Raw genomic sequence first — 57,671 nt, forward strand, 5'->3', positions numbered from 1 at the left:
CGGCGATGGCGTCTTTGAAATCGCTATCGCCGGCAAGCCGGCTCCTACAGGGAAGGTTATTTTTGTTAGAATGCAGCGCGCCGCTAACCCGGCGCGTTTTTTTTCGCATCCGGTTCACCCCTTACGAGGGTAGCCACCTGGAGATTTACCCATGACACAACAGATTGTCGTGGCGGCACTGTATAAGTTCGTCACCCTGGAAGATTACGTCGCCCTGCGCGAGCCACTGCTGCAGGCGATGGTCGACAACGGCATCAAAGGCACGCTGCTGATTGCCGAAGAAGGCATCAACGGCACCGTGTCCGGCAGCCGCGAAGGCATCGACGGGCTGATGGCCTGGCTCAAGAACGACCCGCGCATGGACGACATCGACCACAAAGAGTCGTACTGCGACGAACAGCCGTTCTACCGCACCAAAGTCAAACTCAAGAAAGAGATCGTCACCCTCGGCGTGGAAGGCGTGGACCCGAACAAAAAGGTCGGTACCTACGTCGACCCGCAAGACTGGAACGCGCTGATCAGCGATCCTGAAGTGCTGTTGATCGACACCCGTAACGATTACGAAGTCTCGATCGGTACCTTCGAAGGCGCCATCGACCCGAAAACCACCAGTTTTCGCGAATTTCCCGACTACATCAAAGCCAACTTCGACCCGGCCGTGCACAAGAAAGTCGCGATGTTCTGCACCGGCGGCATCCGCTGCGAGAAGGCATCGAGCTACATGCTCAGCGAAGGCTACGGTGAGGTCTACCACCTCAAGGGCGGCATCCTGAAGTACCTCGAAGAGGTGCCGCAGGAAGAAACCAAATGGCAGGGCGACTGCTTCGTGTTCGATAACCGCGTGACGGTGCGTCATGACCTGAGCGAGGGCGACTATGACCAATGTCATGCCTGCCGCACGCCGGTCAGCGTGGAAGACCGCGCGTCCGAGCATTACGTGGCCGGCATCAGTTGCCCGCACTGCTGGGATAAGCTGAGCGAGAAGACCCGTCGCAGTGCCATCGACCGGCAGAAGCAGATCGAACTGGCCAAGGCTCGCAACCAGCCTCACCCGATCGGCTACAACTATAAGCAAGCATCCACCGAGGCCTGAACCATGTCTGCACGCCTGCTCTATGTGATGGACCCGATGTGTTCCTGGTGCTGGGGGTTTGCCCCGGTGGCCAACGCACTGGTCGAGCAGGCGCAGGTTGCAGGTGTGGAGGTGCACTTGATTGTCGGTGGTCTGCGCACCGGCAACGGTGCCGCGCTGGAGCCGACTACCCGGCGCTACATCCTTGAACACTGGCAGGCAGTCACCGAAGCCACCGGTCAGCCCTTCACGCTTGAAGGCGCGCTGCCCGATGGCTTTGTCTACGACACCGAGCCTGCCTGCCGGGCGCTGGTGACGGCGCGCGGACTGGCGCCGGACTGTGCGTGGAAACTGCTGGGGCTGATTCAGCGCGCCTTTTACGTCGAGGGTCGCGATGTCACGCGCGCCAGTGTCCTGGTGGAGTTGGCCGAGCAGGCCGGTCTGCCGCGAATTGAATTCGCCGCGGCGTTCGATCGTGCCGATACGCACGCCGCTACCTCTGCCGATTTCACCTGGGTCCAGGATCTGGGCATTGCCGGCTTCCCGACCTTGCTGGCGGAGCGTAATGGCCAGCTCGCATTGCTGACCAATGGCTATCAGCCTCTGAGCGAGTTGTCGCCGCTGCTCGGCCGCTGGCTGGAGCGCGCTGCCTGTGCTTGACCTGCCCGATGATGTTTCCAACGCTAAACGTGTCGACCGTCTGAGCTGGGCGGAAATCCGCCGCCTGGCCCTGCATCACAAGAAGTCCCTGTGGATCGCCAACGGCGTGGCCGTGCTGGCGACCTTGTGCAGCGTACCGATTCCCTTGCTCCTGCCGTTGCTGGTGGATGAGGTGCTGCTGGGGCACGGTGATGCCGCGCTGAAGATCATGAACCACGCGCTGCCCGAGGGCTGGCAGAAGGCCGCGGGTTACATCGGCCTGATGCTGCTGGTGACCTTGACCCTGCGCTGTGCGGCATTGCTGTTCAACGTGGTGCAGGCGAAATTGTTCGCCGGGTTGGCCAAGGACATCGTCTACCGCATTCGAATACGCCTGATCGAACGGCTCAAGCGTATCTCGCTGGGGGAATACGAAAGCCTGGGCAGCGGCACGGTGACCACGCATCTGGTCACCGACCTGGACACGCTGGACAAGTTCGTCGGTGAAACCCTCAGTCGTTTCCTCGTGGCCATGCTGACCCTGGTCGGCACGGCGGGCATTCTGATGTGGATGCACTGGAAGCTGGCCTTGCTGATTCTGCTGTTCAACCCACTGGTGATCTACGCCACGGTGCAGTTGGGCAAGCGGGTCAAGCACCTGAAGAAACTCGAGAACGACAGCACTTCGCGCTTTACCCAGGCGCTGACCGAAACCCTGGATGCGATCCAGGAAGTTCGCGCCGGCAACCGCCAGGGCTTTTTCCTCGGTCGCTTGGGGCATCGCGCCCGAGACGTACGCGACTATGCGGTGAATTCGCAATGGAAAACCGATGCGTCGAACCGCGCCAGCGGTTTGCTGTTCCAGTTCGGCATCGATATTTTCCGTGCCGCCGCGATGCTCACCGTGCTGTTTTCCGACCTTTCGATCGGCCAGATGCTCGCGGTGTTCAGCTACCTGTGGTTCATGATCGGCCCGGTGGAGCAACTGCTGAACCTGCAATATGCCTACTACGCTGCCGGCGGTGCACTGGCGCGTATCAATGAGCTGCTGTCCCGGGCCGACGAGCCTGAATACCCGGGCGGCGTCGACCCGTTCATCGGTCGCGAGACGGTCGGGCTGGAAGTGCAAGGGTTGAGCTTCGGTTATGGCGATGAACTGGTCCTGAACCAGATGAACCTGTCCATCGCCCCCGGCGAAAAGGTCGCGATCGTCGGTGCCAGCGGCGGTGGCAAGAGCACCCTGGTGCAACTGCTGCTGGGCTTGTACACGCCGTTGGCTGGCACCATTCGCTTCGGCGGTTCGACCCAGCAAGAGATCGGCCTGGAAACCGTGCGGGAGAATGTTGCCGTGGTCCTGCAACATCCGGCGCTGTTCAACGACACCATCCGGGCCAACCTGACCATGGGTCGTGAGCGCAGTGACGACGCGTGCTGGAAGGCACTGGAAATCGCCCAATTGCACAGTACGGTGCGGGACTTGCCCCATGGCCTGGACAGCATCGTCGGGCGCTCCGGTGTGCGTTTGTCCGGCGGACAGCGTCAACGCCTGGCCATCGCCCGGATGGTGCTGGCCGAGCCCAAGGTGGTGATCCTCGACGAAGCCACCTCGGCGCTGGATGCCGCCACCGAATACAACCTGCACCAGGCGCTGGCGCGGTTTCTGAGCAATCGCACCACGCTGATCATTGCCCACCGCCTTTCGGCGGTGAAACAGGCCGACCGGGTGCTGGTGTTCGACGGGGGGCAGATCGCGGAGGATGGCGACCATCAGCAACTGATTGCCGATGGTGGTTTGTACGCCAAGCTTTATGGGCATTTGCAACAGCACTGACCAGCAGGCAATTACTTCCAGATCACGTCCAGTGCATTGGCGTTGCCGTCATGGCCGAATTGCTTCATCACGACCGAGCACGAATCGCACGGTGCCAGGGTGGTGGCGATCGTGATGGAGTCCAGATCCTTGGGGTCCGGGTATTTGCCTCGGATGACACTGATGAGTTTGCTCTCGGTGTCCAGTGAGGTGGGGCGAGACGTGAGCGCAGGGGTGTAGGTTTCAATGTTATCGATGGTGTGCGGGATCGCCTGCAACTTACCCTGGGGCGATACTTCCAGTGCAGTTTTTGGGAAACGCACTTGATGATCGATGTTGAAGTAGGTGGTGCTGCCGACTTTGACCTGATTCGTATGCCTGTTCCTGGAAAATAATGGCAAGAAGCCGGTATCACCCTGGCTGCCGGAAACACTGACGTACACCTCGTGCGCCCCGGCCTTGGTCTTGATTTCCGCGAATGCAATGTTCCTGGGTCTGCGCAGGGCGCGCCCTGTTTTTTTGCTGATAAGGCGTTGCAGTTGCATCATCGTGTCATCGATTTTCAATGCCTTTGCCCCCGCCTGTGTCGATGACTCAACGGTGATGACCTTTTTATCGAACAGGTTGTTGAAAATTTCTGCGGTCGTTTCGCGCGCACTGTCGGGTGCAGTCCTGGACAGCGACCAGGTTGCAGCACCGTCGGAAGAGGACCGAATGATCATTCGTGTGGAGTGATCGAATAAAGCCGCTTCGCCCGGGCTGGTATCAACCTTGAGCCATTTGAGTGTTTCGGGCGGATTGGCGTGGCCGCCGATCGGGATCGCAATTTCATCCATTGCTTTCAATGCCCGCTCTACCGCCACATGACCATGGATTCTGACCATGTTGTTGGCATTCAGGGAGCCGGTGTACACCAGCAGTAACTCGTTTTTCAGTTCGTCGGGAAGGGTGTCGGCTTTCTTGAACATCAGGATGTCATGCACGCTATGTCCAGGTGCGCGCTCGGCGAAGTAAAAGTCCCCGGCGTTCAGCCGCGTGAACACGTAGTGTTTTGAGCTGTCCGCCGCTTCAACAATGATGCTGCCGACGTGGAAGTTATCGACGAGTTCTTCTCCCGGAACGCGGACACTGACCATGACCCGCCCATAAATACCTTTTTGAAATTCCATTGTGCCCTGAAGGGTCGAGTGGGGGCGGATCGCGCTCACTTGCAGTGCAGCTCTGTTGGTAGCCGGGATGTAGGTAATATCCCCGAACCAGGGCGCCCAGCCCTTGGCAGTATCAAAACTGCCGATGTCGGGTGTGGGGGCAGGGTCGCGAAGGACATAGCTGGTTTTACACAGTGCGGCCCCGGGCATGCGACGGATTCTGCAAGGGGCCGACTTGTAGCTGTCCTTCAGGTCCATCAGGTCAGCGCGGCGTAACACATCGTCCTGCAGTCGATAAGGCTGGTCGTCAATGAAGAGCGTCGTCCGGCCATCGACTTCGAGCACTTCGCGCACTCTGCTTTTGTCAGCCAACTCGACGATGACATTGTCTTGGTTTTTTTCCAGGGGGCTGTAGTGGGATCGCCCCAATGACAGCTCACTCGACCGGCTGGCCAGCAAGGGGCCATAGGGCCTGGAGGACAATGGGTCGACCAGATAATGCCGGGCGTTGCCTGAGGACGACAGGTTGCGTATGGCTACATCGTCCACGCCTCTCAGGGACGCTAACTGGTCGCCGTTTACCAGAGGCTTCCAGCCGCCCGCACCCGTGACCTGCGGCAGGCTGCGGGAGAAATGATAGTGACCCGCTCTGCCTGCCAGTTCCCTGGCGCGGAAAATACCCGATCTGCCGATTTTCAGGCCTTTTGATCCCAGTGCCTTGAGCAACGATCCGATGCCATCAAGCGGATTCAGTGCCAGCAAGCTCAAAACCAAAAACTCTTTGGTCAGAGACGTAAATGCCGGAAGCCTGGCGCGTAAGGTGAGTTGGCTGGCGTTGCTGATCAGTTTTGTCGAGCCCGAAGCAAACTTGCCGATCGGTTGTACGAATGACAACAGGTCGATGAACACTCCGAACACGCCATTGATAAGGCGCGTCTTTTCGCCTGAAGCCAAATCTTCGATACTTTTCCAGAACGGCACGAAGATTTTGATAACTTCGAGGATTTTATCTTTCCTGGCTTTTTCGCGTTCAAACGCGGTCTGCCCGGCACATTCCTTGTAGAGCTGTTGGGGGTCTATAAACGGCAACAGGCTGGCAATGAGCTCACTGATTGCCAGGCAACGGGGTGAGGAAAGTGTCAGTGGAGCACTGTTTGCTGCCTGCTCACTGTTGGAGGGTGCGGTGAACGTATCACCCAGTTGTTCGATGATTGCCTCACAGGCCGCTCCTGCTTTGGGTGCGCTCCCGGTCGAATGAGCCTCCCAGTCAAAGGGCAATGTCTGGTTGCGCACCACCGAAACTGAAACGGTCCCTTTGGGCGTCCGCCACTGCTCGATTTTTTTGCTACCGCCGAATTGCTCAGTGTCGGGGTTTTCCACGCGGCGTATTACGCCTGCTCGGGGTAGCAGTTCGTAAGTCCTCGTTTCATTGGCGTAGGTCGCCTGCAAAATCAAGCCATTGCGGGCTCGTAACGGCAGGAGTATTTCAGGCGTTTCGTTTTGGGCTTCTATGCCGCTGGTTTGCTTTCTCAGACTATGGATTTTGAGTTCACCCCATTCAATGGCCTGGCGATCATCGAATGGGAGTGACGCCAGCTGACTGCGAATCAGCGTTTTGTAAGCGGTGGTCTGGCGTTCAAGGTAATCCTGGAAGCGGAGATAGAACATCGATTTGACGTTTGGCAGGGTGCCATATACTGCCGGTATCCCTGGTGCTTTCCAATAAAAGGGCGACGTTACCCTCCGGTCACTGTCGATACTGAAATAATATTGACTGACGGCGCCATCAGTCCGCGTGTAATACCACCGTGTCTGTTCATCGAATTCATTCGAAGCGAGAATGTCGATGAGCGAATAGTGGTCGTACTCCCTGCCGGGGAGGGTCGGAACGCTATTCCATCGGATGCTCTCGCGTTCTTTCCTCGCCAGCTTCCTGTTTTCAGCGACAAAGCGATGTCCAAAGAACTCTTGCGCTACGGTTTTCGCCATCGATAGCCGGTTGGGCGGGGTTTCGTTGATTCGGGTGATGGCAGTGCCGAGCGCTTTGGTGTGTTTGTCCAGCTCCGATAGCGCCAGCTCGATCTCGGGCTCAGTGTGATCCTCATGACGTTTAGACGGGACAATGCCTTGGGTCACTGCCCAGTCCAGTGTCGGCAGCAGCCTTGCCAGGCTTATTTCTTTTAGTTGCTCGTCTGTCGCTCCCTCGACCCGATCGAGGGCCAGGTTAACCAATTGCCGAAAGGTCATTCGGCATAGCGCTGCGGGGTCAGTAGCGTTTATCAGGTTCACGCCATTCAGGAAGTTCACCCAGACAAGGGAAGTCCGGTAGGGGAGGCCGGGTGGGATATCGGCGACCCGGAACTCCAGCGGAAACTGGCACAGATACAGTCGAGCCATGACAATCGCTTCTTTTTCCGACGCGGCCCGTTTTGACGTGAGTAGATGGGTTTCGAATTCGTTTCGAAGGGACTGATAACTTTTGCCCCAGTGCGAACGCGCCTGCCAATCGAAACCGGCGATCTCTTCCGGGTTTCGGCTCGGTGCCTCAAACCAGGTTTGCAATGCATTGGCGATGACCTTGATACGGATGTGCTGCGATGTTTCTTCGCCAGGTGTTCCTCCATACCAGTTCAAGGTCGACAGTAAACGGGTTGCCAGTTTCCCGGCTTCAGGGGTTTGCAGGATCTTTTCAAGATAAACGGCAGGAGTGGCGCGGATTTGTTCAACGGTAGCCGACATGACAATGTCATTGGCCAGATGGGTGAATGGAGAAATGCCGGCCTCGGGTAGAAACGCTCTTATCGTTTCGATCGTTTCCGCACCGATGATCTGCTCTTGCACTTTCTGCATCGTGACAATGGAGGGATCGGATGAAACTGCCTGGAGAGTTTTAAACACTTTGCGATCTTTTTCGCTGGGAGGGCGCTTCAAGTCGACAATGTTGAAGTCGTCTTCCAGTTTCAGACGATAGCTTGAGATTTTTTCCTCAAGGGCATTGATGGCTGCATGGTGTTCGGTCGTGTTGGTCGGGTCCCAGGGGGCTAGACCGTAAAAAGTGGCCATTCTGGGCAGGCTGACAAGGCGGTCGTAGCGGATCTGCCCACCCAGTAACTTGGCGGCCTTTTCGATGCGGGCTTTAAGTTCTGGCCATTTTTCAGATCCGGTCAATGCCAGATCCATCTTGTTCTCGTCATCGTCATTCGACGTCTCGTAGACGTAGGTTCCGTCTTTTGCAGTGACAATCAAGCGGTGAGGGGACACGCTTTTACTTTCACACAGTGCTTGGTACTCGCTGTCTTTCATCAACTCTTGCAAAGCGGTTTGAGCAACTTCATTTTCCTGATCCAGCGCAGAGTGCGTGCGGGGGGCAAGCAGTGTTTGCGCGAATCGAGAGATAGAGCCGACTTCTGCGCGCAGGGAAGACAGCAATAATTCATAGTCATCCAGTTGGTTCTGCTGGATCTGCGCAGTGGTCGGGGCTGAATTTGAAGTTTCAGTTGAACTCTCGGTTAAAGGGGGCGTTTGCATAAGCCTGCTTTTCTCTTTTCGTTGCGTCGGTTGGCCTTCGCTCGATTGAACGAGCGTTGGCGTTTTGCCACCGATTACAACGGTTCATGGCAGAGGCTGTGCGGTACATAGTTAATGCAGCGTTTTTTAACCAGCCGACTTCTGTACAAGGTCTGTGTGCGGGGCGGTACGGCGCTGGCGTTGCTTAAGGAACGCTACTCACGGAGGGCGGCAGTTCATACTTGCCGGGATCACGAACGCCCCCTAGTCTAGCTGTAGCGATTTCGTCCGGAAGACGAGCAAGCAGTGCTAATGCAAGGGACCTCATGAATCAAACGCGGACTCTCGGAACGCCACGGTTGTTGGGCATCGTCTGGCCATTTATCGCCGTTGTGTTGTTTCAAGCCTTGCTGGGCGGCGTTAGCCTTTACGTGCTGTCGGCGGTTCGCGGCTATGTAGCCGGTGAAAGCCTCTGGTCCAAGGGCCAGAAAGACGCCATCTATTACCTCAATCTCTATGCCGACAGCGGCGACGAAGGGATTTTTCACAAGTACCAGAACGCCATTTCCGTGCCTCAGGGCGGTCATGAATTGCGTGTGGCGCTGGATCAGCAACCGCCGAACATCGAAGCGGCGCGCGTGGCAATTCTCAAGGGGGGCAACCACCCCGACGACGTTTCCAGCCTGATCTGGCTGTACCTCAATTTTCGTCACTTCAGTTACCTCGAAAAAGCCATCGACCTGTGGATCGTGGGCGATGCCTATCTGGCCAAGCTCGATGACGTTGCCAGGGACATGCATCAGCACCTCTCCGCCAGCCCGGCTTCGAAAGCGGATGTACAGCGCTGGAAGGAGCAGATTTTCGCGATCAACGATGAAGTGACGCCGGCTGCGAAGGCGTTCAGCGATGCTCTGGGGGAAGGATCGCGGGTCATTCTTCGTCTGTTGCTGCTGACCAACCTTGCCACTGCGCTGGGATTGATTGCCCTGGCGCTGATGCGCACGCATAAACTGCTCAAGCAGCGCCATGCCTTCGCCGATGCGCTGCAAGTGGAGAAGGAACGGGCGCAGATCACCCTGCAGTCGATTGGCGACGGCGTGATCACCACGGATGTTTCCGGTGCGATTGCCTACATGAATCCCGCGGCCGAGGCGCTGACCCACTGGAAGGCCGAACAGGCGAGCGGCTTGCCGCTGGCGGCGCTGTTCAACTTGCTGGACGAAAACGCCCAGACCGATGAGTTCACCCTGATCGAGCATATTCTCAGCGGCCAGCTCAGTGGCGGCAGTGAGCACTCCAAGCTGATTCAGCGACTCGATGGCAGCACGGTCTCGGTCACGCTGGTGGGCGCGCCAATCCGCAACGCCGGCAAAGTCAGCGGGACAGTGCTGGTACTGCATGACATGACCCAGGAGCGGCAATACATCGCCAACCTGTCGTGGCAGGCGACCCACGATGCCCTGACCGGCCTGGCCAACCGCCGGGAATTCGAATATCGCCTGGAACAGGCGCTGCATAACCTGACCCGTCATTCGGGGCGCCATGCCCTGATGTTCCTCGACCTGGATCAGTTCAAGCTGGTCAACGATACCTGCGGCCACGCGGCGGGCGACGAGCTGTTGCGGCACATCTGTGCCTTGTTGCAATCGGGTCTGCGCGAAGGCGATACCCTGGCCCGCCTTGGCGGCGACGAGTTCGGCATCCTGCTGGAAAACTGTTCACCCGAAGCCGCGGAGAAAATTGCCGAAAGCCTGCGCCAGACTGTGCAGAATCTGCATTTTGTCTGGAAGGGCCGGCCTTTTGTAACCACCGTCAGCATCGGTTTGGTCCATGTCGCGCAGAACCCGACGACGCTCGAAGCCTCGCTGCGCACGGCCGACATGGCCTGCTACATGGCCAAGGAAAAGGGTCGTAACCGGGTGCAGGTCTATCATCCGGATGACTCGGAGTTGTCCCTGCGCTTTGGCGAAATGGCCTGGGTGCAGCGTTTGCACATGGCGTTGGAGGAAGACCGCTTTTGCCTGTACGCCCAGGAAATAGCCCCCTTGGGTCATGTCGACGAGGATGGCGGGCACATTGAAATTCTGCTGCGATTGCACGATGAAGCCGGGCGGATGATCTTGCCCGACAGTTTCATTCCGGCTGCCGAGCGTTATGGCCTGATGAGTTCGCTTGATCGTTGGGTGGTGCAGAACGTGTTCAAGGTCATTGCCCAGTGCCGGGCCGAGCAGGGCCGGGGGCCGCTGGCGATGTGTGCGATAAATCTGTCAGGCACGACCATCGGCGATGAAGCGTTTCTGGATTTCCTGCGCGAACAATTTGTGAAGTATTCGATTCCGCCTGAAATGATTTGTTTTGAAATTACTGAGACCAGTGCTATTTCAAATCTTCGCAGCGCTATTCGATTCATCAATGAACTCAAAGGCTTAGGATGCCATTTTTCACTTGACGACTTTTGTGCCGGAATGTCCTCGTTCGCGTACCTGAAACATTTGCCTGTAGACTTCCTGAAGATCGACGGGAGTTTCGTAAAGGATATGCTGGACGACCCGATTAACCGCGCCATGGTCGAAGTGATCAATCACATCGGCCATGTCATGGGTAAGCGCACGATTGCCGAGTTTGTCGAAACGCCCCAGATCGAGCAGGCATTGCTGGAGATCGGGGTGGATTACGCTCAAGGGTATGTGATTGAACGCCCGCATCTGTTTACCTGCGATAGCTTGCTCAGTCGTCCCGCCAGGCCCCGACCGCTGTTGTTCAAGGCGCCTGGCACGTTCCGTTGAGATTCCTGCCGGTCTTACAATCACAATCAAAAGGAGCTCGACAGTGATCGATACATTCAACAGAACCGGACCGCTCATGGAAGCTGCAAGTTACCCTGCCTGGGCCCAGCGCCTGATCCAGGATTGCAGCGAGAGCAAGCGCCGGGTTGTCGAACACGAACTGTACCAACGCATGCGAGACAACAAGCTCAGTGCGAAGACCATGCGCCAGTACCTGATCGGTGGCTGGCCGGTGGTCGAACAGTTCGCGTTGTACATGGCACAAAACCTGACCAAGACCCGCTTTGCCCGCCACCCCGGCGAAGACATGGCCCGTCGCTGGCTGATGCGCAACATTCGCGTCGAATTGAACCACGCCGATTACTGGGTGCACTGGAGCCGCGCGCACGGTGTCAGCCTGGAAGATCTGCAGGCGCAGCAGGTGGCACCGGAGCTTCACGCCTTGAGCCATTGGTGCTGGCATACCAGTTCGGCCGACTCGCTGATCGTTGCGATCGCCGCCACCAATTACGCCATCGAAGGCGCGACCGGTGAGTGGTCTGCGGTCGTTTGTTCCAACGGCATCTATGCCGCCTCGTTCCCCGAGGAAGAGCGCAAACGGGCGATGAAGTGGCTGAAGATGCATGCCCAGTATGACGATGCCCATCCCTGGGAAGCCCTGGAAATCATCTGCACATTGGCGGGCACCAACCCGAGCAAATCCCTGCAGGTGGAGTTGCGCCAGGCTGTGTGCAAGAGCTACGACTACATGTACCTGTTTCTCGAGCGTTGCATGCAATTGGAGCACGCCGAGCGGGCGCCGGTCGTTCGTGAGCGGATGGCATTGGCCGAAAGCTGATCCAGTCGCTGTTTGAAAAACAACTGTGGGAGCGAGCCTGCTCGCGAATACGGACTGTCAGTCAACATCATCGTTGAAAGTCAGATCCCTTTCGCGAGCAGGCTCGCTCCCACATTGTTTGTGTCGCGGTTAAGAACTTAGCCCGCCATCTCCAGCCGGTTACGACCTTCGCGCTTGGCCACATACAGCGCGCTGTCTGCCCGGCGCAACAGGCTGTCGGCAGATTCGCCCGGCAACAGGGTCGAACAGCCGAGGCTGACCGTCAGCAGGATCGTATGGTCATCGGCCGGGTACTCTTCGGATTGCGCTGCAAACCGCAGCCGCTCACCGACCATGGCCGCGGCTTCGCGGCTGGTGTTGGACAGCAGGATCAGGAACTCTTCGCCGCCATAGCGGAACACCATGTCGACATTGCGCAGCTGGTTCTTGATCGAGGCGGCAACCGCCTTGAGTACGTCATCGCCAGTGCTGTGGCCATGGGTGTCATTGACTTGCTTGAAATGATCGATGTCCAGCATCAGCACCGACAGCGGTTGCAGATGGCGCCGGGACAGCTCGATTTCCCTTTGCAGCGTCTGGTCCATGGCGATGCGGTTGCCGGTGCCCGTCAACGGGTCGCGCAGTGCGCTTTGGGTGGCGTTACGGTAAAGCAGCGCGTTGCGCATCGGGAACAGCAACGCGGCCAGCAATGATTCGAGATTGCCCTGTTCCTGTTCGCTGAACCGCTGATTGCGGCGGAAGATCAGCTCACCCAGGTGTTCGCCTTCGTGGCTGAGGCTGTAGCTGATGGAGTGGTGGCCGCGCTGGCCGAACTCAAGGCGCAGATCACTGCTCTTGTGCAGGTAGCACAAGGCGTCCAGCGGCACCAATCGTTGAATCTCGCGATAGAACGTTCCAAGAATGCGTTGCGGTTCCAGACTGGTTTGCAGCTGCAGGCTCAGTTGCTGGCGCAATTGCGCAAGGCCCAGAGGCCTTTCCAGAAGAGGCGGCTGCTGACCAAAGCCCAGGCGTTGCAATTTGGCGCTGTCGAAGTCAATTGCGTTGGTCTGGGAAGGTGGTTTCATTAGGCGTGCGCCCCTAAGCAGTAAGGCTTGTCTTACAAGCAGGGTGAGAGCGGCTTAGGGCTGCGCGTCGTACTGATCCGTCAGTCCCGTAGGACATTTCGTACAAGTCTAATCTGCTTTATGGAAGATGAGTAATCTCTGCCACTCAAGCTTCGCCCCGTCTGCATTCACGTTGCTTGTCTGAGCAAACTTAGAGCGAAAGTCGTGCCATTCGGTTCATCCGAATAAATTGTTTATTAAATCAATAGGTTGTCGTTGGTTGGCAACCTGTCGAGCGTTGCCAGTGACGTTCGATTGACGGGTTGCTGCCTGAAGTCGAGACCTTTCGAGTGCCGCGCCGGGAACCCGGCGCGGCAGCAAAAAAGCGACGTACGGTCGTTATTGGGCGTCAAACGCCTGACCATTGATACCGGTGCTGTCCGGGCCCATCAGGTAGAGGTAGACCGGCATGATCTCCTCCGGCGTCGGGTTGTTCAGCGGGTTTTCACCTGGATAAGCCTGGGCGCGCATGCTGGTGCGGGTAGCGCCAGGGTTGATGCTGTTGGAGCGTACCGGGGCCACGGTATCGACTTCGTCAGCCAGGGTTTGCATCAGGCCTTCGGTGGCGAATTTGGAGACGCCGTAAGCGCCCCAGTACGCGCGCCCCTTGCGGCCGACGCTGCTGGACGTGAACACCACCGAGGCATCCTGCGACAGTTTGAGCAGCGGCAGCAGGGTGCTGGTCAACATGAACATGGCATTGACGTTGACTTGCATGACCCGCATGAAGTTTTCGCCGGAAAGCTGCTCGATCGGTGTGCGCGGGCCGATGATCGAGGCGTTGTGCAGCAGGCCGTCGAGATGCCCGAATTCGGTTTCGATCATCGCCGCCAGCTCATCGTATTGATGGGGCAGGGCGGTTTCGAGATTGAACGGGATCACCGCCGGTTGTGGATGGCCCGCAGCTTCGATTTCGTCGTAGACCTGGCTCAGGTTGGCTTCGGTCTTGCCCAGCAGCAGCACGGTTGCGCCGTGGGCTGCGTAGGTTTTTGCCGCAGCGGCGCCGATGCCGCGTCCTGCGCCGGTGACCAGAATGACCCGATCCTTGAGCAGTTCGGGGCGGGCGGAATAATCAAACATAAAAAACCTCACAAACAGAAGACAGATCGCGGCGCGGCCATTCGCGGGCAAGCCCGCTCCCACAAGGATCGAGGGTGTACATGAATGTTGTATCACCAGCCGAAACCTGTGGGAGCGGGCTTGCCCGCGAAGGCGTCAGCACCGACACCCAAATTCAGAATTCAATGCCGTGCCTCAGCAGCTGCAAAGCGCGCTATCGAGCACCTTGCGCAACTCCAGCGGATGATCGACCACCACATCCGCACCCCAGTGCCGCGGGTTGTCATCCGGGTGGATGTAGCCGAAGGTCACCGCGGCAGTCTTGGTGCCGGCATCACGTCCCGATTCGATGTCGCGCAGGTCATCGCCGACGAACAGCACGCTGGCCGGGTTGAGGTCGAGCATCTTGCAGGCCAGGATCAGCGGCTCCGGATCCGGTTTGCTGTTTTTCACGTGGTCCGGGCAGATCAGCAACGCCGAACGCTCGGCCAGCCCCAGCTGTTGCATGATTGGCTCGGCGAAGCGCAGCGGCTTGTTGGTCACAACACCCCAGACCAGGTTGGCTTTCTCGATGTCGGCGAGCAGTTCAGCCATGCCGTCGAACAGCTTGCTGTGCACCGCGCAGCCCACGAGGTAGCGCTCCAGGAACTCCAGGCGCAGCTCCTCGAAGCCCGGCGACTCCGGGTCCATCGAGAACGTCACGGCAACCATTGCCCGGGCGCCGCCGGAGATCTCATCGCGGATGTGCTTGTCGTTCATCGGTGGCAAACCGCGGTCGGCACGCATCGCCTGACAGATCGCGATGAAGTCCGGCGCGGTGTCGAGCAGGGTGCCGTCCATGTCGAAAAGAACTGCTCTGATAGGCATCGGCTTACTCCTCGCGCAGGGTCTGGATCATGTAGTTGACGTCCACGTCGGAGGCCAGTTTGTAGTGCTTGGTCAGCGGGTTGTAGGTCAGGCCGATGATGTCTTTGACGGTCAGGCCGGCCATGCGGCTCCAGGCGCCGAGTTCGGAAGGGCGGATGAATTTCTTGAAGTCGTGGGTGCCGCGCGGCAGCAGCTTCATGATGTATTCGGCGCCGACGATGGCGAACAGGTACGCCTTGGGATTGCGGTTGATGGTGGAGAGGAACACCTGGCCGCCGGGCTTGACCATGCGGAAGCAGGCGCGGATGACCGACGACGGGTCCGGCACGTGCTCAAGCATCTCGAGGCAGGTGACCACGTCGAACTGCTCGGGCATTTCCTCGGCCAGGGCTTCGGCGGTGATCTGCCGGTATTCGACGTTGACGCCCGACTCCAGCTGATGCAACTGGGCAACCGCCAGCGGCGCTTCGCCCATGTCGATACCCATGACGGTCGCGCCGCGCTGGGCCATGGCTTCGCTGAGGATGCCGCCGCCGCAACCGACGTCGAGGACCTTTTTGCCGGCCAGATTGACGCGTTCGTCAATCCAGTTGACCCGCAGCGGGTTGATGTCGTGCAGCGGTTTGAATTCGCTTTCGCGGTCCCACCAGCGATGGGCCAGGGCCTCGAATTTGGCGATTTCGGCGTAGTCGACGTTGCTCATGGTTTAAGTCCTCGAAAAACTTGAAAAATCCTGTTGCCCCGGGTTGCGGTCCGGGGGGCTTACGATTCGGTACGGCCACTGATGCGCTGACCCCAGGCCTTGGCGACAGTGGCAAGCTGCTGTTCATCAAGACGTGTCAGGCGACGGTCGTCGAGCAACTGCTTGCCCGCGACCCAAAGGTGTTTCACGCAGTCGCGACCGGTGGCATATATAAGTTGCGAAACCGGGTCGTAGACCGGTTGCTGGGCCAGGCCGGAGAGGTCGAAAGCCACCATGTCCGCGGCCTTGCCGATTTCCAGCGAGCCGGTTTCAGCCTCGATGCCCAGTGCCCGGGCACCGTTGAGGGTGGCCATGCGCAAGGCGCGATGGGCATCCAGCGCGGTGGCCGAACCGGCGACAGCCTTGGCCAGCAGGGCTGCGGTGCGGGTTTCACCGAGCAGGTCGAGATCGTTGTTGCTGGCCGCGCCATCGGTGCCGACCGCGACATTGACCCCGGCCTGCCACAAACGCTCGACCGGGCAGAATCCGCTGGCCAGCTTCAGGTTCGACTCCGGGCAATGAATCACATTGCTGTTGCTTTCTACCAGCAGGGCCAGGTCTTCTTCGCTGATCTGGGTCATGTGAACCGCCTGGAAGCGCGGCCCCAGCAAGCCCAGGCGCGCCAGGCGGGCCAGCGGGCGCTCGCCGCGCTGTTCGAGCGATTGCTGCACTTCGAAGGCGGTTTCATGCACATGCATGTGGATCGAGGCGTCCAGCTCCTCGGCGATCACCCGGATTTTTTCCAGGTTTTCGTCGCCCACGGTGTAGGGTGCATGGGGGCCGAAGGTGATTTTGATACGCTCGTGGTGCTTGAGATCGCCAAACAGTTCAACGCCCTGACGAATGGCGTCGTCCGCCGTGGCGGCTCCCGGGATAGGGAAGTCGAGGATCGGAATCGCGATCTGCGCGCGAATGCCGCTGTTGTGCACGCGCTCGCTGGCAACCTTCGGGAAGAAGTACATGTCGGAAAAACAGGTGATACCGCCCTTGATTTGCTCGGCGATCGCAAGGTCGGTGCCGTCGCGCACGAAGTCCTCGTCGACCCACTTGGCTTCGGCGGGCCAGATGTGATTTTCCAGCCAGGTCATCAATGGCAGGTCGTCTGCCAGGCCGCGGAACAGTGTCATCGCCGCGTGCCCGTGGGCATTGATCAGGCCGGGGCTGAGCAGCATGTCGGGCAGTTCGCGGGTTTCGGTTGCGTTAAGCTTCAGCGCGGCGGAACGTGGGCCGATAAACACGATGCGTCCATCCCGGATGCCCACGCCATGTTCCTTGAGGACAACACCGGCGGGTTCGACGGGTACCAGCCAGGTCGGCAGCAATAACAGGTCGAGCGCAGCGGCAGTGTTCGGCATCGCGGGTGGGTTCCAGTGCTTTTGTAAAGGATGGCGAAGTATACCCGAGCGTCTTCGCGGGGGGATCGCTATAATCGGCGGCTTTTGTACATGAGTGCGGGGTGTGGGATGCGCGATCGACTGTTGGCTGCGGAGAAGGTGAAGGCCATCGATTGGCGTGATGGCGCTCTCCATCTGCTGGATCAGCGTGTTTTGCCGTTCGAGGAAACCTGGATCGCCTATACCAGCGCCGCTGGCGTGGCCGAGGCCATTCGCTCGATGGTGGTGCGTGGCGCGCCGGCCATCGGCATCAGCGCCGCTTATGGCATCGTGCTCGCGGCCCGCGCGCGGATTGCCGAAGGTGGCGACTGGTACGCGGCGCTGGAAGAGGATTTCATGCTGTTGGCCGATTCCCGTCCTACTGCAGTCAACCTGTTCTGGGCGTTGGGTCGCATGCACGACCGGCTTGATCGGTTGAAAGAAAATGCCGATCCGCTGGCGGTACTGGAGGCGGAGGCCATCGCCATTCATGAAAGTGATCGCGAAGCCAACCTGACCATGGCGCAACTGGGTGTCGACCTGATCCGCAAGCATCAGGGCAACGCTCAGGCGATCCTGACCCACTGCAACACCGGCGCGCTGGCCACGGGCGGCTTCGGCACGGCGCTGGGCGTGATTCGTGGTGCATTCATCGAAGGCATGGTCGAGCAGGTCTATGTCGATGAAACCCGCCCATGGCTGCAAGGCTCGCGGCTGACCGCGTGGGAACTGGCCAATGAGGGCATTCCCGTGACCCTCAACGTCGATTCCGCTGCCGCGCATATCATGAAGACCAAGGGCCCTACCTGGGTCATCGTCGGCGCTGACCGGATCACCGCCAACGGCGACGTGGCCAACAAGATCGGCACCTATCAACTGGCCGTCAACGCCATGCACCATGGTGTGCGCTTCATGGTGGTGGCGCCGAGTTCGACCATCGACATGAACCTGGCCAGCGGCGATGACATCCCGATCGAAGAGCGCGATGGTCGCGAGTTGCTGGAGGTCGGCGGCAAGCGCGTCGGGGCTGACGTCCATGCCTTCAACCCGGTGTTCGACGTGACGCCGGCGGACCTGATCGATGCGATCGTCACCGAAAAAGGCATCGTCGAGCGCCCGGATACGGCGAAGATGGCGCAGTTGATGTGTCGCAAGCGTCTGCATTGATTATCTTTGGCGTCTAGTCAATCGCTTTCGCGGGCAAGCCCGCTCCCACAGTGTTTTATGGTGTTCGCAAAACCTGTGGGAGCGGGCTTGCCCGCGAAGAGGCCCTTAAAGTCAACAAATGAGCCAGAATCAGCCACAAATTCTCCATTCAACACGTCTCTGAGCCTCTCTCGTCCCCTTCAAGCCTGTCATCGGTCAACTAACTACTCTCCATGCGCATCTGGGGGATAGGTGCGTGGCGGCTCTTGTGATAACATCCGGCGGTTTCCAAGGTTGCCCCGCGGGGTGACCTTTACTGCGCAGATCCATGGCATAACTCGTTGATTTGTCGTAAGCCAATGCATGGCACTTAGCCTGCGGCGGCGAGCTTCGTTGGTCCTGACGAAGTTTCACCAGAAAAAGGAATCAGGCTTCTCATGGGCGAACTGGCCAAAGAAATCCTCCCGGTCAATATCGAAGACGAGCTGAAGCAGTCCTACCTCGACTACGCGATGAGCGTAATTGTCGGGCGGGCACTGCCGGATGCGCGCGATGGCTTGAAGCCCGTGCACCGGCGTGTGCTGTTCGCGATGAGCGAGCTGGGCAACGACTTCAACAAGCCGTACAAGAAATCTGCCCGTGTTGTCGGTGACGTGATCGGTAAGTATCACCCGCACGGTGATACCGCGGTGTACGACACCATCGTTCGGATGGCGCAGCCATTCTCCCTGCGCTACCTGCTGGTAGACGGCCAGGGCAACTTCGGTTCCGTGGACGGCGACAACGCCGCGGCCATGCGATACACCGAAGTGCGCATGACCAAGCTGGCGCACGAGCTGCTGGCCGACCTGCACAAGGAAACCGTGGACTGGGTGCCGAACTACGACGGCACCGAAATGATCCCGGCGGTCATGCCGACCCGTATTCCCAACCTGCTGGTCAACGGCTCCAGCGGTATCGCCGTGGGCATGGCGACCAACATTCCGCCGCACAACCTCGGTGAAGTCATCGACGGTTGCCTGGCGCTCATCGACAATCCCGAGCTGACTGTCGACGAACTGATGCAATACATCCCTGGTCCGGACTTCCCGACCGCCGCGATCATCAACGGTCGCGCCGGCATCATCGAAGCCTACCGTACCGGTCGCGGGCGCATTTACATGCGTGCCCGCTCGATGATCGAAGACATCGACAAGGTCGGTGGCCGTCAGCAGATCGTCATCACCGAACTCCCTTACCAGTTGAACAAGGCGCGTCTGATCGAGAAGATCGCCGAGTTGGTAAAAGAGAAGAAGCTCGAAGGCATCACCGAACTGCGCGACGAGTCCGACAAGGACGGCATGCGCGTCGTGATCGAGCTGCGTCGCGGCGAAGTGCCTGAGGTCATCCTCAACAACCTCTACGCCCAGACCCAGCTGCAGGCGGTGTTCGGTATCAACATCGTCGCGCTGATCGACGGTCGTCCACGCATCCTGAACCTCAAGGACCTGCTGGAAGCCTTCGTTCGTCACCGTCGCGAAGTCGTTACCCGTCGTACCGTGTTCGAGCTGCGTAAAGCACGCGAGCGTGGTCACATCCTTGAAGGTCAAGCGGTTGCCCTGTCGAACATCGACCCGGTCATCGCCCTGATCAAGGCGTCGCCAACCCCGTCGGAAGCCAAGGAAGCGCTGATCAGCACGCCTTGGGAGTCCTCGGCGGTGGTGGCGATGGTTGAACGAGCCGGTGCCGATTCGTGCCGTCCGGAAAACCTCGATCCGCAATACGGTCTGCGCGACGGCAAGTACTTCCTGTCGCCAGAACAGGCGCAAGCCATTCTGGAACTGCGTCTGCACCGCCTGACCGGTCTGGAACACGAAAAACTGCTGGCCGAGTATCAAGAGATCCTCAACCAGATCGGCGAGCTGATCCGTATCCTCAGCAGCGCCACGCGCCTGATGGAAGTGATCCGCGAAGAGCTGGAAGTGATCCGCGCCGAGTACGGCGACGTACGTCGCACCGAGATCCTCGATGCCCGTCTCGACCTGACCCTGGGCGACATGATCCCGGAAGAAGAGCGCGTCGTGACCATTTCCCACGGTGGCTACGCCAAGACCCAGCCGCTGGCTGCGTACCAGGCCCAGCGTCGTGGCGGTAAAGGCAAGTCGGCGACCGGCGTCAAGGATGAGGACTACATCGCTCACCTGCTGGTTGCGAACAGCCACACCACGCTGCTGCTGTTCTCCAGCAAGGGCAAGGTGTACTGGCTGAAAACCTACGAAATCCCCGAGGCGTCCCGCGCTGCCCGTGGTCGTCCGCTGGTCAACCTGTTGCCGCTGGACGACGGTGAGTACATCACCACCATGCTGCCGGTCGAGGAGTACACCGAAGGTCACTACATCTTCATGGCCACCGCCAACGGCACCGTGAAGAAGACCCCGCTGGAATCCTTCAGCCGTCAACGCAGCGTCGGCCTGATCGCGCTCGAGCTGGATGAAGGCGACGTATTGATCAGCGCGGCCATCACCGATGGCGAGCGCGAAGTCATGCTGTTCTCCGACGGCGGCAAGGTGACGCGCTTCAAGGAATCCGACGTTCGCGCTATGGGCCGTACCGCCCGCGGTGTGCGCGGCATGCGTCTGCCGGAAGGCCAGAAGCTGATTTCCATGCTGATCCCGGAAGAAGGCAGCCAGATCCTTACCGCTTCGGCGCGTGGTTATGGCAAGCGCACGGCGATCACCGAGTTCCCTGAGTACAAGCGTGGCGGTCAGGGCGTTATCGCCATGGTCAGCAACGACCGTAACGGCCGTCTGGTCGGTGCGGTCCAGGTGCTCGACGGCGAGGAGATCATGCTGATTTCCGACCAGGGCACTCTGGTGCGCACCCGTGTCGACGAAGTCTCCAGCCTGGGTCGTAACACCCAGGGCGTGACCCTGATCAAACTGGCCAACGACGAAACACTGGTCGGGCTTGAGCGGGTTCAGGAGCCGTCGGAAGTCGAGGGTGAAGAGCTGGAAGGTGAAGAAGGGGCTGAGTTCGAGGCGCACGTCGTGAGCGACGATGCTGTCGAAGACCAGCAACTCGACGCTGCCGCTGACGAAGAGCCACAAGAGTAAGTGGACAAACAGGGGGCGGATGAAAATTCGCCCCCTTGTTGTTTGTCCCTTTGAATAATTATGTCCCTCCTGTAGGAGCGAGTTCGCTCGCGATGGACGTTAACGATAACGCGGGAAGCCTGATATCCCGCGGCGTTCTCAGGTTTTTCGCGAGCAAGCTCGCTCCTACAGGATATTGATCGATTTTGCGTTATTGCGTGATACCACCAAATCAGAGCGAGATTGGATGTGAGCAAGAGAGCCTATAACTTCTGTGCCGGTCCTGCGGCGCTTCCCGAAGCTGTCCTGCAGCGCGCCCAGGGTGAACTCCTCGACTGGCACGGCAAGGGCCTGTCGGTCATGGAAATGAGCCATCGCAGTGATGAGTTCGTGTCCATCGCGACCAAGGCCGAGCAGGATCTGCGTGATCTGCTGAATATCCCCTCGAACTATAAAGTGCTGTTCCTGCAAGGTGGCGCCAGCCAGCAATTCGCGCAGATTCCTCTGAACCTGTTGCCGGAAAACGGCTCGGCCGACTATATCGACACCGGTATCTGGTCGCAGAAAGCCATCGAAGAAGCTTCGCGCTACGGCCACGTCAACGTTGCCGGCACCGCCAAGCCTTACGACTATTTCGCCATTCCCGGCCAGAACGAGTGGAAGCTGTCGAAAGACGCGGCCTACGTTCACTATGCGCCGAACGAAACCATCGGCGGCCTGGAATTCCAGTGGATCCCGGAAACCGGCGACGTTCCGCTGGTGGCCGACATGTCCTCGGACATCCTGTCGCGCCCGGTGGATGTTTCGCGCTTCGGCATGATCTACGCCGGCGCCCAGAAAAACATCGGCCCGAGCGGCATTGTCGTCAACATCGTCCGCGAAGACCTGTTGGGCAAGGCCCGTTCCCTGTGCCCGACCATGCTCGACTACAAGGTGGCGGCCGATAACGGCTCGATGTACAACACGCCGCCGACCCTGGCCTGGTACCTGTCCGGCCTGGTGTTCGAGTGGCTCAAGGAGCAGGGCGGCGTCGAGGCCATCGGCAAGCTCAACGAAGTCAAGCAGCGCACGCTGTACGACTTCATCGATGCCAGCGGCCTCTACAGCAACCCGATCAACAAGTCGGACCGCTCGTGGATGAACGTGCCGTTCCGCCTGGCTGATGATCGTTTGGACAAGCCGTTCCTGGCCGGTGCCGACGAGCGTGGCCTGTTGAACCTCAAGGGTCACCGTTCCGTGGGCGGCATGCGCGCCTCCATCTATAACGCCGTCGATATCATCGCCGTCAATGCGCTGATTTCGTACATGGCAGAGTTCGAGAAGGAACACGGCTAATGTCTGAGCAAGAACTCAAGGCACTGCGCGTTCGCATTGATGCTCTGGACACCAAGGTGCTGGAGCTGATCAGTGAGCGTGCGCGCTGCGCCCAGGAAGTCGCGCGGGTAAAGATGGCCTCGCTGGCCGAAGGCGAAGTGCCGGTGTTCTATCGTCCCGAGCGTGAAGCTCAGGTGCTCAAGCGTGTCATGGAGCGCAACCAGGGGCCGCTGGGCAACGAAGAGATGGCGCGCTTGTTCCGCGAAATCATGTCGTCGTGCCTGGCGCTCGAGCAGCCGCTGAAAGTGGCTTACCTCGGCCCTGAAGGTACCTTCACCCAGGCGGCGGCCATGAAGCACTTTGGCCACGCGGTGATCAGCAAGCCGATGGCGGCGATCGACGAAGTGTTCCGTGAAGTGGCGGCCGGTGCGGTGAATTTTGGCGTGGTCCCGGTGGAAAACTCCACCGAGGGCGCGGTCAACCACACCCTCGACAGCTTCCTCGAGCACGACATGGTGATCTGCGGTGAAGTCGAGCTGCGTATCCACCATCACCTGTTGGTCGGTGAAAACACCAAGACCGACAGCATCAGCCGCATCTACTCCCACGCACAGTCACTGGCCCAGTGCCGCAAGTGGCTGGACGCCCATTACCCGAATGTCGAGCGCGTGGCGGTGTCCAGCAACGCCGAAGCGGCCAAGCGGGTCAAGGGCGAGTGGAACTCGGCGGCGATTGCCGGCGACATGGCGGCCGGCCTGTATGGCCTGACCCGTCTGGCCGAGAAAATCGAGGACCGTCCGGACAACTCGACGCGTTTCCTCATGATCGGCAATCAGGAAGTGCCACCGACCGGCGACGACAAGACGTCGATCATCGTTTCGATGAGCAACAAGCCGGGTGCGCTTCACGAGTTGCTGGTGCCGTTCCACGACAATGGCATCGACCTGACCCGAATCGAGACGCGTCCGTCGCGCAGTGGCAAATGGACCTACGTGTTCTTCATCGACTTTGTCGGCCACCACCGTGATCCGCTGATAAAAGGTGTGCTGGAAAAGATCAGTCAGGAAGCAGTGGCACTCAAAGTGCTGGGTTCCTACCCGAAAGCAGTTCTCTAAGGGGCGGTAGCAAATGAGTGGCAATTTCCTCGCTCTGGCACAGCCGGGCGTGCAACAACTTTCGCCTTACGTTCCGGGCAAACCCGTGGACGAACTGGCGCGTGAGCTGGATCTCGATCCGGCCAGCATCGTCAAGCTGGCGAGCAACGAAAACCCGCTGGGCCCCGGCCCCAAGGCGCTGGCGGCGATCCGCGAGGCGCTGGCCGAGCTGACCCGCTATCCGGACGGCAATGGCTTTGCGCTCAAGTCTCTGCTGGCCGAACAGTGCCGTGTCGAGCTCAATCAAGTGACGCTGGGCAACGGTTCCAACGACATTCTTGAACTGGTGGCGCGTGCCTATCTGGCGCCGGGCCTGAATGCCGTGTTCAGCGAGCATGCGTTCGCGGTCTACCCGATTGCCACTCAGGCTGTCGGCGCACAGGCCAAGGTGGTTCCGGCCAAGGACTGGGGGCATGACCTGCCTGCCATGCTGGCAGCCATCGATGCCAATACCCGTGTGGTCTTCATCGCCAACCCGAACAACCCGACCGGGACCTGGTTCGATGCCGAGGCATTGGATGAATTCCTGCAGGATGTTCCGGAGCATGTACTTGTCGTGCTGGACGAGGCCTACATCGAGTACGCCGAAGGCGGTGATCTGCCGGATGGCCTGGACTACCTGGCGGCGTATCCGAACCTGCTGGTTTCACGCACCTTCTCCAAGGCCTATGGCCTGGCGGCGCTGCGCGTGGGTTACGGATTGTCCACGCCGGTGGTGGCAGACGTGCTGAACCGCGTACGCCAGCCGTTCAACGTCAACAGCCTGGCCCTGGCCGCTGCTTGCGCGGCGTTGAAGGATGAAGAGTATCTGGCGCAAAGCCGCCAGTTGAACGAGTCCGGCATGCTGCAACTGCAAGCCGGTTTCCGTGAGCTGGGGCTGAGCTGGATTCCATCCAAAGGCAACTTTATCTGCGTCGATCTCGGTCAGGTCGCGGCCCCGGTGTTCCAGGGCCTGCTGCGTGAAGGCGTGATCGTGCGCCCGGTAGCCAACTACGGCATGCCCAATCACCTGCGCATCACCATTGGCCTGCCGGCTGAGAACAACCGCTTCCTTGAAGCGTTGACCAAGGTCCTGGCCCGTGGTTGATGTCACTGCACTGCAATCTGCTGAACCTATGATCGGTCGCCTGGTGGTGGTCGGTCTGGGGCTGATCGGTGGTTCGTTTGCCAAGGGCTTGCGTGAAAGCGGCATGTGCCGCGAAGTGGTCGGGGTCGATCTTGACCCGCAATCGCGCAAGCTGGCGGTCGAGCTGGGTGTGGTGGATCGTTGTGAAGACGACCTCGCGGCTGCATGCCAGGGTGCCGACGTGATTCAGTTGGCAGTGCCGATTCTGGCCATGGAGAAAGTGCTCGCGCGTTTGGCGAGCATGGATCTGGGGCAGGCGATCCTGACGGATGTCGGCAGCGCCAAGGGCAATGTGGTGCGCGCGGCAACCGAGGCGTTCGGTGGCATGCCGGCGCGGTTCGTGCCGGGCCATCCGATTGCCGGTTCCGAGCAGAGCGGGGTGGAAGCCTCCAATGCCGAACTGTTCCGTCGCCACAAAGTGATCCTGACGCCGCTGGAGCAAACCGATCCGGCAGCCCTCGCGGTTGTCGACCGTTTGTGGCGCGAATTGGGCGCCGATGTCGAGCACATGCAGGTCGAGCGTCACGACGAAGTATTGGCGGCGACCAGTCATCTGCCGCACTTGCTGGCGTTCGGTTTGGTCGATTCGTTGGCCAAGCGCAATGAAAATCTTGAGATCTTCCGTTACGCTGCGGGCGGTTTCCGCGATTTCACAAGAATCGCCGGAAGCGACCCGGTCATGTGGCACGACATCTTCCTCGCCAACCGCGAAGCTGTCCTGCGCACACTCGATACATTTCGCAGCGATCTCGACGCCTTGCGCGACGCGGTCGATGCAGGGGATGGGCACCAATTGTTGGGCGTTTTCACGCGCGCCCGGGTTGCCCGCGAGCATTTCAGTAAAATCCTGGCCCGCAGGGCCTATGTGGACGCTATGAATTCCAACGATCTGATCTTCCTGGCTCAACCTGGTGGCCGCCTGTCCGGTCGGATTCGCGTACCGGGTGACAAATCGATTTCCCACCGTTCGATCATGCTTGGCTCCCTGGCCGAAGGCGTCACCGAAGTCGAAGGCTTCCTCGAGGGCGAAGATGCCCTGGCGACCTTGCAGGCTTTCCGTGACATGGGCGTCGTGATCGAAGGTCCGCACCACGGTCGCGTGACCATTCACGGCGTTGGCCTGCATGGCCTGAAACCGGCGCCGGGCCCGATCTATCTGGGCAACTCCGGTACTTCGATGCGCCTGCTCTCCGGCCTGCTGGCTGCGCAGAGCTTCGACAGCACCCTGACCGGCGATGCTTCTCTGTCCAAGCGCCCGATGAATCGCGTCGCCAATCCGCTGCGTGAAATGGGCGCGGTGATCGAAACCGCCGCTGAAGGTCGTCCGCCGATGACCATTCGTGGTGGCCACAAGCTCAAGGGCCTGACCTATACCATGCCGATGGCCAGTGCCCAGGTGAAATCCTGCCTGCTGTTGGCCGGCCTGTATGCCGAAGGCAAGACCACGGTTACCGAGCCTGCACCGACCCGTGACCATACCGAGCGCATGCTGCGCGGCTTCGGCTACCCGGTAACGGTCAGCGGTGCGACCGCATCGGTCGAGTCCGGCAACAAGCTGACGGCGACCCACATTGAAGTGCCGGGCGATATCTCGTCTTCGGCGTTCTTCCTGGTGGCCGCTTCGATCGCCGAAGGTTCGGAGCTGGTGCTCGAGCATGTCGGCATCAACCCGACCCGCACCGGTGTGATCGACATCCTGCGCCTGATGGGCGCCGACATCACCCTGGAAAACCAGCGTGAAGTGGGTGGCGAACCGGTAGCCGACTTGCGCGTACGCGCAGCTAAACTCAAAGGTATCGAGATTCCCGAGGAGCTGGTTCCACTGGCCATCGACGAATTCCCGGTACTGTTCGTGGCGGCTGCCTGTGCCGAAGGGCGCACCGTGCTGACCGGCGCCGAAGAACTTCGGGTCAAGGAGTCGGACCGCATCCAGGTGATGGCGGACGGTCTGCTGGCGTTGGGCGTCAAGTGCGAGCCGACTCCGGACGGCATCATCATCGACGGCGGCCAGATCGGCGGCGGTGAAGTGCACGGCCATGGCGACCACCGTATCGCCATGGCGTTCAGCGTTGCTTCGCTGCGCGCCAGTGCGCCAATCCGCATTCATGATTGCGCCAACGTCGCGACGTCGTTCCCGAACTTCCTCGCGCTGTGCGCGCAGGTCGGCATTCGTGTGGCGCAAGAGGCTCAGTCGTGATCAACATTGCACCGGTCATCACCATCGATGGGCCAAGCGGGTCGGGCAAGGGCACGGTAGCCGGGATTCTGGCCAAGCGCCTGGGCTGGAACCTGCTGGATTCCGGTGCGTTGTACCGATTGCTGGCCTTCGCTGCGCATAACCACGGTGTCGACCTGACCAATGAAGAGCTGCTGAAGAAACTCGCCGCTCATCTGGACGTGCAGTTCATCGCGGCGACGGACGGTCAGTTGCAGCGGATCATCCTGGAAGGTGATGAAGTCAGCGATGTCATCCGCACCGAAAGCGTCGGATCCGGCGCTTCCCAGGTGGCTGCGCTGCCCGCTGTGCGCGAGGCGCTGCTGCAGCGCCAGCGTGCTTTTCAGGAAGCGCCGGGGCTGGTGGCCGATGGCCGCGACATGGGCACCGTGGTTTTTCCGGATGCATCGCTGAAGATTTTTCTGACCGCCAGTGCCGAGGAGAGGGCGCGCCGTCGATATTTGCAGTTGAAGGGCAAAGTCGAGGGTGTTAGTCTGTCGAGTCTGCTAGATGAGATACGTGCGCGCGATGAGCGTGACACCCAGCGAGCGGTAGCCCCGCTCAAACCGGCGGCTGACGCCATACAGCTGGATTCCACGGAATTGTCCATCGACCAGGTGCTGGAACGCATCATGAGCGAGATCGCCATTCGCGATATCGCCGGGTGACCAAGAAGGCCGCAGGGGACCAGTCATAGTCCTGCGGTGGCTTCTTTTAAATGAAACTAACCCACACCGTCTGGGGTGTGGAGATGGGCGTATTCTTCGCCCTCATCAACAGGAATTAAAATGAGCGAAAGCTTTGCGGAACTCTTTGAAGAAAGCCTAAAAACCCTGAACCTTCAGGCAGGCTCCATCATCACCGGTGTTATCGTTGATATCGATTACCAAGCTCGCTGGGTAACCGTTCACGCTGGCCTGAAGTCTGAAGCACTCATCCCGCTTGAGCAGTTCTACAACGACGCTGGCGAACTGAACATCAACGTCGGTGACGAAGTTCACGTTGCTCTGGACTCGGTTGAAGACGGCTTTGGTGAAACCAAGCTGTCCCGTGAAAAAGCCAAGCGCGCTGAATGCTGGATTGTTCTGGAAGCAGCCTTCGCAGCCGAAGAAGTGGTCAAGGGCGTTATCAACGGTAAGGTTAAAGGCGGCTTCACTGTCGACGTTAACGGCATCCGTGCGTTCCTGCCAGGTTCTCTGGTTGACGTCCGTCCAGTGCGCGACACCACGCACCTGGAAGGCAAAGAGCTGGAATTCAAGGTCATCAAGCTGGACCAGAAGCGCAACAACGTTGTCGTTTCCCGTCGCAGCGTCCTGGAAGCCGAGAACTCCGCCGAGCGCGAAGCTCTGCTGGAATCCTTGCAGGAAGGCCAACAAGTCAAAGGTATCGTCAAGAACCTCACCGATTACGGCGCATTCGTCGATCTGGGTGGCGTCGATGGCCTGCTGCACATTACCGACATGGCTTGGAAGCGTATCAAGCATCCTTCCGAAATCGTCAACGTTGGCGACGAGATCGATGTCAAGGTTCTGAAGTACGATCGCGAGCGCAATCGTGTTTCCCTGGGCCTGAAGCAACTGGGCGAAGATCCATGGGTTGCTATCAAAGCCCGTTACCCAGAAAGCACTCGCGTTACCGCTCGTGTAACCAACCTGACCGACTACGGCTGCTTCGCTGAGCTGGAAGAAGGCGTTGAAGGTCTGGTACACGTTTCCGAAATGGACTGGACCAACAAGAACATCCACCCTTCGAAAGTCGTACAAGTCGGCGACGAAGTGGAAGTCATGGTTCTGGACATCGACGAAGAGCGTCGTCGTATCTCCCTGGGCATCAAGCAGTGCAAATCTAACCCATGGGAAGATTTCTCTGGCCAGTTCAACAAGGGCGATAAAATCTCCGGCACCATCAAGTCGATCACCGATTTCGGTATCTTCATTGGTCTGGACGGCGGCATCGACGGCCTGGTTCACCTGTCCGACATCTCCTGGAACGAAGTGGGCGAAGAAGCCGTACGCCGTTTCAAGAAGGGCGACGAGCTGGACACCGTTATCCTGTCGGTTGACCCAGAGCGCGAGCGCATCTCCCTGGGTATCAAGCAACTGGAAAGCGATCCGTTCTCCGAGTACGTTCAAGAGAACGACAAAGGCGCAATCGTTAAGGGCATCGTGAAAGAAGTTGACGCTAAAGGCGCCATCATCACTCTGGCCGACGATATCGAAGCGACTCTGAAAGCATCCGAAATCAGCCGTGACCGCGTTGAAGACGCGCGCAACGTTCTGAAAGAAGGCGAAGAAGTAGAAGCCAAGATCATCAGCGTTGACCGCAAGAGCCGTGTAATCCAGCTCTCGATCAAGTCGAAAGACGTTGAAGACGAGAAAGAAGCAATTCAGAGCCTGCGCGACAAGCCAGTAGCTACTGATGCTCCTGTGGCCACCACTCTGGGTGACCTGCTGCGTGCACAAATGGAAAAGCAGAACTAAGTTCTGTCAGACCATAAAAAAGGGCGGCTTCGGTCGCCCTTTTTTTATATCCTGATTTTGATGCGTCCCGCGTAAACGTCATTAGCTCGCGGCGCTATGAATTTAATCCTTCGACTCTCGGAGCGGCATTCTTGACTCCCTCACAAAAGATACTGATCACCGGCGCTACCGGCTTTATCGGGCAGGAGCTTGTGCAGCAACTCATAGCAAAAAAGAATGTGGATCTCACTGTGCTGGTTCGCAGTCAGAGTCAGAAAGTTCCGAGTGAAGTAGCTCAAGTCATAATCAACAGTAACGTAGCCTGGGCCGATGCACCTTTTCCTGAGGGCGTCACCACGCTGATCCACCTTGCCGGTCGCGCGCACGTCTTGAAGGAAACCTCGAGTTCGCCTCTCGATCTCTATCGCGCAGACAATGTTGAATTCACATTAAATCTGGCGCGAAAGGCACTGGCCACGGGTGTGAAACGCTTCATTTTTATCAGCTCCATTGGCGTGAACGGATCAAGCACAACAAGTACGCCATTCGATGAGTCCTCAATGCCTGCTCCCAAAGCGGACTATGCGATATCCAAGTGGGAAGCTGAACAGGCTCTGCGTGAGCTTCTGAAGGGTTCCGACATGGAACTCGTCATCATTCGTCCACCGCTTGTGTATGCAGGCCACGCACCTGGAAATTTTCGGCGTTTATTGAAACTGGTTGCCATTGGCCTGCCGTTGCCACTTGCATCGGTCGATAATTGCCGCAGCATGGTGTCATTGCGCAACCTGGTGGATTTCATTTCCCTGTGTATAGAGCATCCAGCGGCCGCTAACGAAACGTTCCTGATTTCTGATGGGGTGGATCTTTCCACGCCCCAGATTATCGAGCGCTTGGCGCAAGGAATGGGGAAGCGGACCTTGCTCGTGCCTATGCCGCCAGGACTTATGCGTTGGGGCGCTCGCGTTGCGGGGATGGGAGGTGCCTTTGAACAGCTCTGTGGATCTCTGGTCGTGGACTCCAGTAAAGCCTGCAATCTTCTCGGATGGCGCGCACCGCTCGGTGCAGATGAGGCGGTGATCGAGTCGGGGCGGGAATTCAAAGTGATGCGCACGAGGGAAGGGTGAGTAGTACTCGTTTCGCCTTCAGTGGGTGATGTGACGCTTTCCTTGGGGGCCTTGGCTGGCTCCTTGTTTTGCTTCTGCCGTGAAACTAGTGCCCATGGCAAGTGGTCTCTTTCTACATCAGCATGAATCGTTTATTTACAGCTAGTCTTTTGCTTGAAGCGAACGACAGTCGGGCGGCGTGCCTGGCCTAAGGAAGCGAATGAACAGGCTCATCGTAGTAATGGCGGTACTGGTTCTGGCTGGCTGCGGCACTAATGCCAAGACTCACGCAGTGCGCGGGGTCAGTGGTATCGAGATTGATTGTTCGGGGCTGGGGTCGGGGTGGGAGAAGTGCCGCAAGCGGGCGAACAAGGAGTGCAAGGCGCAGGGCTACAAAGTTCTAGCTAGGTCCGATGATGCCAAAGATGAGGATGAGGGCCCCTTTGGCTTCAACCCCGCAGGCTATCTGACGCGCACCATGTTGGTTGTCTGTAGGCCGGCGTGATAGTGCACGATCAGTGTTCCGCTGCTTTGGAAGTGGGCATCCCTTTGCTGGTGGAAAATGTCAAAAACTCGGGCTGTTCAAATTGATCGGGGCGTGCTAAAACCTTTGAAGCGCTGATCTAGCTGCTTGAAAAGGAAGGGAAAAATATGACGAAGTCCGAGTTGATCGAACGAATAGTCACCCACCAAGGGCTGCTCTCATCCAAGGATGTGGAACTGGCCATCAAGACCATGCTTGAACAAATGTCCCAATGTCTGGCTACCGGTGATCGCATCGAGATCCGTGGGTTTGGCAGCTTCTCCTTGCACTACAGAGCGCCGCGTGTCGGTCGCAATCCGAAAACCGGTCAGTCAGTCAGTCTCGATGGCAAATTTGTTCCTCATTTCAAGCCGGGGAAAGAGTTGCGTGATCGGGTGAATGAAGAGGAGGAAGGTTACGTTGAGGAGTAGCTGGCGTGCCGGGAGTCGCTTCATGCGGTTTGCAATCACGGGGCTGGTATTGTTGGTCGCGGTCGCGTGTTTGCTTTTTGTATTGGAAAATCAGCAGCTTGTTGTCGTTTCCTTTTTCGGTTTTGCATCCCCCGAGCTGCAGGTATCAATTGTTGGAGTTGTCGCATTCCTGGCCGGAATGATCATGGGCGGGTTGATGGTAGCCGTTTATGCCTTGAGGTCCAGGAGGAGAGTGCGGCAAATTCCTCATTAAGCTTGACGCTGGGTGTTCGAGCGCTCAGTCGGGGTTTTGCTATGTAGTGTGCTGCGAACGCTCTTTTAGGGAGGATGCGCGGTACGGTTGCAGCTTGAGTCCTGGAGATTTACGTTGATGGTTCTCAATGTCTGTGTTCGTGGAATGTAAAGTAACTTTATAAGTAAAAGGCTACCAGTATATGCAGGGCGACTCCAGACAAGAAAATAATTCAAGTGATTTTGAGTTTCAAAGGTTTGTTCGCGCTATTTCACGTCAGAAATTTATCATTTTAGCTTTTGTTGTCCTTGGGGCAGTCGCTGCAGCGAGCTACGCTTTTGTCGCTACTCCAATTTATGAAGCGAAGGCTTTCGTAATTCCGCCAACTCAGAACGATATTGCTAACTTTAACTACGGGCGTACGAGAGATACAGAGTTGGCGCCTTATAATGTTAAGGATGTCTACGAGATATACATTCGTCGTTTGCAGGCAGAGTCGCTGCGTCGGGATTTTTTTTACAAAGTCTATCTACCAAGTTTGTCCGAGGAACAGCGTAAAAAGTCCCAGGATGTCTTGTATGGGGATTTCTCTCAGGTGCTCCGTGTCGTTTCTCCACTCAAGGAGGCCTCGGACAGATATTTGGTTGTCGTACAGACCAGCAACCCTGAGCAGGCCAGAAATTGGGCTGCAGCGTACATCGCCCAGGCTGGCGATTTAGCCAAAAATGAAATGATCAGGAACCTTTCGATCGAGTCTGAGGTTCGTGCTCGTAATCTGGAGCAGCAGATAAGCTCCGCAAGGGATGCCAGTCGCATGGCGAAAGAGGACTCGATTGCCAGGTTGACTGAAGCCTTGCGCATTGCCGAGTCGATTGGATTGGAGAGGCCGCCCGCCATTACGCTGAGTCAGTCTGTTATTGCGGGTGGTGAGTCTGGTCAGCTTACGTACATGCGTGGCTCGAAAGCGCTGAAGGCGGAAATCGAGAATCTCCAGGCCCGCACGTCGGATGACCCATTCACGGATCGTTTGCGTGAGCTTCAGGGTAAGTACAACTTTTTCAAAGGGTTGAAAACTGACGCGACGGCGGTGTCTGTCTATCGCCAGGACGGAGATGTCGAGCTGCCAGATGCCCCGGTCAAGCCTAACAAGGCATTGATCCTTGTCTTGGGTATTATTTCCGGCCTTATTCTGGGTTTGGCTGTCGTATTGTTGCGTGGGTTCTTCGCAGCAAAATCGGATGATTAAGCTTTATACCCTCTGTCAGTAATATTTCAGTGCCCTATCGCCGAGCGATGGGGCATTAATTTAACCCGGGAAGGAAGCTGGCTTCTGCTCCCGGGCGGGCAGTGCCAGATGAATCGAATTTCGATTTGTCTGTCTGTCCGGCTTCGACGAAATCATGCGTGATATGTTTCCTGGCTCGTAATCACCCAGCTCGGCGTTTTTTCGATGGGAGGGGTCGAGCTTTGCTCCGCAGTGTGATAGGCAGTGATGGTCACGAATTGATCGTCGGCAGTTTCCAGTCGTTTCATTGGCGGCTATTATCCCGGGCGGTGCGGTGCTCCTCGCAGTTACGCCAAGGGTCGGGATATTCTTTCCCGGACTGCTGAAAATGATTGTGGTTCCCAGCGGAGCTTTCGGTATAATTTCCAGTTTACGCAGCTATGCCGTACGTTTCTGACGCGCGAGATGTGAAGTGCTTAACGATCGACTTAATATTGATGAATGGCAAGGGAAAACAATGCTTAAACTCGAAGATGTGAAGTTGGCCATAGTGGGTCTCGGTTATGTGGGCTTGCCGCTGGCGGTTGAGTTTGGCAAAAAAATGCAAGTGGTTGGTTTTGATATCAGCCAGCGACGAATTGAAGCGCTGAAGGCCGGTCATGACGCTACTCTCGAGGTGTCTGATGATGAGTTGCAATCCGCGTCAGGATTGAGCTTTAGCTCCGCGCTGGATGAGTTGTCTGCCTGCAACGTATTTATTGTTACCGTGCCTACGCCGATCGATGAGCACAAGCGCCCGGACTTGACGCCTTTGATTAAAGCGAGTGAATCCATTGGTCGCGTTCTGAAAAAAGGCGATATCGTTATTTATGAATCAACGGTCTATCCTGGCGCTACCGAGGAAGACTGTGTACCGGTATTGGAAAAAGTATCCGGTCTAAAGTTTAATGTTGATTTTTTTGCAGGTTATAGTCCGGAGCGCATAAATCCGGGCGATAAAGAGCATCGTGTCACTACCATTAAAAAAGTGACAGCGGGTTCAACTCCAGAAGTCGCCGATCTTGTCGATGCGCTGTATAACACAATCATTATCGCTGGTACTCACAAGGCCAAGAGCATCAAAGTTGCCGAGGCTGCAAAGGTTATTGAAAACACGCAGCGCGATTTGAATATTGCGCTGATCAATGAGTTGGCATTGATTTTCAATAAAATGGGTATTGATACCCAGGCCGTTCTGGAGGCCGCCGGTACTAAGTGGAACTTCTTGCCATTTCGTCCGGGTCTGGTAGGCGGGCATTGCATTGGTGTAGATCCTTACTACCTGACGCATAAGGCTCAGTCTATTGGTTACCACCCTGAAATCATTCTGGCCGGTCGCCGTTTGAACGACAGTATGGGCGCTTACGTCGTCTCTCAACTAGTCAAGGCAATGCTCAAGCGCAAAATTCATGTTGATGGTGCGCGAGTGCTGATTATGGGGTTGACGTTTAAGGAGAACTGCCCTGATCTGCGCAACACCAAAATCATCGACATCGTAAATGAGCTCGCTGAATTCAATATTGTCGTTGATGTGTACGACCCGTGGGTCGATGCGGCTGAAGCAATGCATGAGTACTCGATTACTCCTATCAGTCAACCAGAGGTCAATTCCTACGACGGTATTATTCTGGCTGTGGCACATAACGAGTTTGCCGCGATGGGCGCTGAGAGCATCCGGAGCCTGGGTAAAGCCGAACACGTTCTCTATGACCTCAAGTATCTGCTGGATGCCTCTCAGTCAGATCTGCGTTTGTGATCCTCGGGGTCTGTGAAGACCCTGATTCGTTATCACTGACATAAAAATGCCAAGTCGAGAATTACATGATCCGTTTCGAGAAAGTCAAAGCTGAAATTCAACAGTCTCCCAAGGTTTGGTTGATCACAGGCGTCGCCGGATTTATCGGCTCCAACCTATTGGAGACGCTGCTGAAGTTGGATCAGCGGGTTGTTGGGCTCGATAACTTTGCGACCGGGCATCAACGTAATCTCGACGAAGTGCAGTCGGTAGTGAGCCCGGAGCAATGGGCGCGATTCGTGCTGGTGACCGGGGATATCAGAAATATTGAAGACTGCAGAAAGGCGATGACTTTTGATGCGGCCACTGATGTTCCGGTGGACTACGTTCTGCATCAGGCGGCGCTCGGGTCCGTCCCTCGTTCCATCAATGATCCGATTACCACGAACAGCACCAATATTGATGGCTTTCTGAATATGCTGGTCGCGGCGAAAGATGCACAGGTGAAGAGTTTTACCTACGCAGCTTCCAGCTCTACCTATGGCGATCATCCGGGACTGCCTAAAGTTGAGGGGGTTATCGGAAAACCTCTTTCTCCTTATGCCGTCACGAAATATGTAAATGAACTGTACGCTGAGGTTTTTTCCAGCACCTACGGTTTCAAAACCATTGGTCTTCGTTACTTCAACGTGTTCGGCAAGCGTCAGGATCCAAATGGCGCCTATGCAGCAGTTATTCCCAAGTGGACTGCGGCCATGATCAACAACGAGGAGGTTTTCGTTAATGGTGATGGGGAAACGAGTCGCGATTTCTGCTTCGTAGAGAATGCGGTCCAGGCCAATATTCTGGCTGCTTGTGCGAGTCCTGAAGCAAAAAACAATGTTTATAACGTCGCCGTGGGCGACCGCACGACATTGAATCAGGTCTTTGCTTGTATCAAGGGTGCTTTGTCCAATGTTGATGTCACGACTACCTCTGAAATGGTATATCGGGATTTTCGTGCAGGTGATGTAAGGCATTCGCAAGCCAATATTGACAAGGCAAAGGATCTGCTGGGTTATCAACCTCTCTTCAATGTTGGCGAAGGTATGTTGAAAGCAGCTGACTGGTACGTTTCGTTCTTCGCAAGAAGTTAATTCTTGTGATTAAAGGGATCTGTGCTATTACAGTTTTGGCAAACAAACTTTGCATGTTTGTTTTGCTGTTCAGCCTGGCTCGAATGTTAGGGGTTGAGTTGTACGGCGTATTCTCTTACCACTACGCGATCGTAACAGGCATCGCGACTGTGGTGGGGGAGTGCTTGAGTGTGGCGCTAAGTCGCTATGCGGTAATGAATGCCGAAAATGTAAACTACAGGACTTCCTTGAGTCTCATGGCATGGGGCGGCATCGTTGTGGGTGCCCTCTGTGTCGCTGTTTTTTCAGTGTTCCCGGCGCCTGCGTCCTCTTATGAGCTGAGTGCTGGCTACTTGATGACCGGCGCGTTTTTCCTCGGGTTTGTCTGTGTTTGCAATCTGACCATAACCGGTCTGATGTTCTCGCTTAACACCTCTGGAAGATGGGTGGCTGCCTTGGCCGCCCATGGGCTGCTTGGATTACTCCTGGTACTGGCTATCGCGAAGGTTGAAGGGCGTATAGAGGGTGTCATTCTGACACTTGCACTCTGCACGTTGATCGCTCCTGCGTTCGGTTTTTTTATGATAAAGGCGAGCAAGTTCAGCCCTGAAGAAGGAGGAGTGCGTGAGTACTTCTCTTTTGCAAAGATGGCCGCTCTGCTCACCCGTTCTGGTGCTCCTGCCATCGCTGGAAGCATGCTTCTGGGGGCACCTGTTCATATCATTTGTCTGATGATATTTGCAAATTCAAGTTTGAATGTTTCTGAAGTGGGCTATTTCAATCTGTTTTTTCTTTTTTATATTTTGGTCACGGTTCTTCCGAGTTCGCTTGCTTCATATGCCATCGTCAAGCTGGCGGGTCATGGCAAGAATTCCAGCAAGTTGTATTTGATGCTCGGTGTTGCAGTTTCGATTTGTTTGCCTTTGTTCATGATTCTGACGCAGAGTTACTGGTTGTGTTTTCTGGGTAGCAGTTTGTGCAGTAAAACCGACCTTCTGGCTTATGCAGTGTTGGCGGGCGGTCTTGGCCTTGTGACTACTATCATTACTCAGATCCTGCACAGCAAAAACCTGACGAAGGTAGTTTTTCTGGCTAGTTGCATTTATGCGATTGTCTATCTGGCGTCGACGGCTTATGCGGGTATGAAGGGCGACATGTTGGCGATTGATCTTTTCAGGTCATTCATACTGGCCCTGGTTGCGCAAATTGTGGTGCTTGCGTCCTTGGGTGGACGTAAGTTGCTGCAATGAAAGGTGTATTCGATATGATTCATGCTCAGGCTATACGCATGACTGCAAGTGATGTTGGGGCCAGTGTTGGACCTGGTGGTCGGTTCTGTTGCTTTAATTTTTTGAGTTAGGTTCATGGTTATATTACTGGTTTCGACATGCTTGCTGATTTTGGTCGTTCAAATTATTTTGTGCCTGATATCCAAAAAATATCTGGTTGCGTTATACGCCGTCTGCTATTCGGTGCCCTTCCTTGGGCTGGTAAGCAGCCTATGGAGCGATACCGTTACGCTTTGGCCGATCGGAGACTATAGTTTTTACCTTGATGAGCAGTTCGTATTCAGACTTTCGCTTGTCTGGTTTCTAGGTGTCGCTGGCGGGCTGACTGCCTACCTGTTGGGGCTTTTGGTGCCTGCCGACATCTCCTCTTCGCGCCGCGCTTTTTTCTCTCCAATTGACTTCAAGTTGGCAGGGCTGGTGTTTCTTTCAGTCTCGGTCTTCTTTGTTTTGTTCAGGCTGATAAATGTGGAGGCGATGCTCGAGATGTTTGCGGGTGTCGAGGCTGTGGTGGTTTTTTCTATCATTGCGGTCACTGCATTGGCGTTTGCCTATCCATCATGGTACATGCTCACCTTCTCGGCGCTGCTGGTGCTGGCTTATTCCGTTGCCAACGCGATGACCGGAGATCGGGACTTTGTTGTGTTGGTAGTGGCCTATGTGCTGGGCTTGATGTTTCGCTACAGCCATCTCATCAAATTCAAAACATTGTTGTGTGTTGCGGCTTTTATGCTGGTAGTTCTGAGCAGCGGCGTTATTGTTTCCATGGTACGCATGGATGTTGATTTAACTACAGATAACATTGAACAATTCTTTTTGTTCAACTCATGGAATGCAATCATCCTGCCGCTCGTCCAGCAGTTGACGGGCTTCTGGGATGGCGAGCACCTGCGGTATGGTCAGACCTACCTCGACATGTTTCTTTCGCTGGCACCTTCTCCTATCTATTCGGCTTTCGGTGTAGTGAAGCCCATTACGGTGGATAACCCGGCCTACTGGTACTTCATTACCGGGATGGGCGGGATCCATGCCGCTGGTGTGGCGTTCGAAAATTTCGGCTTGTTTGGTGTATTCTTCAACGGGTTCATCAGCGTCTGTTTCTTGCGTTTTGTCGATTCGGGCTGGCGCGATCAGGACTTCTTGCAGCTTTTTCTGTATATGCTTTGTGCTGCATCGGTTATGCACTGGGTTTGGTATGGTGAAATAAGCTTGCTGAATGCGATGGTTTTTTATGTATTGTCATTTGGATTATTCTTCGCGATGAAACTCGTTCGGGTTTTGAAGTGAGTTTAAATATTTTCACTGGAGTGAGAGCGTAGGTATGTGCGGAATTGCGGGAGTTGTCGGGTGGAAGTTGGATCAGCAGAGCGCCTTTGCCGTTGGCAAAATGGTGGATGCGCTGATACATCGCGGGCCCGATGACGGAGCAGTTTGGTCAGATGCCGATAGTGGGATTTCGCTGGGCCATCGGCGGCTTTCCATTCTGGAGTTGTCGGTACATGGAAGTCAGCCAATGGTGTCCGATAACGAACGTTTCGTTATTGTGTTCAATGGTGAAATCTATAATTTCAATGAGTTGCGACAAAAGCTGATTGACTCCGGTTCGACACGTATCTGGCGTGGTCACTCTGACACGGAAGTCCTGCTGGCTGCGATCGAGGCGTGGGGTGTAAAAACAACGCTCGAAAATCTGGTCGGCATGTTTGCATTCGCCGTCTGGGACAAAGTCAGCAAGACAATTACGTTAGCCCGGGATCGTATGGGGGAAAAACCCCTGTATTACGGTATTGTCGGTAACCGGTTTGTTTTCTCCTCCGAGTTGAAAGCAATCAAGGCGGCCTTTACTGATGATCTGCGCATTGATCGTCATGCTTTGGCGAAGTTTGTCAGGTTTGGCTATGTTCCAGCCCCTGAGTCTATCTACGAAGGTATCAAGAAACTTCCGCCAGCTCATTATCTGACGGTGGACTCTTTTTCTTCCCGGCAGACACCTGTTTCATACTGGTCACTGGCGCAATCCAGTGTATTAAGGGATGAGTTGTCGCAGGCTAGCGACAAAGAGGTGGTGGACGTTGTTGGTGAAAGGCTGTCAGCGGCGGTGAAGTCGCAGATGATTGCGGATGTTCCACTCGGTGCGTTCCTGTCCGGTGGGGTGGATTCAAGCCTGATTGTTTCGTTGATGCAGTCGCAAAGCAGCTCAAGTATCAACACTTACACCATCGGCTTCAATGAGCCTGAGTTTGACGAAGCCCCTTATGCGAAGGCGATCGCCAAGCACTTGGGGACGAATCACACTGAGTTTTATCTAGGTGCGGATGACGCCGTTTCGATCATTCCGCATTTGCCGGAAATTTACGACGAGCCTTTCGCTGACTCCTCGCAGATCCCTACAATCCTGGTTTCCAGGATGACCAAGCAACATGTATCTGTTGCGCTGTCCGGGGACGGCGGTGATGAACTTTTTGCCGGTTATCCCCGCTACCAGATCACTGCCGGCTTATGGGCGCGTATAGAAAAGCTGCCTTTGCCTGCACGCCGTGTCATGGCTTACTCACTTCGCTCGCTTTCCTCAAAGGGGTGGGACAACGTCTGCTCTGTTTTACCGGGTTCGGTACGAGCAAAAGTGAATGGTCGCCGCATCTACAGAATGTCCGAGTTGCTGGCATCCGAGAGTCTGGCACAGATGTACACCGGTTTGATGTCGCAGTGGCAGCCTGACGACAACGTCGTGCTGGGAGCTGGCAGTCAAGGTCAGGGCGCTATTTGCTGGGAATCGGCGGACGACTATATTGAGGAAATGCGTCGGTGGGACGTTTCTCAATATTTGCCTGACGATTTGCTGGTTAAAGTAGACCGCGGCGCCATGAGCGCGAGCCTCGAAACCCGCGCGCCATTGCTCGATCATCGAGTTGCGGAACTGGCGTTTTCCTTGTCTTCAGACCAATTAATCAAAAATGGTGTCGGGAAGTGGCCGCTTCGTGAGTTGCTGAAACGCTATGTACCCAATTCATTCTTCGATAGGCCGAAGGCGGGCTTCTCCATTCCCCTGGCGCAATGGCTGCGTGGGCCGCTTAGAGAGTGGGCGGAAGAGTTGTTGACGGAAGAGCGAATCAAGAGAGAAGGTTATTTTGATTGTCAGAAAATTCGTTCGGCATGGGTCCAGCATCAAAACGGAACCTACGATCGCAGTCTTCATTTGTGGAATATTCTAATGTTCCAGTCCTGGCTTGATAAAAATAGTCGTTAATTATATTGAGCAATGGTGTTCTATGAAGATAGTTTTCAACGCGCTCTCTGCCCGACTTGGCGGAGGTCAGACATACCTGATCAATCTTTTTCAATTTGTTCCCGTCAACGAAGATCTTGAGATCGTTGTCTTCGCCCCGGCTTCACTGAAGCTGCCGGATCATCCCCGCATCCGTCGGGTCGAACCGGCCTGGCCCACAGAGAACCCGATTCTCAGGGCGCTCTGGGAAAAGTGGGCGCTGCCCCGGATCTTGAAGGCGGAAAAGGCCGACGTACTGTTTTGCCCCGGTGGGGTCGTCAGCACTCGTGCGCCTGCAGGCTGCAAGGTTGCAACGATGTTTCGGAACATGATCCCGTTTGATCTGCGCGTACGCAAAAGTATCCCGTTGGGATTACAGCGCCTGAGGAACTGGTTGTTGAACCGGATTATGCTCAAGAGCATGTCGGAAGCTGATTTGACAATCTTCATCTCCAATTACGCGCGAAGTGTAATCGAGTCGCTGACCAAGGTGAAAAACGCCGTCACCATCCCCCATGGCATCGGTTCGGTGTTTCGAACTCACAGCAGCAACCCCGTTCGCCCTGATTTTCTTCCGGCGGGTGATTACATTTTATATGTCTCGAGATTTGATGTTTACAAACATCACTATGAGGTTGTCAGTGCCTACGCAAACCTCCCTCAGGAGCTTCGTGAAAGGTTTCCGCTGATTTTCGTGGGTGAAACACATCTGCCAGAGGCCGAGCGCGTAAAAGCCCTGATTTCTACACTTGGCCTGGAAAGTCAGGTGCTGTTGTTGGGCGCTATTCCTTATCAGAGCCTTCCTCCTCTGTATCATCACGCCTATCTGAATCTCTTTGCTTCGTCCTGTGAGAACTGCCCGAATATTCTTCTTGAAGCGATGGCCTCCGGTAGGCCAATGATCTGTTCCAATGTAATGCCTATGCCGGAATTTGGAGCAGAGGCTGCACTTTATTTTTCGCCGTTTGATTCAAAAAACATACAAGATGTTCTCACCGAGGCGTTAACGAGCCCAGATATTTTGAAGAAATTGTCCACCGAGGCAGTAACGCAAAGTGACAAGTTTGACTGGGAAAACACCTCGAGAAAAACGTGGTTCGAGTTGCTGGCTTTGGCCGGGCGCGCAAAGGGAAGTGTTTGATAGATGAAAATTCTTGTGGTGTCGCAATATTTCTGGCCGGAATTTTTTATTATTAATGATCTGGTCAGGACTTTAACTGCACAGGGGCACGTCGTAAAGGTTCTCACCGGGAAACCAAACTATCCGGAGGGAGTTGTATTCGACGGTTACAGTGCTTCTGGATACCAGGAAGAAATCTACGACTCTTCGGTCAAGCTCTGTCGCGCACCGCTCAGGCCTCGTGGTTCATCGGGCGCAAAAAACCTGCTGTTCAATTATTTGTCTTTCGTTGTGAATGGGCTGAGATACTTTCCGCGTGCAGTCAAAGGCGAAAATTACGATGCGATCTTTGTATTTGCAATGTCTCCCATTACGGCGGCCATCCCTGCCATTTATCTGAAGTGGAAGCTCAAGAGCCATCTGGCTGTATGGGTTCAAGATCTTTGGCCAGAGAGCCTGAGTGCAACGGGATTCGTCAAGAACAAAACAGCGCTGCGTGCCGCGGGCTGGATGGTGAGAGGCATTTACGCGTTCGTCGATACGCTTCTGGTTCAGTCGCGAGCATTCCGTGAGCCGGTCGCCCGCTATGCTGACCCGGGTAAGATTGTGTATTACCCAAACTCCTATCAGGACGTGCCTCCAAGTACTGAGCAAACGCGGATTCCCGCGCCCTTGCTGGCAGAGCTCGAGAATAACTTCTGCCTCGTTTTCGCCGGAAACCTCGGGACTGCCCAGTCGGTTGAAACCCTCGTCGAGGTGGCGGACAAGCTTCGCGGTTTATCCGGCCTTAAAATTGTTCTGGTCGGCAGCGGCAGCATGTTGAGCTGGATCGAAAGTCAGAAGCAATCACGAGCATTGGACAACCTCATCCTTGCCGGGCGTTTCCCGGCGAGCGAAATGCCACATTTTTTCAGCCGGGCAGCGGGTTTGTTGGTGACGTTGAAGCAGAATGAGGCGTTCTCCTATACCATCCCCAGTAAAGTTCAGGCTTACCTGGCAGCAGGGAGGCCCATCATTGCTGCACTGGATGGCGAGGGGGCCCGCATCGTTCAGGAAGCCGGGGCTGGTCTGACGAGTCCGGCGCAGGACGCCGAAGGTATGGCGAAGAGCATTGAACAACTTTTCCATATGACTCTGGAACAACGGGAATCGTTGGGGCAGTCAGGGCGAGCGTACTACCTCGAGCATTTCGAAATGGAGCGGCAAAGCCAGCGCCTGGTCGAGCTTCTCCACAGCAGGATTAACGAATTGAAAGGCAGGTCAAAATGAAGGTTCTTGTGTTAGGGGTCACCGGAATGCTGGGTAGCACGGTGTTCAGGCAATTCCACGGAAACCCGCACCTTGAGGTGTGGGGCACATTGCGCAACCCGAATGGCGCCAGATACTTTTCTGAAGACACCCACGGTTCGTTGATCAGTAACGTTGACGTGCTTGACCATGACTCCCTGGTTTCGGTACTGGCACGGGTCAAGCCGGATGTCGTCATCAACTGCGTTGGATTGATCAAGCAGTTGGCTGATGCCAAGGATCCTCTGTCGGCTCTGCCTATCAATGCGATGTTGCCGCACCGCATTGCCAAGCTGTGCGCGCTGTCCGGGGCACGCCTGATTCATATCAGCACCGATTGCGTGTTCTCCGGTCGCAAGGGTTCGTACACCGAAGAGGATACCTCCGACGCGGAAGATCTCTACGGTAAGTCGAAGTACATTGGCGAGCTGCATGCCGAATCGAATGCGATCACCCTGCGGACCTCCATCATTGGTCACGAATTGGGAAGCCAGTATTCGCTGGTCGACTGGTTTCTTTCCCAGAATGGCGCCGTCAAAGGCTATGAAAAGGCCATTTTTTCGGGGTTGCCTACGGCGGAACTGGCACGTGTCATTCGCGACTACGTAATACCGAATCCGCAGCTTCATGGCCTTTACCATGTATCGGTGGCTCCGATTGACAAGTTGTCTCTTCTGAAACTGGTAGCGGAAGTTTACGAAAAGGAAATCGATATCATCGCGGACAGTCAACTTTCTATAGATCGCTCACTGAACTCCTCGAAGTTTCAGGCTGCAACCGGTTACGTTCCACCTTCATGGTTGGAATTGGTTAAATCGATGCGCGCGTTGCGTTGATCATTAAATTCAATCAGGTTTTGGAAGGTGGTAGATATGTTTGATAATAAGGTTTTGATGATCACGGGCGGTACGGGCTCGTTTGGCCATACGGTGTTGAAGCGTTTTCTGGATACCGACGTAAAAGAGATTCGCGTATTCAGCCGTGACGAGAAGAAGCAGGAAGACATGCGCATTGCTTTGTCCAATGACAAAGTGAAGTTCTACATCGGTGACGTACGTGACCGCGACAGCCTTGATCAGGCCATGGTGGGTGTGGATTACATTTTCCACGCCGCGGCCCTGAAGCAGGTACCTTCCTGCGAGTTTTACCCGATGGAAGCCGTGCGTACCAACGTCATGGGTACCGAAAACGTTTTGAATGCGGCCATTGCTTCGGGTGTGCAGCGTGTCGTTGTACTGAGTACCGACAAGGCTGTCTATCCGATTAATGCCATGGGTATTTCCAAGGCCATGGCCGAGAAGCTGATGGTTGCCAAGTCGCGGATGATCCCGGCTAAAGGCCCGGTGATCTGCGCAACCCGCTACGGCAATGTCATGGCGTCGCGCGGTTCGGTTATCCCGTTGTTCATCAAGCAGTTGCAAAGTGGCGAGCCGCTGACCGTCACCGACCCGAACATGACACGCTTTTTGATGTCGCTCGAGGATTCCGTCGACCTGGTTCTGCACGCGTTCGAACACGCCGAGCAAGGTGATATTTTCGTCCAGAAAGCACCTGCCTCGACCGTTGAGGACCTGGCGCAAGCGCTCAAGGAACTCTTTGCTCGCGACAATGACGTCAGGGTCATTGGCACCCGTCATGGCGAAAAACTTTACGAGTCGCTGATCTCTCGCGAAGAAATGGCCAAAGCCGAAGACATGGGGCGTTACTACCGCATTCCATCGGACAATCGTGACCTGAACTACAAGAAGTTCTTTGTTGAAGGCGAGAAGGAAATTTCCGATCTGGACGATTACACCTCGCACAATACCGAGCGTCTGGATGTGGAAGGCGTGAAGAAAGTTCTGTTGAATCTGGAATACATTCAGGAGCAGCTTGATGCTTAAGGTCATGACGCTGGTCGGTACGCGACCAGAACTTATCAAGATGAGCCGCGTCATTGCCGAGCTTGATAAGCAGGTTAATCATGTGTTGGTTCACTCGGGTCAAAACTACGACTTCGAATTGAATCAGGTTTTTTTCGATGACCTTGAAATTCGCAAGCCTGATTACTTCCTGGGTGCTGCAGGCGATACCGCAGCCAAGACCATCGCCGAAGTGATTTCCAAGGCGGATGAAGTATTCGAGGCCGAGAAGCCTGATGCGCTTCTGCTCTACGGCGATACCAACACCTGCCTGGCCGTCATTGCCGCCAAGCGCCGCAAGATTCCTGTGTTCCATATGGAAGCCGGTAACCGCTGCTTTGACCAGCGTGTCCCTGAAGAGCTCAATCGCAAGGTGCTCGATCACCTGAGCGATATCAACATGGTCCTGACTGAGCATGCCCGCCGCTACCTGATCGCCGAAGGCATTCGTCCTGAAACCATCATCAAGACCGGGTCGCACATGGAGGAGGTGCTCGACTATTACATGCCGAAAATCCTCACTTCCGACGTGCTGGCACGAGAAGGCCTGGAGCAGGACAAGTTCTTCATCGTCAGCGCTCACCGTGAAGAAAACGTCGATACGCCGGAAAACCTTCGCGACTTGCTCAAAACGCTGCGCGCCCTGGCGGACAAGTACCAGTATCCGATTATCGTTTCCACGCACCCTCGCACCCGCAAGCGCCTGGAAGCGATTGGTGAATCCCTCGATCACCCATTGATTCGTTTCTCGAAGCCATTCGGTCTGCTCGACTACATCAAGTTGCAGATGTCGGCGTTCTGCGTGCTGTCCGACAGCGGCACCATCACCGAGGAAGCCTCTCTTCTGAATTTGCCTGCCATTACCATTCGTAATGCGCACGAGCGTCCGGAAGGGATGGATGAAGGCACTCTCATCATGAGTGGCCTGAAAGTGGAAGGCGTGCTGGATGCCGTACGTGTGGTCACCAGCCAGCATGATCGCAGCCAGCGCGTTATCCCGGTCGTGAGGGATTACCAGGCAGGTCCTGTGTCGAAGCAGGTAGTTCGGGTCGTGTTGAGTTACACCGACTACATCAATCGTACTGTCTGGTCGAAATCCTGAGCGTCGTCGACGCTGCAGGTCGATATAAGCAAGACTCGAGAATTGCTGGGCTGGATTCCTCCGATCAGCGTCGATGAGGCGCTTGCGTCGACTGCCAATCACTACAAGGAAAGCCAGCGCCAAGCTGGCTTATGACAGTGCCGGTTCCTTGCAGAACCGGTTTTGGCTGTTTCAGGAAGTTGACCTTTGAACACAATATGGTTGTTGGCGTTGGTGGTGGGTGTTTCATTCTTGGGCACCGGTGCATTGCGCAAATACGCATTGGCACGCAGCTTGATAGATGTTCCTAACGCGCGTAGTTCACATTCGGTCCCGACCCCTCGGGGTGGTGGTGTGGCTATCGTCTTGAGTTTTCTGATTGCACTGCCTGTCCTGGCCTGGACAGATGCCGTCGCATGGCCGTTGGCGTTGGCTCTGCTGGGGGCCGGCGGCTGGATCGCGATCGTTGGTTTTCTCGATGACCATGGGCATATTGCCGCGCGTTGGCGCCTGCTTGCGCATTTCAGTGGTGCCATCTGGGCATTGTGCTGGATTGGGGGAATGGCGCCGATCAATCTGTTCGGTCACGAGTTCAGTCTCGGCTGGTTCGGCTATGTCATCGGGGCGTTCTATCTGGTCTGGATGCTCAACCTGTACAACTTCATGGATGGCATTGACGGCCTGGCCAGCGTCGAGGCGATTTGCGCCTGTGTCGGTGCTTGCCTGGTCTACTGGGTTGCGGGCAACACCAGTCTCGCCATTGCTCCGCTTGTACTGGCGATGGCCGTATCGGGTTTCCTTGCCTGGAATTTTCCGCCAGCGAAAATTTTCATGGGGGATGCCGGCAGTGGTTTCCTGGGCATCGTACTGGCGGTGATGTCGCTTCACGCGGCCTGGACCAATTCTCTGTTTCTCTGGGCCTGGCTCATTTTGTTGGGCGTCTTCATTGTGGATGCCACCTTTACCCTCATTCGTCGGCTGTTGCGCGGTGACAAGGTTTATGAGGCTCATCGCAGCCATGGCTACCAGTACGCTTCACGAAAATATCGCAGCCATCGGTCGGTCACGCTGGCAATCGCAGCGATCAATTTGTTGTGGTTAGTGCCAGTGGCTATATTGGTCGTCATGCAATATGTCGATGGCGTGACAGGATTGATCCTGGCCTACGTGCCTTTGGTGTTGCTGGCGTTCAAGTTTCACGCAGGCGAGTTGGAAATCGTCGGCAAGGCGTGATTGATGCATTGGGTCTTGAGCATTGCTTTGTCGGCAAGCGAGTTACCGAAAGCTGTAGTTGCTGTATCAATGCTAGGAGCTTCGAGAGGTGTTAAGAGGGGTTATGGATAAGATTCGGGCAAAGTTGTTAAGTCTGCCAAGACGACATAAACGCATTCTGCAGGTTATGACTGATACTTCCTTGGTCTGGTTTGCCCTGTGGATGGCGTTTGTCGTGCGTCTGGGGGTGGACGAGTTGATCAACCCGTTCACTGAGCATGTCTGGCTTTTTGTCAGTGCACCTGTCATCGCCATTCCTCTTTTCGTCCGCTTTGGCATGTACCGTGCCGTCATGCGTTATTTTGGCAATGACGCGCTCATTGCCATTATCAAGGCCGTAACACTTTCATCCTTGATACTTGGCGTTGTGGTGTATTGGTACAGTAATCATCAAAACGTCGTTCCTCGCTCGATCATTTTCAACTATTGGTGGTTGAGCCTGATCATGATCGGCGGCCTTCGCCTGGTCATGCGTCAGTATTTTATGGGCGACTGGTTCAGTGCGACTCAGCACGTTCCGTTTACAAACCGGGATGATGGACTGCCGAAAGTTGCTATCTACGGCGCGGGGGCAGCGGGTAATCAACTCGTTGCCGCGCTGCGGATGGGGCGTGTCATGCGGCCCGTGGCCTTTATCGATGACGATAGTGGCATCGCCGACAGGGTGATCTCCGGGTTGCAGGTGTTTCAGCCTGAAAATATCCAGCAAATGATCGACAACACTGGCGCCCAGGAAATCCTGCTCGCCATTCCTTCGTCCAACCGTGGACGTCGCCGCGAGATTCTCGGGTTTCTGGAAGGCTTTCCGCTGCACGTTCGAAGTGTCCCGGGATTCATGGACCTCGCCAGTGGCCGGGTCAAGGTCGACGATATCCAGGAAGTAGACATTGCCGACCTGCTCGGACGGGACGCAGTCCCGGCTCAGGCTGACTTGCTCGAACATTGCATCACGGGGCAGTCGGTGTTGGTCACGGGCGCTGGTGGTTCCATTGGCTCCGAGCTTTGCCGGCAGATTCTGGCGCTGCGCCCGACAACGCTTCTGTTGTTTGAACACAGTGAGTTCAATCTTTACTCCATCTTGTCGGAGCTGGAACAGCGGGTCGCCCGAGAGTCGCTGTCCATCCGTCTCCTGCCGATTCTCGGGTCGGTTCGTAACCCGGACAAGTTGCTGGATGTCATGAAAACCTGGCGAGTAGACACGGTGTATCACGCCGCGGCCTACAAGCATGTGCCCATGGTCGAACACAACATTGCCGAAGGTGTGCTCAATAATGTGATCGGCACGCTCAATACGGCCCAGGCCGCACTCCAGGCGGGAGTGGCCAACTTCGTCCTGATTTCGACGGACAAAGCTGTGCGACCTACCAATGTCATGGGCAGCACCAAGCGTCTTGCCGAGTTGACGTTGCAGGCGTTGAGTCGTGAGTTGGCTCCGGTATTGTTCGGCGATACGAGCAATGTTTCGCGTGTGAACAAGACGCGCTTCACGATGGTGCGGTTCGGTAATGTCCTGGGATCGTCGGGTTCGGTCATTCCGTTGTTTCACAAGCAGATCAAGTCGGGTGGTCCGCTGACTGTCACGCATCCGAAGATCACTCGGTACTTCATGACCATCCCTGAAGCTGCGCAGTTGGTGATCCAGGCGGGCTCCATGGGGCAGGGTGGTGATGTGTTCGTACTCGATATGGGTGAGCCTGTGAGGATCGTCGAGCTGGCCGAGAAGATGATCCATCTTTCCGGCCTGAGCGTGCGCTCGGAAAAGAACTTGCACGGTGACATCGCCATCGAGTTCACCGGGCTGCGTCCGGGCGAGAAGCTGTACGAAGAGCTGCTGATTGGAGACAACGTGGCGGCCACCCAACACCCGATGATCATGACGGCCAACGAGGATCATCTGTCCTGGGATGTGCTGAAGGTCAAGTTGACCGAGTTGCTGGCTGCCGTGGACCAGGACGACTATGCACGCGTCCGCCAGTTGCTGCGCGACACTGTCAGCGGCTATACCCCGGACGGTGAGATTGTCGACTGGATTTATCAGCAGCGCCGCCTCGAACCCTGATTGTTTCATATCCGGTAACGTACACATTTTTGACAGCTGAATGTCATGGCCTAAGTTTGGAGAGCAGCTTCGGAAAAGCTGCTTTCTCAAACGACGGCATGGAGCTTCACTAATGCGTACAAGCAGTTTCCACTCTCTGGTTTTTGCCCTTCTCGCCAGCGCCTCCCTTACGGCAATCGCCGCGCCTGCTAACCCGCCGGAGGTGATGAAAGCGCCTCTGGTGCAGGATGTGGCCGCCACGGCACCACTCGGCAAGGTCGATCTCAATAGTGCTGATGCACCTACGCTGCAACGCGAGCTGGCTGGAGTGGGCGAGGCCAAGGCCAAAGCGATTGTTGCTTATCGTGATAGTAACGGTGCGTTTGCATCCGTTGACGAGTTGCTGGAAGTGACGGGCATCGGCAAAGCGATTCTTGACCGCAACCGCGACAGGATCGAAGTGAACTGAGGTGTTGTAGAAACGAAAAAGGCCGATCATTGATCGGCCTTTTTCTTTGGAGAAACTAACGCCCGAACTCAGGCAAACAACATGTCGGTATTGTTCAGCAAGGTCGTCTGGCCCAGTAGCGTGATATTGCCACCGTGAGCGCCATCGCCGGCGGTGTCGAAAGTCACAAGCAGCCCGTTGTCTTGCAGCGTTTGCGTAACGGCCTTGGTCGAAGCCGTCCAGCCGTAGATATACAGGGTGTCTTCACCTTGTTTGAAGTCCTGGATGGTGTCTGAGCCCGAACCCGCGGTGAATGTGAAGAAGTCGTGCCCGTTTCCGCCGATCAACAGGTCGTTACCGGTACCGCCGACGATGAAGTCGCTTCCGTTACCTCCGATCAATACGTCGTTGCCATCGTGACCGTTCAGCGAGCAATTTGCATCCGAACGAGACTGGATGACGTCGTTGCCGCTGTTCAAGCCGGTGACACTGCCAGCCAGTATGGCGCCTGAGGTGCCGGTGTAGAGGATCTTGTCTGCCGAGCTGCCGCCGAAGATTTGATCGGCGTACCCGTAACCGCCATTGCCAGTGGCAGCCACGGTTTTGAAGTCTTTGAGCGGGTCAGCGTTGAACATAAAAATAGCGTCGCTGGCGGTGAGCAGGGTCGTACGGCCTTCGAGCAACATCCCTCCATCGAAACGTACATCGCCATCGATGTCATAACGAAGATAGACGCCGTCCTCGGTTACTGTCTGATCGACCCTCAAGTTGAAATCACTTTGCGAAATTTGTGTGCGGCCTGTACCGCCGGCACCGCTGACGCCGAGGAAAACGAGTTGATCTGCTCCTACACCGAAACTGTCGACGATATCGTTGAAGCCGTCGCCCTTGGAAAACGCATACTGGTCTGCACCGGCTCCGCCGGACATGTAGTCATCACCTGTACCGCCGACCAGGAGATCCGCCCGCATTCCGCCAATCAGGACGTCATTGCCTGCGTTGCCATAGAGTTGACCAGCGGAAAAATGCAGAGCGAGCGTGTCATTACCCCCGCCTCCGATCAGATTGGCAAACACCGGGCTGATCGAACTGCCGTCATAGGAAATAAAGTCCGCGCCCGCGGTCCCTGTTATAGTGGCTCGTGAGTTTTCGGTGGTTGCGTTGCTATCGGTAAAGTGCGTGACGGTTGGATCGCCCGGAGCGGTTACTACCGTATAGTCAAAAACTCCACTAAGGGAGTTGGCAATGCTGTCCAGCAAGGTGTCGCTCAGACTGTCGCTACTGGTATAGAGCTTATGCTCTGAAGTGATAACTTGCGCTGCATAGAGATTGGCCAGGCGCAAGCCTTCTGCGCCTGTCTCTGACCATCCGGATACACTGGAATTATGAGGAATGAAGTTTTCAATATCGTCTGCGTTCATCATGTCTTTGACACCGACACGCTCGCCCGTGCGAACGTCGGTGTAATAGACGTTATAGTCCGCGTCCTGGATTTCCCACTTGTTGGTTGTGGTATTGAAAACTTCAATGTACGTATGTCCCTGGAAGTATCCCTGGGAGTCTGCGTACGTCCAGATGGTGCGTTTTTGCAGGCCAAGCTCCGCGCAGAGACCGCTGAATACGTTAACTATGTTGCCGCACAGAAGTTCTGCGCGTTCCGCAGTCGGGTCGCCTGTGACGGTTTTATAAATTTGCTCGGCGGAATAAAAAGGGTCATTGCCGTGGACTGCCCACCAGGCGCCATCCGAGTGAGTTGTATTGTTGGACAGCAGTTCACGCGCCACATCCTGGATCAGCATGCCCGTTGCAGCCGCTTCTTGTCGGACGATATTGGCGAGTAAAGCAAAATAATTGGTCAAAACTGACTCCGCAATGATTGGGTGGCCGCTCCCTGTACCCGAATCGCTCTGTAAACGGCGTTGCAGGCCAATAATTTCACATATATTACAGTCATTTGGCCGCTATGTTAAATAACCCATACTGACTATAGCGGAATTATGACACCTCAGAGAGTCACGACCAGCGCTGCTCGTCGACTGCATCACCAAGCCAGGATAGTGGCGATTTCATTCTGCAAACGTTGCTCAGGTGATACACTCGCGCGCCCCGCAATCCCCGATCAACACACTAGGTTGTCAGTTCCGAGATGATGCGCAGTACGCCCGAAAACAGCTTGCAGGTAGCCCTGAGGGCCTGCAGGAGCAGTTTCATATCGGTGGGTTTTTTCAGCCTGTTCATCAATGCACTGATGTTGGTCCCGACCTTCTACATGCTTCAGGTCTACGGACGGGTAGTCACGGGCGGCAGCCTGACGACGCTGGCCATGTTGACCATTATTCTGACCTTCCTGCTGGTGACGATGGGGCTGCTGGAGTGGGTACGCTCGCGAATCATGGTGCGTGTCAGCACCAGGCTCGACGTCCTGCTCGGCCGGGATGTCTACCGGGCCAGTTTCAAGCGGGCACTGGACAGCGGTGGCCAGGACGCGTCGGCCCAACCGCTCAGCGACCTGACCGGGCTGCGTCAATTCATGTCCGGGAATGGCCTGTTCGCGTTTTTTGATGCGCCGTGGCTGCCGATCTATGTCGCGGTGCTGTTCCTGTTTCATCCCTGGTTTGGCTGGACGGCGATCGGTTGTGCGGTGATCTTGCTGGCGCTGGCCAGTATCAATGAGCAATCCACGGGCAAGGTTCTGGCAGCGGCCAATAAAGAGAGCATTGGTTCGACGCTGCAAACCAACAAGAATTTGCGCAATGCCGAAGTGATCGAATCCATGGGCATGCTTGACTCCCTCATGTCGCGCTGGAGTCTGCGCCACAAGAAAGTGCTGCTGTTGCAATCCCGAGCCAGTGACCGCAGCGGGATCATCACCTCGATATCAAAAACATTTCGCCTGCTTGTTCAATCACTGATTCTGGGGCTTGGCGCTTATCTGGCGGTCAGCCATGAGATCAACCCCGGGCTGGTGATTGCAGGTTCCGTGCTGTTGGGCCGAGCGCTGGCCCCTCTGGACTTGATGATCGGCAGTTGGAAGGGGTTCATCGCGGCCCGTTCACAGTACGCGCGTCTGAACAGTATTCTCGACCAGCAAAGTGCCGAACCCGAGCGTATGCAATTGCCCGCTCCGATCGGTCATGTGACGGTCGAGAACCTCACCCTGGGGGCTCCCGGTGCCAAGACCCCGATCATCAAAGGCATCGGTTTCAACGCACCGGCCGGTGCAATGATCGGTGTCGTCGGCCCAAGCGCCTCGGGCAAGTCGACGCTTGCCAAGGCCTTGGTGGGCGTGTGGAAGCCGCAGCATGGCGTCGTCCGTCTGGATACTGCCGATATCGCCAATTGGGACAAAGGCCAATTGGGACCACACCTCGGGTATCTGCCGCAAGACATTGAATTGTTCGAAGGCACTATCAGCGACAACATCGCGCGTTTTGGTGTCGTGGATCCGGACAAGGTGGTGCTGGCGGCCAGGACCGCAAGTGTCCATGAAATGATTCTGATGCTGCCCGATGGCTACGACACGGTCATCGGCGAGGGGGGCATCAATCTGTCGGGCGGGCAGCGGCAACGCATCGGGTTGGCCCGCGCAATCTATGGCAGCCCACGGCTTATCGTGCTGGATGAGCCAAACGCTCACCTCGACGAAGTCGGCGAGCGCGCGCTGGCGTTGGCGTTGCAACAGATAAAACTCACCGGGGCAACGGTTTTCGTGATCGCCCACCGGACCTCGATTCTGGCCCAGCTCGACCGCTTGCTGGTGATGAACGCCGGCACGATCAGTTTGTACGGTCCGCGGGATCAGGTCCTCGCGCAACTCAATGCACAACAGTTGCCCGCCCAGCAAAAGCCCGCCGCACGGGCAGGTACAGAAGTCGCTTCGACCGAAGGTTGACAGGAAGTTATCGATGAACCGCACGCTCACCACTCCTGCCGATACTTTCGCAGATCTGCCCATGTCCGACGGATCCGTACGCCGTAAAGGATTTCTCATTGTATTCGTGACGTTCGGCCTGTTTGGCGGATGGGCGACGTTTGCTCCGCTTGACGGCGCGGCTTACGCGCCGGGCGTCGTTACCGTGCAAACGTATCGCAAGACGGTGCAGCATCTGGAGGGCGGGATCGTCAAGGACCTGCTTGCCCATGATGGCGATGTCGTGAAAAAAGGCGACCCGATCATCGTGCTCGATGACGCTCAACTGCGCTCCGAGTATGAAATGACCCGCAGTCAGTTGATTGCTGCCAGGACAATGGAGGCGCGCCTGCTCGCCGAGCGCGATGACCTGCCGGCGATCGCATTCCCGAAGGACCTCATTTCCGATAATCAGCGAAGTGCCGAGGCGCGTTACGGCGAGACTCAGGTGTTCAACGCAAGGCGTAGCTCGCGACTTGGACAGATCTCTGTCCTGCAGGAACGTATTGGTCAGCTGAACCAGCAAATCAAGGGAACCGACACCATGATCGGTACCAAGACCAACTTGCAAGAGTCCTACAGCGGCGAAATTGCCGAACTGAAAGAATTGCTGGCCCAGGGGTTTGTCGATAAACAGCGGATGCTGGAACAGGCGCGCAAGTTGGACTTGCTCAAGTCCGAAGTGGCGGACCACCGCTCGACAAACATCAAGACCCGGTTGCAGATCAACGAAACCCAGTTGCAGATCCTGCAGATCGACAAGGACTTCAACGCCGACGTTACCAAACAGTTGGCAGAGACCCAGACCAAGGCCTACGACTTGCAGGAAAAAGCCTCGGCGCTGGAGGATCGGCTGAGCAGGGTGGTTATCCGCGCTCCGGATGACGGGATGGTGATCGGCATGACGGTTCACACCATCGGTGGCGTTGTGCGCCCGGCGACGCCCTTGCTGGATATCGTTCCATCGGTTTCCGATCTGGTGGTCGAGGCGCAGGTCTCGCCCAATGACATCGATCGAATCGCTGTCGGCAAGTTGGCGGACATTCGCTTCAATGCCTTCAACACGGCGACGACACCTGTCATCGAAGGTCGAGTGACGAGCGTATCCGGCGACCGCCTGATCAACGAAAAAACCAGTGCGCCGTATTACCTGGCACGGATCAGTGTGACGGGCGAAGGGGCGCGCAAACTGGGTGATCGCAAGCTGTTGGCGGGCATGCCGGCAGACGTATTGATCAACACCGGAGAGCGCACCATGCTGCAGTACTTGTTGCAGCCGGCACGTAACGTTATTGCCCAGTCGATGATCGAGGAGTGATCGTGCGCCTGTTTCCCTGCCTGGTGTTGGGCTCGATGGCAGTGCCTGTTCACGCTGTCGAAGCGCCCGTCGCGACACCGCCAACGGCTTCGGTCAGCAAGCAGAACTACTCGGTTGACTTGATGCAGCTGTACCGTGAGTCACGCCTGGAAGACCCGCGGGTGATCGCTTCCTACTCCAAGGCTCAATCCGGGCTCGAAGAGCAGAACCAGGCATTCGGTAGCCTGTTGCCCTCGGTAACCGCTAACGCCGGTTACAACCGGATCAAGCAGACCAATCTTCAAGTCGACGAGGCCTACAACAGTCGTAACTATTCGGTGGGCTTGACCCAGCCGTTGTACAACAAGGCTGCCTGGGAAAACTACCAGCGCTATAAAAGCCTGGCAAAGCAGGCGGACTCCGAGTCAAAGGAGGCTCAGGCCGAGGCAACCGTGGACCTTGCGCAGCGTTATTTCGCAGCACTGGCTGCCGATGATGAGCTTGAGCTGGTGCAGGCCGAACGCAGGGCTACCCAGAAAAACCTCGACCGGGTGAGTGCGCTTTACAGCAAGCAGCTGGCGATGGTTACCGATTTGCTGGATCTGCAGGCGCGAGTCGATTCGCTGGCGGCCCAGGAAGTCGATGCGCGGAACCAGGTCAGCCTTAGCCGTGTTGCGTTGTCGGAAATTATCGGACGACCGGTCAAAGAGAAGCTCAGTCGTGTCCGCAATGATGTCGAGTTGAGGGTATCCGCCGAAAGCCTGGAAAGCTGGGTAAACCTGGCGATCGCCGACAATCCGGCGATCAAGGCCAGTGAAAATGCTCAGGACGCTGCCGAGGCTGCCCTGCGCTCCGGTAAGGGCGGGCACTATCCAACGGTCAATCTGAACCTGAGTGCACAGCAGACCAACGAGGGGTACAACAATTCGTTGGCGCCGAAGACCGACAGCTATGTCGCGGGTGTGGGAGTACAGATTCCGATTTATAGCGGTGGCACTACGTCCGCGCGGGTAAGGCAGTTGTATCAGGATCAGCTCACCGCAGAGCAGCAGTTGGTAGCGACGCGCCGTCAGGTGGTCAAGGAAACGACCAACGCGTATTTGACTGCAGACTCAAGTGTGGAAAAGATTCATGCCAATCGCAATGCACTGGCCTCGGCCGAGCAGTCGCGCATTGCAGCAGAAAAGGCATTTACTTACGGCGTGGTCAATGCTGTGGATGTATTGACCGCCGTGCAGAACGAATTCAAGGCACGTCGCGATCTGCTCAAGACTCAATACGACTTTATAACCAACTTGTTCATCCTGAATCGTTGGGCCGGAAAGTTGTCGGAAGAAAGTGTCGAGAACGTTAATGTCTGGTTGAGCGGGAATGATCAGGCGATCACTTCATCAGTGGCACTGCGCGAATAAGTTGTCGTCCGTTAACCAAGTCGGCTGCGCTTGCAGAGCAAGCGCAGCGCTTGACAATTAGCGACGAGATGCCTGCAGTGAAAACAGGGCGCGACGAAGAATCGCGACACCGACGCCGAGGATGAGTCCGAAGACCAGGCCAAATCCAACGATCAGGGCTTTCTTCGGTTTAATCGGCCCTAGAGGTGGTGTGGCATCTTTATCAACTTGAACCAGGTTGAACTGATCGAAGTTTACATCCAGTTGTTTCAAGTGAGTCAACTCTCCGCGGATATCCGCGAACTCCTTGAGAAACAGCTCAGGATGATTGCGTTCTTTGAGCAGTGCCGCTTCGCGGTTGGTGGCCAGCAGGCTGAGTTCTTTTTGAATTTCATCGATGCGCGGCTCGGTGAAGTCATCGGAATTACGAGTTACCAGGGTGGCGCGTTCCGCTTCCAGTGCCGCCTGTCCCAGGAAATACAGCGGTATTTTCTGATTGTTGACTTCAGTGCGGATCATGTTGCCCTGATGTGCCTGCTCTCCATCTCCCAGCGCCGAAGGCGTGGTGGGTTTTACGATGCCGAGTTTCTTGGCGATGACGATGGCTTCATCAAGCTCTTTGATGCGGTTCTGGCGACGGCTTTGCAGTTGTTGACGCAGTGCTTTGAGTTCGTCTTGAAGTACTTGTTTCTTTAATTGATCTTTTTCCAGCAGGTGCGCGATCTTGGAGTCTTTTTCCGCCTCATAGACGGATTTTTTTGACTCCAGTTTCTTTTCTACATTCTCGATGCGGTTGGCAATCAGTGTTTTCAGGTTTGCAGCGACTTTTTCTTTTTCGGCTTTGACGACGAAGTCGGTAAAACCTTTCAAGATGCCTACACCATCTACACCCTGAGGGTATCTGAGACTAAGACCAACGGCTTCGGTAAGGCTGGAGCTCTTTCTAGGGTCGATTTTTTCAAGCGAAAATGCTTTTTCGTTGAACTTCTCAAAAGCCTCTTCAATGGATTGCCCTGGTGCCTGCAATGGTGCAAGGAACTGTGGGTTGGTCTGGAAGAACTTCAGGCGGACATCATAAGACTGCATGGAAGAGCCGATGTTGTTCAGCGCTTCATTTGGCTGGATTCTGTAAAGTCCGGCTTCATTCAACTCGTCCAGGTCTGCCATTGGAACAGGTCGAAGAGTTGTTTCGACTTCATATTCCGGAGTTGCCAATAAGGCATAAGCAATGGCGGCGGTAACAGTCAGTGCAGTAAACAGTAAAACAATCGGCCGTTGGCTCCAGATGCTACCAATCAGCTCCTTTACTTCAGCAACGTCGTGTCGAGGGGTATCAATTGTATTTACTGGAATGTTCATTACACGCTCTGAAAAATTTGGACAGACGCTCCACAGTGTTTCCGGAAAATTATCGTCATCCAGGTTGGAAAATTTACATCTGGTTAAATTTTTTTGGATTTTCCTGCATTTGATACCAAACAGCAAGGGTGAGAAACGCTCGCAGTTACCAACGCAAGGCGGATTAAAGACTGATTCGACG

Annotated in this window: 42 protein-coding genes (1 of these 42 running past the window's edge); 34 read left to right on the top strand and 8 right to left on the bottom strand. The window is 56.2% G+C overall.

The window, feature by feature from the left end:
- The first annotated feature begins 151 nt into the window (after nt 1-151).
- The 3 genes from EI969_RS03640 to EI969_RS03650 are packed head-to-tail and all read left to right on the top strand — an operon-like array spanning nt 152 to nt 3,542.
- Nucleotides 152-1,093 carry a rhodanese-related sulfurtransferase gene (locus EI969_RS03640; protein ID WP_160385975.1) on the top strand — a complete coding sequence of 314 codons (942 nt, stop codon included), beginning with the start codon at nt 152-154 and terminating at the stop codon, nt 1,091-1,093.
- Nucleotides 1,094-1,096: 3 nt separating this feature from the next.
- Nucleotides 1,097-1,732 (top strand): DsbA family protein, encoded by a 636-nt coding sequence (locus EI969_RS03645; RefSeq protein WP_160385976.1) that lies wholly within the window; start codon nt 1,097-1,099, stop codon nt 1,730-1,732.
- Entirely contained in the window at nt 1,725-3,542 is a 1,818-nt protein-coding gene (locus EI969_RS03650) for an ABC transporter ATP-binding protein (protein ID WP_160385977.1), read from the top strand. The genes EI969_RS03645 and EI969_RS03650 overlap by 8 nt, the downstream gene beginning before the upstream one ends.
- Nucleotides 3,543-3,553: 11 nt before the next feature.
- On the opposite strand, the gene EI969_RS03655 is transcribed toward EI969_RS03650, so the two are convergent.
- Nucleotides 3,554-8,197, bottom strand: a complete 4,644-nt coding sequence (locus EI969_RS03655; RefSeq protein ID WP_160385978.1) for a deaminase domain-containing protein — start codon at nt 8,195-8,197, stop codon at nt 3,554-3,556.
- Between the two features lie 305 nt (nt 8,198-8,502).
- Here EI969_RS03655 and EI969_RS03660 point away from each other — a divergent pair, with 305 nt between their 5' ends.
- Both EI969_RS03660 and EI969_RS03665 read left to right on the top strand, forming a co-directional pair.
- On the top strand, nt 8,503-10,962 hold the full coding sequence (locus EI969_RS03660; RefSeq protein ID WP_160385979.1) for an EAL domain-containing protein: 2,460 nt from the start codon (nt 8,503-8,505) through the stop codon (nt 10,960-10,962).
- A gap of 76 nt (nt 10,963-11,038) precedes the next feature.
- Entirely contained in the window at nt 11,039-11,800 is a 762-nt protein-coding gene (locus tag EI969_RS03665; protein WP_178120537.1) for a TenA family transcriptional regulator, read from the top strand.
- Between the two features lie 137 nt (nt 11,801-11,937).
- Here the strand turns inward: EI969_RS03665 and EI969_RS03670 are convergent, their stop codons facing one another.
- From EI969_RS03670 to EI969_RS03690, 5 genes are all read right to left on the bottom strand, one after another.
- On the bottom strand, nt 11,938-12,864 hold the full coding sequence (locus tag EI969_RS03670; RefSeq protein WP_160385981.1) for a GGDEF domain-containing protein: 927 nt from the start codon (nt 12,862-12,864) through the stop codon (nt 11,938-11,940).
- Nucleotides 12,865-13,242: 378 nt separating this feature from the next.
- Complete coding sequence (locus EI969_RS03675) at nt 13,243-13,983, bottom strand: YciK family oxidoreductase (protein ID WP_160385982.1); 741 nt, start codon at nt 13,981-13,983, stop codon at nt 13,243-13,245.
- A gap of 174 nt (nt 13,984-14,157) precedes the next feature.
- Nucleotides 14,158-14,829: an N-acetylmuramic acid 6-phosphate phosphatase MupP gene (gene mupP / locus EI969_RS03680; protein WP_160385983.1), complete on the bottom strand. Its 672-nt coding sequence runs from the start codon at nt 14,827-14,829 to the stop codon at nt 14,158-14,160.
- 4 nt (nt 14,830-14,833) lie between these two features.
- Nucleotides 14,834-15,532 carry a bifunctional 2-polyprenyl-6-hydroxyphenol methylase/3-demethylubiquinol 3-O-methyltransferase UbiG gene (gene ubiG, locus EI969_RS03685; RefSeq protein WP_160385984.1) on the bottom strand — a complete coding sequence of 233 codons (699 nt, stop codon included), beginning with the start codon at nt 15,530-15,532 and terminating at the stop codon, nt 14,834-14,836.
- Nucleotides 15,533-15,591: 59 nt separating this feature from the next.
- Nucleotides 15,592-16,926 (bottom strand): TRZ/ATZ family hydrolase, encoded by a 1,335-nt coding sequence (locus EI969_RS03690; protein ID WP_160385985.1) that lies wholly within the window; start codon nt 16,924-16,926, stop codon nt 15,592-15,594.
- A 108-nt stretch (nt 16,927-17,034) separates the two neighbouring features.
- On the opposite strand from EI969_RS03690, the gene mtnA reads away from it, so the two are divergent.
- The 26 genes from mtnA (at nt 17,035) to EI969_RS03820 (ending at nt 49,554) form a co-directional block, all read left to right on the top strand.
- Nucleotides 17,035-18,111: an S-methyl-5-thioribose-1-phosphate isomerase gene (mtnA, locus tag EI969_RS03695; RefSeq protein ID WP_160385986.1), complete on the top strand. Its 1,077-nt coding sequence runs from the start codon at nt 17,035-17,037 to the stop codon at nt 18,109-18,111.
- A gap of 416 nt (nt 18,112-18,527) precedes the next feature.
- Nucleotides 18,528-21,182 carry a DNA gyrase subunit A gene (gene gyrA / locus EI969_RS03700; RefSeq protein ID WP_160385987.1) on the top strand — a complete coding sequence of 885 codons (2,655 nt, stop codon included), beginning with the start codon at nt 18,528-18,530 and terminating at the stop codon, nt 21,180-21,182.
- A 228-nt stretch (nt 21,183-21,410) separates the two neighbouring features.
- Complete coding sequence (gene serC, locus EI969_RS03705; protein WP_160385988.1) at nt 21,411-22,496, top strand: 3-phosphoserine/phosphohydroxythreonine transaminase; 1,086 nt, start codon at nt 21,411-21,413, stop codon at nt 22,494-22,496.
- Nucleotides 22,496-23,590, top strand: coding sequence for a prephenate dehydratase (pheA, locus tag EI969_RS03710; protein ID WP_016770924.1), 1,095 nt, complete (start codon nt 22,496-22,498; stop codon nt 23,588-23,590). The genes serC and pheA overlap by 1 nt, the downstream gene beginning before the upstream one ends.
- A gap of 13 nt (nt 23,591-23,603) precedes the next feature.
- Entirely contained in the window at nt 23,604-24,716 is a 1,113-nt protein-coding gene (gene hisC / locus EI969_RS03715; protein ID WP_160385989.1) for a histidinol-phosphate transaminase, read from the top strand.
- Between the two features lie 28 nt (nt 24,717-24,744).
- Nucleotides 24,745-26,952 carry a bifunctional prephenate dehydrogenase/3-phosphoshikimate 1-carboxyvinyltransferase gene (locus EI969_RS03720; protein ID WP_256678222.1) on the top strand — a complete coding sequence of 736 codons (2,208 nt, stop codon included), beginning with the start codon at nt 24,745-24,747 and terminating at the stop codon, nt 26,950-26,952.
- Nucleotides 26,949-27,638 carry a (d)CMP kinase gene (cmk, locus tag EI969_RS03725; RefSeq protein ID WP_160385991.1) on the top strand — a complete coding sequence of 230 codons (690 nt, stop codon included), beginning with the start codon at nt 26,949-26,951 and terminating at the stop codon, nt 27,636-27,638. The genes EI969_RS03720 and cmk overlap by 4 nt, the downstream gene beginning before the upstream one ends.
- Nucleotides 27,639-27,758: 120 nt before the next feature.
- Nucleotides 27,759-29,450, top strand: a complete 1,692-nt coding sequence (gene rpsA, locus EI969_RS03730; RefSeq protein WP_007973639.1) for a 30S ribosomal protein S1 — start codon at nt 27,759-27,761, stop codon at nt 29,448-29,450.
- Between the two features lie 131 nt (nt 29,451-29,581).
- A complete protein-coding gene (locus tag EI969_RS03735) occupies nt 29,582-30,556 on the top strand; it encodes an SDR family oxidoreductase (RefSeq protein ID WP_160385992.1) in 975 nt (324 codons plus the stop codon).
- Nucleotides 30,557-30,755: 199 nt separating this feature from the next.
- Complete coding sequence (locus EI969_RS03740; RefSeq protein ID WP_160385993.1) at nt 30,756-31,040, top strand: hypothetical protein; 285 nt, start codon at nt 30,756-30,758, stop codon at nt 31,038-31,040.
- Nucleotides 31,041-31,186: 146 nt separating this feature from the next.
- The gene (ihfB, locus tag EI969_RS03745; protein ID WP_102700288.1) at nt 31,187-31,489 is read left to right on the top strand and encodes an integration host factor subunit beta; all 303 of its coding nucleotides are present in this window, start codon (nt 31,187-31,189) and stop codon (nt 31,487-31,489) included.
- A 22-nt stretch (nt 31,490-31,511) separates the two neighbouring features.
- Entirely contained in the window at nt 31,512-31,742 is a 231-nt protein-coding gene (locus EI969_RS03750) for a lipopolysaccharide assembly protein LapA domain-containing protein (protein WP_160385994.1), read from the top strand.
- 181 nt (nt 31,743-31,923) lie between these two features.
- Nucleotides 31,924-32,967, top strand: a complete 1,044-nt coding sequence (locus EI969_RS03755) for an LPS O-antigen chain length determinant protein WzzB (protein ID WP_160385995.1) — start codon at nt 31,924-31,926, stop codon at nt 32,965-32,967.
- A gap of 496 nt (nt 32,968-33,463) precedes the next feature.
- Nucleotides 33,464-34,741 (top strand): Vi polysaccharide biosynthesis UDP-N-acetylglucosamine C-6 dehydrogenase TviB, encoded by a 1,278-nt coding sequence (gene tviB / locus EI969_RS03760; protein ID WP_160385996.1) that lies wholly within the window; start codon nt 33,464-33,466, stop codon nt 34,739-34,741.
- A 65-nt stretch (nt 34,742-34,806) separates the two neighbouring features.
- A complete protein-coding gene (locus EI969_RS03765; RefSeq protein WP_160385997.1) occupies nt 34,807-35,856 on the top strand; it encodes an NAD-dependent epimerase/dehydratase family protein in 1,050 nt (349 codons plus the stop codon).
- A 5-nt stretch (nt 35,857-35,861) separates the two neighbouring features.
- The gene (locus EI969_RS03770) at nt 35,862-37,085 is read left to right on the top strand and encodes a hypothetical protein (RefSeq protein WP_160385998.1); all 1,224 of its coding nucleotides are present in this window, start codon (nt 35,862-35,864) and stop codon (nt 37,083-37,085) included.
- A 141-nt stretch (nt 37,086-37,226) separates the two neighbouring features.
- Nucleotides 37,227-38,408, top strand: coding sequence for a hypothetical protein (locus EI969_RS03775; protein ID WP_160385999.1), 1,182 nt, complete (start codon nt 37,227-37,229; stop codon nt 38,406-38,408).
- 34 nt (nt 38,409-38,442) lie between these two features.
- On the top strand, nt 38,443-40,368 hold the full coding sequence (asnB, locus tag EI969_RS03780) for an asparagine synthase (glutamine-hydrolyzing) (protein WP_160386000.1): 1,926 nt from the start codon (nt 38,443-38,445) through the stop codon (nt 40,366-40,368).
- Between the two features lie 22 nt (nt 40,369-40,390).
- Entirely contained in the window at nt 40,391-41,527 is a 1,137-nt protein-coding gene (locus EI969_RS03785) for a glycosyltransferase family 1 protein (protein WP_160386001.1), read from the top strand.
- 3 nt (nt 41,528-41,530) lie between these two features.
- On the top strand, nt 41,531-42,775 hold the full coding sequence (locus EI969_RS03790) for a glycosyltransferase family 4 protein (RefSeq protein WP_160386002.1): 1,245 nt from the start codon (nt 41,531-41,533) through the stop codon (nt 42,773-42,775).
- The gene (locus EI969_RS03795; protein WP_160386003.1) at nt 42,772-43,629 is read left to right on the top strand and encodes an SDR family oxidoreductase; all 858 of its coding nucleotides are present in this window, start codon (nt 42,772-42,774) and stop codon (nt 43,627-43,629) included. The genes EI969_RS03790 and EI969_RS03795 overlap by 4 nt, the downstream gene beginning before the upstream one ends.
- A gap of 36 nt (nt 43,630-43,665) precedes the next feature.
- Complete coding sequence (locus EI969_RS03800) at nt 43,666-44,676, top strand: polysaccharide biosynthesis protein (protein WP_160386004.1); 1,011 nt, start codon at nt 43,666-43,668, stop codon at nt 44,674-44,676.
- The gene (gene wecB, locus EI969_RS03805) at nt 44,669-45,796 is read left to right on the top strand and encodes a non-hydrolyzing UDP-N-acetylglucosamine 2-epimerase (RefSeq protein WP_160386005.1); all 1,128 of its coding nucleotides are present in this window, start codon (nt 44,669-44,671) and stop codon (nt 45,794-45,796) included. Before EI969_RS03800 ends, wecB begins: the two co-directional genes overlap by 8 nt.
- A 186-nt stretch (nt 45,797-45,982) precedes the next feature.
- Nucleotides 45,983-47,008 carry a glycosyltransferase family 4 protein gene (locus EI969_RS03810; RefSeq protein WP_160386006.1) on the top strand — a complete coding sequence of 342 codons (1,026 nt, stop codon included), beginning with the start codon at nt 45,983-45,985 and terminating at the stop codon, nt 47,006-47,008.
- A 103-nt stretch (nt 47,009-47,111) separates the two neighbouring features.
- Entirely contained in the window at nt 47,112-49,106 is a 1,995-nt protein-coding gene (locus EI969_RS03815) for a nucleoside-diphosphate sugar epimerase/dehydratase (protein ID WP_160386007.1), read from the top strand.
- A gap of 112 nt (nt 49,107-49,218) precedes the next feature.
- Nucleotides 49,219-49,554, top strand: a complete 336-nt coding sequence (locus EI969_RS03820) for a helix-hairpin-helix domain-containing protein (RefSeq protein ID WP_160386008.1) — start codon at nt 49,219-49,221, stop codon at nt 49,552-49,554.
- A 68-nt stretch (nt 49,555-49,622) separates the two neighbouring features.
- Here EI969_RS03820 and EI969_RS03825 read toward each other — a convergent pair whose 3' ends face one another.
- Complete coding sequence (locus EI969_RS03825; RefSeq protein ID WP_160386009.1) at nt 49,623-51,392, bottom strand: calcium-binding protein; 1,770 nt, start codon at nt 51,390-51,392, stop codon at nt 49,623-49,625.
- A gap of 290 nt (nt 51,393-51,682) precedes the next feature.
- Here EI969_RS03825 and EI969_RS03830 point away from each other — a divergent pair, with 290 nt between their 5' ends.
- From EI969_RS03830 to EI969_RS03840, 3 genes are read left to right on the top strand one after another with little or no spacing between them, the layout of a single operon-like run.
- The gene (locus tag EI969_RS03830; RefSeq protein ID WP_160386010.1) at nt 51,683-53,425 is read left to right on the top strand and encodes a type I secretion system permease/ATPase; all 1,743 of its coding nucleotides are present in this window, start codon (nt 51,683-51,685) and stop codon (nt 53,423-53,425) included.
- Nucleotides 53,426-53,438: 13 nt separating this feature from the next.
- Complete coding sequence (locus EI969_RS03835) at nt 53,439-54,761, top strand: HlyD family type I secretion periplasmic adaptor subunit (RefSeq protein WP_160386011.1); 1,323 nt, start codon at nt 53,439-53,441, stop codon at nt 54,759-54,761.
- A 35-nt stretch (nt 54,762-54,796) separates the two neighbouring features.
- Nucleotides 54,797-56,152: a TolC family outer membrane protein gene (locus tag EI969_RS03840; protein WP_160386033.1), complete on the top strand. Its 1,356-nt coding sequence runs from the start codon at nt 54,797-54,799 to the stop codon at nt 56,150-56,152.
- A gap of 57 nt (nt 56,153-56,209) precedes the next feature.
- Here the strand turns inward: EI969_RS03840 and EI969_RS03845 are convergent, their stop codons facing one another.
- On the bottom strand, nt 56,210-57,671 hold the 3' portion of the coding sequence (locus tag EI969_RS03845; RefSeq protein WP_256678221.1) for a Wzz/FepE/Etk N-terminal domain-containing protein. It continues 44 nt past the right edge of the window; 1,462 of the gene's 1,506 nt are visible here — the last part of the coding sequence; the start codon falls outside the window, past its right edge; the stop codon is at nt 56,210-56,212.

The organism is Pseudomonas sp. PB101 (assembly GCF_009764265.1).
Lineage (GTDB): Bacteria > Pseudomonadota > Gammaproteobacteria > Pseudomonadales > Pseudomonadaceae > Aquipseudomonas.

Bases quoted from the DNA above. Each gene is read 5' to 3' on its own strand.
- EI969_RS03690 (WP_160385985.1), bottom strand. From the start codon at position 16,926: ATGCCGAACACTGCCGCTGCGCTCGACCTGTTATTGCTGCCGACCTGG.
- ihfB (WP_102700288.1), top strand. From the start codon at position 31,187: ATGACGAAGTCCGAGTTGATCGAACGAATAGTCACCCACCAAGGGCTG.
- rpsA (WP_007973639.1), top strand. From the start codon at position 27,759: ATGAGCGAAAGCTTTGCGGAACTCTTTGAAGAAAGCCTAAAAACCCTG.
- EI969_RS03820 (WP_160386008.1), top strand. From the start codon at position 49,219: ATGCGTACAAGCAGTTTCCACTCTCTGGTTTTTGCCCTTCTCGCCAGC.
- EI969_RS03835 (WP_160386011.1), top strand. From the start codon at position 53,439: ATGAACCGCACGCTCACCACTCCTGCCGATACTTTCGCAGATCTGCCC.
- EI969_RS03755 (WP_160385995.1), top strand. From the start codon at position 31,924: ATGCAGGGCGACTCCAGACAAGAAAATAATTCAAGTGATTTTGAGTTT.
- EI969_RS03815 (WP_160386007.1), top strand. From the start codon at position 47,112: ATGGATAAGATTCGGGCAAAGTTGTTAAGTCTGCCAAGACGACATAAA.
- ubiG (WP_160385984.1), bottom strand. From the start codon at position 15,532: ATGAGCAACGTCGACTACGCCGAAATCGCCAAATTCGAGGCCCTGGCC.
- tviB (WP_160385996.1), top strand. From the start codon at position 33,464: ATGCTTAAACTCGAAGATGTGAAGTTGGCCATAGTGGGTCTCGGTTAT.
- EI969_RS03765 (WP_160385997.1), top strand. From the start codon at position 34,807: ATGATCCGTTTCGAGAAAGTCAAAGCTGAAATTCAACAGTCTCCCAAG.
- EI969_RS03655 (WP_160385978.1), bottom strand. From the start codon at position 8,197: ATGCAAACGCCCCCTTTAACCGAGAGTTCAACTGAAACTTCAAATTCA.
- mtnA (WP_160385986.1), top strand. From the start codon at position 17,035: ATGCGCGATCGACTGTTGGCTGCGGAGAAGGTGAAGGCCATCGATTGG.
- EI969_RS03740 (WP_160385993.1), top strand. From the start codon at position 30,756: ATGAACAGGCTCATCGTAGTAATGGCGGTACTGGTTCTGGCTGGCTGC.
- pheA (WP_016770924.1), top strand. From the start codon at position 22,496: ATGTCTGAGCAAGAACTCAAGGCACTGCGCGTTCGCATTGATGCTCTG.
- EI969_RS03800 (WP_160386004.1), top strand. From the start codon at position 43,666: ATGTTTGATAATAAGGTTTTGATGATCACGGGCGGTACGGGCTCGTTT.
- EI969_RS03795 (WP_160386003.1), top strand. From the start codon at position 42,772: ATGAAGGTTCTTGTGTTAGGGGTCACCGGAATGCTGGGTAGCACGGTG.
- EI969_RS03785 (WP_160386001.1), top strand. From the start codon at position 40,391: ATGAAGATAGTTTTCAACGCGCTCTCTGCCCGACTTGGCGGAGGTCAG.
- mupP (WP_160385983.1), bottom strand. From the start codon at position 14,829: ATGCCTATCAGAGCAGTTCTTTTCGACATGGACGGCACCCTGCTCGAC.
- gyrA (WP_160385987.1), top strand. From the start codon at position 18,528: ATGGGCGAACTGGCCAAAGAAATCCTCCCGGTCAATATCGAAGACGAG.
- hisC (WP_160385989.1), top strand. From the start codon at position 23,604: ATGAGTGGCAATTTCCTCGCTCTGGCACAGCCGGGCGTGCAACAACTT.
- wecB (WP_160386005.1), top strand. From the start codon at position 44,669: ATGCTTAAGGTCATGACGCTGGTCGGTACGCGACCAGAACTTATCAAG.
- EI969_RS03665 (WP_178120537.1), top strand. From the start codon at position 11,039: ATGGAAGCTGCAAGTTACCCTGCCTGGGCCCAGCGCCTGATCCAGGAT.
- EI969_RS03640 (WP_160385975.1), top strand. From the start codon at position 152: ATGACACAACAGATTGTCGTGGCGGCACTGTATAAGTTCGTCACCCTG.
- EI969_RS03750 (WP_160385994.1), top strand. From the start codon at position 31,512: ATGCGGTTTGCAATCACGGGGCTGGTATTGTTGGTCGCGGTCGCGTGT.
- EI969_RS03670 (WP_160385981.1), bottom strand. From the start codon at position 12,864: ATGAAACCACCTTCCCAGACCAACGCAATTGACTTCGACAGCGCCAAA.
- EI969_RS03790 (WP_160386002.1), top strand. From the start codon at position 41,531: ATGAAAATTCTTGTGGTGTCGCAATATTTCTGGCCGGAATTTTTTATT.
- EI969_RS03720 (WP_256678222.1), top strand. From the start codon at position 24,745: ATGATCGGTCGCCTGGTGGTGGTCGGTCTGGGGCTGATCGGTGGTTCG.
- EI969_RS03660 (WP_160385979.1), top strand. From the start codon at position 8,503: ATGAATCAAACGCGGACTCTCGGAACGCCACGGTTGTTGGGCATCGTC.
- EI969_RS03840 (WP_160386033.1), top strand. From the start codon at position 54,797: ATGGCAGTGCCTGTTCACGCTGTCGAAGCGCCCGTCGCGACACCGCCA.
- EI969_RS03675 (WP_160385982.1), bottom strand. From the start codon at position 13,983: ATGTTTGATTATTCCGCCCGCCCCGAACTGCTCAAGGATCGGGTCATT.
- asnB (WP_160386000.1), top strand. From the start codon at position 38,443: ATGTGCGGAATTGCGGGAGTTGTCGGGTGGAAGTTGGATCAGCAGAGC.
- EI969_RS03830 (WP_160386010.1), top strand. From the start codon at position 51,683: ATGCGCAGTACGCCCGAAAACAGCTTGCAGGTAGCCCTGAGGGCCTGC.
- EI969_RS03645 (WP_160385976.1), top strand. From the start codon at position 1,097: ATGTCTGCACGCCTGCTCTATGTGATGGACCCGATGTGTTCCTGGTGC.